The 55,193-nt window shown below is 70.9% G+C and carries 63 protein-coding genes and 1 pseudogene; 19 read left to right on the plus strand and 45 right to left on the minus strand.

Annotation, left to right across the window (positions count from 1 at the left end):
- Positions 1-237 precede the first annotated feature (237 nt).
- The 10 genes from EWH70_RS34580 to EWH70_RS34625 are packed head-to-tail and all read right to left on the minus strand — an operon-like array spanning position 238 to position 9,510.
- The gene (locus tag EWH70_RS34580) at positions 238-1,359 is read right to left on the minus strand and encodes a hypothetical protein (protein WP_130479821.1); all 1,122 of its coding nucleotides are present in this window, start codon (positions 1,357-1,359) and stop codon (positions 238-240) included.
- Complete coding sequence (locus tag EWH70_RS34585; RefSeq protein WP_205669387.1) at positions 1,352-1,756, minus strand: LysM domain-containing protein; 405 nt, start codon at positions 1,754-1,756, stop codon at positions 1,352-1,354. The genes EWH70_RS34580 and EWH70_RS34585 overlap by 8 nt, the downstream gene beginning before the upstream one ends.
- A gap of 10 nt (positions 1,757-1,766) precedes the next feature.
- Positions 1,767-2,399 carry a hypothetical protein gene (locus EWH70_RS34590; RefSeq protein ID WP_130479822.1) on the minus strand — a complete coding sequence of 211 codons (633 nt, stop codon included), beginning with the start codon at positions 2,397-2,399 and terminating at the stop codon, positions 1,767-1,769.
- On the minus strand, positions 2,396-2,641 hold the full coding sequence (locus EWH70_RS34595) for a hypothetical protein (RefSeq protein WP_130479823.1): 246 nt from the start codon (positions 2,639-2,641) through the stop codon (positions 2,396-2,398). Before EWH70_RS34595 ends, EWH70_RS34590 begins: the two co-directional genes overlap by 4 nt.
- On the minus strand, positions 2,638-4,644 hold the full coding sequence (locus tag EWH70_RS34600) for an ATP-binding protein (protein ID WP_130479824.1): 2,007 nt from the start codon (positions 4,642-4,644) through the stop codon (positions 2,638-2,640). The genes EWH70_RS34595 and EWH70_RS34600 overlap by 4 nt, the downstream gene beginning before the upstream one ends.
- Positions 4,641-5,900, minus strand: coding sequence for a Pvc16 family protein (locus EWH70_RS34605; RefSeq protein WP_130479825.1), 1,260 nt, complete (start codon positions 5,898-5,900; stop codon positions 4,641-4,643). The genes EWH70_RS34600 and EWH70_RS34605 overlap by 4 nt, the downstream gene beginning before the upstream one ends.
- On the minus strand, positions 5,897-6,631 hold the full coding sequence (locus EWH70_RS34610) for a hypothetical protein (protein ID WP_130479826.1): 735 nt from the start codon (positions 6,629-6,631) through the stop codon (positions 5,897-5,899). The genes EWH70_RS34605 and EWH70_RS34610 overlap by 4 nt, the downstream gene beginning before the upstream one ends.
- Entirely contained in the window at positions 6,628-7,302 is a 675-nt protein-coding gene (locus EWH70_RS34615; RefSeq protein ID WP_130479827.1) for a T4 family baseplate hub assembly chaperone, read from the minus strand. The genes EWH70_RS34610 and EWH70_RS34615 overlap by 4 nt, the downstream gene beginning before the upstream one ends.
- A 3-nt stretch (positions 7,303-7,305) precedes the next feature.
- Entirely contained in the window at positions 7,306-7,830 is a 525-nt protein-coding gene (locus tag EWH70_RS34620; RefSeq protein WP_130479828.1) for a phage tail protein, read from the minus strand.
- Positions 7,831-7,842: 12 nt separating this feature from the next.
- Positions 7,843-9,510: a phage tail sheath family protein gene (locus EWH70_RS34625; protein WP_130479829.1), complete on the minus strand. Its 1,668-nt coding sequence runs from the start codon at positions 9,508-9,510 to the stop codon at positions 7,843-7,845.
- A gap of 119 nt (positions 9,511-9,629) precedes the next feature.
- Here EWH70_RS34625 and EWH70_RS34630 point away from each other — a divergent pair, with 119 nt between their 5' ends.
- The 4 genes from EWH70_RS34630 (at position 9,630) to bcp (ending at position 12,960) form a co-directional block, all read left to right on the plus strand.
- Complete coding sequence (locus tag EWH70_RS34630) at positions 9,630-11,474, plus strand: eCIS core domain-containing protein (protein WP_240687388.1); 1,845 nt, start codon at positions 9,630-9,632, stop codon at positions 11,472-11,474.
- Between the two features lie 43 nt (positions 11,475-11,517).
- A complete protein-coding gene (locus tag EWH70_RS35735; protein WP_165436546.1) occupies positions 11,518-11,694 on the plus strand; it encodes a hypothetical protein in 177 nt (58 codons plus the stop codon).
- A gap of 237 nt (positions 11,695-11,931) precedes the next feature.
- Positions 11,932-12,471, plus strand: a complete 540-nt coding sequence (locus tag EWH70_RS34635) for a hypothetical protein (protein ID WP_130479830.1) — start codon at positions 11,932-11,934, stop codon at positions 12,469-12,471.
- Between the two features lie 15 nt (positions 12,472-12,486).
- Complete coding sequence (gene bcp, locus EWH70_RS34640) at positions 12,487-12,960, plus strand: thioredoxin-dependent thiol peroxidase (protein ID WP_130479831.1); 474 nt, start codon at positions 12,487-12,489, stop codon at positions 12,958-12,960.
- A 19-nt stretch (positions 12,961-12,979) separates the two neighbouring features.
- Here bcp and rdgB read toward each other — a convergent pair whose 3' ends face one another.
- Both rdgB and rph read right to left on the minus strand, forming a co-directional pair.
- Positions 12,980-13,582 (minus strand): RdgB/HAM1 family non-canonical purine NTP pyrophosphatase, encoded by a 603-nt coding sequence (rdgB, locus tag EWH70_RS34645; RefSeq protein WP_130479832.1) that lies wholly within the window; start codon positions 13,580-13,582, stop codon positions 12,980-12,982.
- On the minus strand, positions 13,579-14,358 hold the full coding sequence (gene rph / locus EWH70_RS34650; protein ID WP_130479833.1) for a ribonuclease PH: 780 nt from the start codon (positions 14,356-14,358) through the stop codon (positions 13,579-13,581). Before rph ends, rdgB begins: the two co-directional genes overlap by 4 nt.
- 49 nt (positions 14,359-14,407) lie before the next feature.
- On the opposite strand from rph, the gene EWH70_RS34655 reads away from it, so the two are divergent.
- A complete protein-coding gene (locus EWH70_RS34655) occupies positions 14,408-15,256 on the plus strand; it encodes a hypothetical protein (protein ID WP_205669388.1) in 849 nt (282 codons plus the stop codon).
- Here the strand turns inward: EWH70_RS34655 and EWH70_RS34660 are convergent.
- Genes EWH70_RS34660 through EWH70_RS36035 form a run of 3 tightly spaced genes read right to left on the minus strand, consistent with a single transcriptional unit; the run spans position 15,244 to position 17,532 of the window.
- Positions 15,244-16,014, minus strand: a complete 771-nt coding sequence (locus tag EWH70_RS34660; protein WP_130479834.1) for an MBL fold metallo-hydrolase — start codon at positions 16,012-16,014, stop codon at positions 15,244-15,246. The genes EWH70_RS34655 and EWH70_RS34660 overlap by 13 nt on opposite strands.
- A 55-nt stretch (positions 16,015-16,069) precedes the next feature.
- Entirely contained in the window at positions 16,070-16,873 is an 804-nt protein-coding gene (gene murI, locus EWH70_RS34665; RefSeq protein WP_130479835.1) for a glutamate racemase, read from the minus strand.
- On the minus strand, positions 16,870-17,532 hold the full coding sequence (locus tag EWH70_RS36035) for a rhomboid family intramembrane serine protease (protein ID WP_420809120.1): 663 nt from the start codon (positions 17,530-17,532) through the stop codon (positions 16,870-16,872). Before EWH70_RS36035 ends, murI begins: the two co-directional genes overlap by 4 nt.
- Positions 17,533-17,614: 82 nt before the next feature.
- Here EWH70_RS36035 and EWH70_RS34675 point away from each other — a divergent pair, with 82 nt between their 5' ends.
- Positions 17,615-18,133, plus strand: coding sequence for a methylated-DNA--[protein]-cysteine S-methyltransferase (locus EWH70_RS34675; protein WP_240687389.1), 519 nt, complete (start codon positions 17,615-17,617; stop codon positions 18,131-18,133).
- 356 nt (positions 18,134-18,489) lie between these two features.
- Here EWH70_RS34675 and EWH70_RS34680 read toward each other — a convergent pair whose 3' ends face one another.
- From EWH70_RS34680 to EWH70_RS34690, 3 genes are read right to left on the minus strand one after another with little or no spacing between them, the layout of a single operon-like run.
- Positions 18,490-19,440 (minus strand): PLP-dependent cysteine synthase family protein, encoded by a 951-nt coding sequence (locus EWH70_RS34680; protein WP_130479836.1) that lies wholly within the window; start codon positions 19,438-19,440, stop codon positions 18,490-18,492.
- A complete protein-coding gene (locus tag EWH70_RS34685) occupies positions 19,441-19,719 on the minus strand; it encodes a MoaD/ThiS family protein (protein ID WP_130479837.1) in 279 nt (92 codons plus the stop codon). It abuts the gene before it with no gap.
- Between the two features lie 53 nt (positions 19,720-19,772).
- Positions 19,773-20,180 (minus strand): M67 family metallopeptidase, encoded by a 408-nt coding sequence (locus EWH70_RS34690; RefSeq protein WP_130479838.1) that lies wholly within the window; start codon positions 20,178-20,180, stop codon positions 19,773-19,775.
- Positions 20,181-20,272: 92 nt separating this feature from the next.
- Between EWH70_RS34690 and EWH70_RS34695 the strand changes: the two genes are divergently transcribed.
- Positions 20,273-20,605, plus strand: coding sequence for a PLDc N-terminal domain-containing protein (locus tag EWH70_RS34695; RefSeq protein WP_338078630.1), 333 nt, complete (start codon positions 20,273-20,275; stop codon positions 20,603-20,605).
- On the opposite strand, the gene EWH70_RS34700 is transcribed toward EWH70_RS34695, so the two are convergent.
- The 3 genes from EWH70_RS34700 to clpS are packed head-to-tail and all read right to left on the minus strand — an operon-like array spanning position 20,602 to position 22,405.
- A complete protein-coding gene (locus tag EWH70_RS34700; RefSeq protein ID WP_130479839.1) occupies positions 20,602-21,558 on the minus strand; it encodes a P1 family peptidase in 957 nt (318 codons plus the stop codon). The two genes, EWH70_RS34695 and EWH70_RS34700, sit on opposite strands and share 4 nt — an antisense overlap.
- Positions 21,555-22,112, minus strand: coding sequence for a DUF2017 domain-containing protein (locus EWH70_RS34705; protein WP_130479840.1), 558 nt, complete (start codon positions 22,110-22,112; stop codon positions 21,555-21,557). Before EWH70_RS34705 ends, EWH70_RS34700 begins: the two co-directional genes overlap by 4 nt.
- Positions 22,109-22,405, minus strand: coding sequence for an ATP-dependent Clp protease adapter ClpS (gene clpS / locus EWH70_RS34710; protein WP_130479841.1), 297 nt, complete (start codon positions 22,403-22,405; stop codon positions 22,109-22,111). The genes EWH70_RS34705 and clpS overlap by 4 nt, the downstream gene beginning before the upstream one ends.
- A 48-nt stretch (positions 22,406-22,453) precedes the next feature.
- Here clpS and EWH70_RS34715 point away from each other — a divergent pair, with 48 nt between their 5' ends.
- The 3 genes from EWH70_RS34715 to EWH70_RS34725 are packed head-to-tail and all read left to right on the plus strand — an operon-like array spanning position 22,454 to position 24,940.
- On the plus strand, positions 22,454-23,737 hold the full coding sequence (locus tag EWH70_RS34715) for a nicotinate phosphoribosyltransferase (protein ID WP_130479842.1): 1,284 nt from the start codon (positions 22,454-22,456) through the stop codon (positions 23,735-23,737).
- A 10-nt stretch (positions 23,738-23,747) separates the two neighbouring features.
- Positions 23,748-24,320 (plus strand): isochorismatase family protein, encoded by a 573-nt coding sequence (locus tag EWH70_RS34720; RefSeq protein WP_130479843.1) that lies wholly within the window; start codon positions 23,748-23,750, stop codon positions 24,318-24,320.
- Positions 24,317-24,940, plus strand: coding sequence for a bifunctional 4-hydroxy-2-oxoglutarate aldolase/2-dehydro-3-deoxy-phosphogluconate aldolase (locus EWH70_RS34725; protein WP_130479844.1), 624 nt, complete (start codon positions 24,317-24,319; stop codon positions 24,938-24,940). Before EWH70_RS34720 ends, EWH70_RS34725 begins: the two co-directional genes overlap by 4 nt.
- Here EWH70_RS34725 and EWH70_RS35740 read toward each other — a convergent pair.
- On the minus strand, positions 24,937-25,581 hold the full coding sequence (locus tag EWH70_RS35740; protein WP_165436547.1) for a hypothetical protein: 645 nt from the start codon (positions 25,579-25,581) through the stop codon (positions 24,937-24,939). The genes EWH70_RS34725 and EWH70_RS35740 overlap by 4 nt on opposite strands.
- A gap of 197 nt (positions 25,582-25,778) precedes the next feature.
- Between EWH70_RS35740 and EWH70_RS34735 the strand changes: the two genes are divergently transcribed.
- The gene (locus EWH70_RS34735; RefSeq protein ID WP_130479845.1) at positions 25,779-26,366 is read left to right on the plus strand and encodes a biotin transporter BioY; all 588 of its coding nucleotides are present in this window, start codon (positions 25,779-25,781) and stop codon (positions 26,364-26,366) included.
- Between the two features lie 63 nt (positions 26,367-26,429).
- Here the strand turns inward: EWH70_RS34735 and EWH70_RS34740 are convergent.
- A pseudogene (locus EWH70_RS34740) lies at positions 26,430-27,290 on the minus strand (DMT family transporter); the annotation flags it as partial.
- Between the two features lie 11 nt (positions 27,291-27,301).
- Between EWH70_RS34740 and EWH70_RS34745 the strand changes: the two are divergent.
- The 4 genes from EWH70_RS34745 to EWH70_RS34760 all read left to right on the plus strand — a co-directional run bounded on the left by EWH70_RS34745 (position 27,302) and on the right by EWH70_RS34760 (position 31,405).
- Positions 27,302-28,153, plus strand: a complete 852-nt coding sequence (locus EWH70_RS34745; protein WP_130479846.1) for a LysR family transcriptional regulator — start codon at positions 27,302-27,304, stop codon at positions 28,151-28,153.
- Between the two features lie 22 nt (positions 28,154-28,175).
- Positions 28,176-28,394, plus strand: coding sequence for a hypothetical protein (locus EWH70_RS34750; RefSeq protein ID WP_130479847.1), 219 nt, complete (start codon positions 28,176-28,178; stop codon positions 28,392-28,394).
- Between the two features lie 571 nt (positions 28,395-28,965).
- Positions 28,966-31,014, plus strand: a complete 2,049-nt coding sequence (locus EWH70_RS34755) for an ATP-dependent DNA helicase (RefSeq protein WP_130479848.1) — start codon at positions 28,966-28,968, stop codon at positions 31,012-31,014.
- Positions 31,015-31,069: 55 nt separating this feature from the next.
- Positions 31,070-31,405: a hypothetical protein gene (locus EWH70_RS34760; protein WP_130479849.1), complete on the plus strand. Its 336-nt coding sequence runs from the start codon at positions 31,070-31,072 to the stop codon at positions 31,403-31,405.
- Here the strand turns inward: EWH70_RS34760 and EWH70_RS34765 are convergent.
- From EWH70_RS34765 to EWH70_RS34785, 5 genes are all read right to left on the minus strand, one after another.
- Entirely contained in the window at positions 31,402-31,806 is a 405-nt protein-coding gene (locus EWH70_RS34765; protein ID WP_130479850.1) for an OsmC family protein, read from the minus strand. The two genes, EWH70_RS34760 and EWH70_RS34765, sit on opposite strands and share 4 nt — an antisense overlap.
- On the minus strand, positions 31,796-32,566 hold the full coding sequence (locus EWH70_RS34770; RefSeq protein ID WP_130479851.1) for a peptidyl-tRNA hydrolase: 771 nt from the start codon (positions 32,564-32,566) through the stop codon (positions 31,796-31,798). Before EWH70_RS34770 ends, EWH70_RS34765 begins: the two co-directional genes overlap by 11 nt.
- Positions 32,563-33,792, minus strand: a complete 1,230-nt coding sequence (gene serB, locus EWH70_RS34775) for a phosphoserine phosphatase SerB (RefSeq protein ID WP_130479852.1) — start codon at positions 33,790-33,792, stop codon at positions 32,563-32,565. The genes EWH70_RS34770 and serB overlap by 4 nt, the downstream gene beginning before the upstream one ends.
- Positions 33,789-35,570, minus strand: a complete 1,782-nt coding sequence (ctaD, locus tag EWH70_RS34780; protein ID WP_130479853.1) for an aa3-type cytochrome oxidase subunit I — start codon at positions 35,568-35,570, stop codon at positions 33,789-33,791. Before ctaD ends, serB begins: the two co-directional genes overlap by 4 nt.
- A 204-nt stretch (positions 35,571-35,774) precedes the next feature.
- Positions 35,775-36,527 carry an alpha/beta fold hydrolase gene (locus EWH70_RS34785; RefSeq protein WP_130479854.1) on the minus strand — a complete coding sequence of 251 codons (753 nt, stop codon included), beginning with the start codon at positions 36,525-36,527 and terminating at the stop codon, positions 35,775-35,777.
- 38 nt (positions 36,528-36,565) lie between these two features.
- Between EWH70_RS34785 and EWH70_RS34790 the strand changes: the two genes are divergently transcribed.
- Positions 36,566-37,069: a GNAT family N-acetyltransferase gene (locus tag EWH70_RS34790; RefSeq protein WP_130479855.1), complete on the plus strand. Its 504-nt coding sequence runs from the start codon at positions 36,566-36,568 to the stop codon at positions 37,067-37,069.
- Here the strand turns inward: EWH70_RS34790 and EWH70_RS34795 are convergent.
- Both EWH70_RS34795 and EWH70_RS34800 read right to left on the minus strand, forming a co-directional pair.
- On the minus strand, positions 37,057-37,332 hold the full coding sequence (locus EWH70_RS34795) for a hypothetical protein (RefSeq protein WP_130479856.1): 276 nt from the start codon (positions 37,330-37,332) through the stop codon (positions 37,057-37,059). The two genes, EWH70_RS34790 and EWH70_RS34795, sit on opposite strands and share 13 nt — an antisense overlap.
- A 16-nt stretch (positions 37,333-37,348) precedes the next feature.
- The gene (locus EWH70_RS34800; RefSeq protein WP_130479857.1) at positions 37,349-38,467 is read right to left on the minus strand and encodes an alkaline phosphatase family protein; all 1,119 of its coding nucleotides are present in this window, start codon (positions 38,465-38,467) and stop codon (positions 37,349-37,351) included.
- 32 nt (positions 38,468-38,499) lie between these two features.
- Between EWH70_RS34800 and EWH70_RS34805 the strand changes: the two genes are divergently transcribed.
- Positions 38,500-38,706: an FmdB family zinc ribbon protein gene (locus EWH70_RS34805; protein WP_130479858.1), complete on the plus strand. Its 207-nt coding sequence runs from the start codon at positions 38,500-38,502 to the stop codon at positions 38,704-38,706.
- A 78-nt stretch (positions 38,707-38,784) separates the two neighbouring features.
- Here EWH70_RS34805 and EWH70_RS34810 read toward each other — a convergent pair whose 3' ends face one another.
- The 8 genes from EWH70_RS34810 to nucS form a co-directional block, all read right to left on the minus strand.
- On the minus strand, positions 38,785-40,554 hold the full coding sequence (locus tag EWH70_RS34810) for a 3-hydroxyacyl-CoA dehydrogenase family protein (protein ID WP_130479859.1): 1,770 nt from the start codon (positions 40,552-40,554) through the stop codon (positions 38,785-38,787).
- A gap of 96 nt (positions 40,555-40,650) precedes the next feature.
- Positions 40,651-41,328 carry a dihydroxyacetone kinase phosphoryl donor subunit DhaM gene (dhaM, locus tag EWH70_RS34815; RefSeq protein ID WP_130479860.1) on the minus strand — a complete coding sequence of 226 codons (678 nt, stop codon included), beginning with the start codon at positions 41,326-41,328 and terminating at the stop codon, positions 40,651-40,653.
- Positions 41,325-41,954: a dihydroxyacetone kinase subunit DhaL gene (dhaL, locus tag EWH70_RS34820; protein WP_130479861.1), complete on the minus strand. Its 630-nt coding sequence runs from the start codon at positions 41,952-41,954 to the stop codon at positions 41,325-41,327. The genes dhaM and dhaL overlap by 4 nt, the downstream gene beginning before the upstream one ends.
- A gap of 2 nt (positions 41,955-41,956) precedes the next feature.
- The gene (gene dhaK / locus EWH70_RS34825) at positions 41,957-42,958 is read right to left on the minus strand and encodes a dihydroxyacetone kinase subunit DhaK (RefSeq protein WP_130479862.1); all 1,002 of its coding nucleotides are present in this window, start codon (positions 42,956-42,958) and stop codon (positions 41,957-41,959) included.
- A 19-nt stretch (positions 42,959-42,977) separates the two neighbouring features.
- The gene (locus EWH70_RS34830) at positions 42,978-43,961 is read right to left on the minus strand and encodes a hypothetical protein (RefSeq protein ID WP_130479863.1); all 984 of its coding nucleotides are present in this window, start codon (positions 43,959-43,961) and stop codon (positions 42,978-42,980) included.
- Positions 43,962-44,007: 46 nt separating this feature from the next.
- Positions 44,008-44,259, minus strand: coding sequence for a hypothetical protein (locus tag EWH70_RS34835; protein ID WP_130479864.1), 252 nt, complete (start codon positions 44,257-44,259; stop codon positions 44,008-44,010).
- A gap of 12 nt (positions 44,260-44,271) precedes the next feature.
- Positions 44,272-45,957, minus strand: coding sequence for a sodium:solute symporter family protein (locus EWH70_RS34840; protein ID WP_130479865.1), 1,686 nt, complete (start codon positions 45,955-45,957; stop codon positions 44,272-44,274).
- A 108-nt stretch (positions 45,958-46,065) separates the two neighbouring features.
- A complete protein-coding gene (gene nucS / locus EWH70_RS34845; RefSeq protein ID WP_165436549.1) occupies positions 46,066-46,725 on the minus strand; it encodes an endonuclease NucS in 660 nt (219 codons plus the stop codon).
- 70 nt (positions 46,726-46,795) lie between these two features.
- Here nucS and EWH70_RS34850 point away from each other — a divergent pair, with 70 nt between their 5' ends.
- Positions 46,796-47,323 carry an NUDIX domain-containing protein gene (locus EWH70_RS34850; RefSeq protein WP_240687391.1) on the plus strand — a complete coding sequence of 176 codons (528 nt, stop codon included), beginning with the start codon at positions 46,796-46,798 and terminating at the stop codon, positions 47,321-47,323.
- 379 nt (positions 47,324-47,702) lie between these two features.
- On the opposite strand, the gene EWH70_RS34855 is transcribed toward EWH70_RS34850, so the two are convergent.
- The 7 genes from EWH70_RS34855 to EWH70_RS34885 form a co-directional block, all read right to left on the minus strand.
- The gene (locus EWH70_RS34855; RefSeq protein ID WP_130479866.1) at positions 47,703-48,476 is read right to left on the minus strand and encodes an enoyl-CoA hydratase-related protein; all 774 of its coding nucleotides are present in this window, start codon (positions 48,474-48,476) and stop codon (positions 47,703-47,705) included.
- Positions 48,477-48,500: 24 nt separating this feature from the next.
- Positions 48,501-49,031 carry a GNAT family N-acetyltransferase gene (locus EWH70_RS34860; RefSeq protein WP_130479867.1) on the minus strand — a complete coding sequence of 177 codons (531 nt, stop codon included), beginning with the start codon at positions 49,029-49,031 and terminating at the stop codon, positions 48,501-48,503.
- On the minus strand, positions 49,028-49,792 hold the full coding sequence (ehuA, locus tag EWH70_RS34865; RefSeq protein ID WP_130479883.1) for an ectoine/hydroxyectoine ABC transporter ATP-binding protein EhuA: 765 nt from the start codon (positions 49,790-49,792) through the stop codon (positions 49,028-49,030). Before ehuA ends, EWH70_RS34860 begins: the two co-directional genes overlap by 4 nt.
- Before the next feature lies 1 nt (position 49,793).
- Positions 49,794-50,450, minus strand: a complete 657-nt coding sequence (gene ehuD, locus EWH70_RS34870; RefSeq protein ID WP_130479868.1) for an ectoine/hydroxyectoine ABC transporter permease subunit EhuD — start codon at positions 50,448-50,450, stop codon at positions 49,794-49,796.
- Positions 50,450-51,175 (minus strand): ectoine/hydroxyectoine ABC transporter permease subunit EhuC, encoded by a 726-nt coding sequence (gene ehuC / locus EWH70_RS34875; RefSeq protein WP_130479869.1) that lies wholly within the window; start codon positions 51,173-51,175, stop codon positions 50,450-50,452. Before ehuC ends, ehuD begins: the two co-directional genes overlap by 1 nt.
- A 9-nt stretch (positions 51,176-51,184) precedes the next feature.
- Entirely contained in the window at positions 51,185-52,081 is an 897-nt protein-coding gene (gene ehuB, locus EWH70_RS34880; RefSeq protein ID WP_130479870.1) for an ectoine/hydroxyectoine ABC transporter substrate-binding protein EhuB, read from the minus strand.
- A gap of 240 nt (positions 52,082-52,321) precedes the next feature.
- The gene (locus EWH70_RS34885; protein ID WP_205669393.1) at positions 52,322-54,391 is read right to left on the minus strand and encodes a protein meaA; all 2,070 of its coding nucleotides are present in this window, start codon (positions 54,389-54,391) and stop codon (positions 52,322-52,324) included.
- A 142-nt stretch (positions 54,392-54,533) separates the two neighbouring features.
- Here EWH70_RS34885 and EWH70_RS34890 point away from each other — a divergent pair, with 142 nt between their 5' ends.
- On the plus strand, positions 54,534-55,157 hold the full coding sequence (locus tag EWH70_RS34890) for a LysE family translocator (protein ID WP_130479872.1): 624 nt from the start codon (positions 54,534-54,536) through the stop codon (positions 55,155-55,157).
- Positions 55,158-55,193 lie beyond the last annotated feature (36 nt).

The raw sequence follows: 55,193 nt of genomic DNA on the forward strand, positions 1-55,193 counted from the left end.
CTCCGCGCCCTACTCGTCCTCACCCACCACGAACAACACCACCCCACCAGCACCACCCACACCCACTGACCAGCCAAAACAGGATGAAAAATCCCCAATGTGGCATTGGGGTACTTGAACTCCCCCAATGTGGCATTGGGGAACCTGAACTCCCCCAATGTGGCATTGGGGAACCTGAACTCCCCCAATGCCACATTGGGGGCGCACAGCTCACGCGCCACCCACCCCCGCCGCGGTTCACAACGCCACCTCGTCGCTGAACGGGGTCAGGCCGTCGCGGGTGAGGGTGAAGGTCTGCGTGTACTCGCCACGCTTCAGCTCGTGGTTGACCGTCTTGACGTAGTACAGGCCGTCGTAGGCCTCGCCCGCGCCGCGGACGCCGACCAGCTTGCGTGCCTTGAGCACGTGGCCGTACCGCAGCACGTCGAGCTTGCCCTGGCCGCTGATCGCGTCGTTGCCCCTTGCGGTCAGCGACAAGCCGTACACGCCGCTCTCGGTCAGCGACATCTGCCCCGGCGGCACCGCCGGCTGGTGCTTGAGCGTGAACGCCGGCCGCGCGGCCAGCGGCGGGCGCAGGAGCGACACCGACGGCACCGGCACCGACACCCCGACCTTCGAGTTCGGCTCCACCAGCACGATGCTGTACCCGGTTGACGACAGCCCGTCGAAGCTGAACGACATCGACTCGACCGACGTCGCCGGCCCCATGTTCACCGTCAGCGCCGGCTGGACCGCGCCGAACCGCGCCTCCGGCCCCCAGTACGCCGTGTTGACGCCGACCCGGTCACCCGGCTCGATGAAGAACGTGTACCCGGCGACGTTCGCCAGCGCGTTGACGTAGTCCAGGTCCGTCCCGTATTGCACGTCGAACCCTTCGAGCGGGCCACGCTGGAACAACGCCACCGGCCGGACCGCGACCGGCACCAGGCCGTACATCGCGTACTTCGCGCAGATGGCCATCACCCGCAGTTCCCACGGCATCACCGGCCACGGGACCTGGAAGTGCAGGATGTCCATCACCGCGGTCAGGTCCAGCCCGGTGACCGTCAGCGTCGACGCACCGGGCGTTTCGCTCGGCGCCATTTCCTGGCGGGTGATGATGCCGTCCATCAGCACCGTCTCCACGCCGCCGATGACCGTGGCGATGATGACCCGGCGCGCCGGGTCGAAGAAGCCGTTGGGCAGCAGCTTGCGGGTGATCACCGACCGCTTGCTGACCGCGAAGTTGAGCTGGAACCCGCCCTGTGTCCCGGCACCGGTGTTGACGGTGACCGACTGCAGGGCGTCCATCAGCTCCGCCGACGCCGCCGGTGCGTCCACGCCGCCGATGTAGAGCTCCAGCCGCATGCTCTTAGCCACGGCCGAACGCCTTCGGGAAACCGGGCGGCAACGCCAGCGGCGCGCCCGGCAGGCCGGGGACACCGGGAACGCCACCGGGCTGGACGGCTTCCGGTTCCGGCACCGGCGGGGCTCCCGGCCGGGTCACCCGCAGCCGCCTGCCGACCTCGGCGGTGAGTTCGTCGAGGTCCATGGCGCGGTTGGCGTCGGCGAGCTGCCAGCCCTGCTCGGCGTCGCCGAACACCTCGTCGGCAACGTGGTCGTGCCGCTGGGCAGGCCGCACCGTGTGCTCGCCGATCCGCACCAGGGTCTCCGGCCGCGGGACGAACCGGCGGCGCACGTAGCTGACCTTGCGGCCGTCCGGCAGTTCGGTGACGGCGACCGGAAGCCCGTGGTATCGACTGGTAACCGGAAACATGGGGTCTCCTCTAGAGAGTGGTGAGGCCGACGTCGGCGATCGGGTTGATGACGCGGGAGGCGAAGCCTTCCTTCTCCCGGTGGTGACCCAGGTACAGCTCGCCGCCCTTGTGGGCGTAGCCCACGTCGTCGACGGTCAGCACGCGCACACCGACACTGACCTTCGCCCGGACCGGGTTGAGCGCGGCGTCGAACATGTCCTCGGTAACGCTGAACTCGGTGATGCGCACCGGCATTACCCGCTTCTTGCCGAGCACCAGCACGAGCAGCGGCGCCTCCAGCGGCGCGATCTCGATCGCGCCCTGCTCGGCCAGCGTGCGCTCGGCGAGCAGGTCCGTGCGCCTCGGGTACATCGTCACCTCGAGCGCCGAGAGCACGGGCAGCAGGCCGTCGCGGGCGCGGTCCGGGTAGTCGGTCGCGTCGAACTCGGCGTCGAACTTGTACGACTCGTGTGGCGGCCCCTTCAGCCGCAGCACCTCCAACCGGTCACCGGACTCGTCACCCGCCCCCTGCGGCTGCAGGGTGCGGGTGAGGGTGTCCGGGTTGAACTGGAACGGAATCGACTTCAGCGGCCTGCGCTCGGCGACGTCCCAGAGCACGAATCCGCCGCGAACCGGCTGTGCCGCCTCGGGAAACCTGGTCATGCGCCACGCCTCTCGTTGAGTCCACTGTGGATCGACCGGGCGATGTCCCTGCCCGCCGACGCCGGGTTCCACACCGGGCCGAGCCGGACGTCCGGTGCCGTGACCCGGCGGGCGTCCCGGAAGTTCCCGTCGCCGGCCAGCCGCGCCAGCTCCGTCCGCAACGCCTCCCCGACGGCGGCGGCATCGCCGGGACCACCGACCCCGTCGAGCACGACCCGGTCGATGTGCACGGTGATCCTCATGCGAAGTCACTCCCCTTCACCGGCAGGTCGAGCTTCTCGAACTCCGACCTCGCGGCGTCCAGCACGCAGGCCATCGTGATCTCCGTTCCCTTCGACGCGGCCAGGAACGCGGCGTTGACCGCGATGTTGCGGGTCATGCCGCCGCTGACCTGGAACCGCGCGAGCCGGTCGAAGTCCAGCTCCCCCAGTGGCGCCCTCGGCGGGAACGCCGTGCGCCAGAGCGCCTTGCGCTGCTCGAAACCGGGGAAGTCGAACTCGACGATGAACCGCAGCCTGCGCAGGAACGCCGAGTCCAGCGACTTGCGCAGGTTGGTCGCCAGGATCGCCAGTCCCCGGTAGGACTCCATGCGCTGCAACAGGTAGTCGATCTCGACGTTGGCGTAGCGGTCGTGGGCGTCCTTGACCTCGCTGCGCTTGCCGAACAACGCGTCGCACTCGTCGAACAGCAGGATGGCGCCGCCACCGTCGGCGGCGTCGAACAGCCTGCGCAGGTTCTTCTCGGTCTCGCCGATGTACTTGCTCACCACGGCGGACAGGTCGATGCGGTACAGATCCAGCCGCAGGTGGTGGGCGACGACCTCGGCCGCCATGGTCTTGCCGGTGCCGCTGGGGCCCGCGAACAACGCGGTCACGCCGAGTCCCCGGGTGATGCGCTCGCCGAAGCCCCAGGTGTCGTACACCGTGGTGCGCCACGCGACCTGGTCGGCGAGCGTGCGCAGCAGGCCCAGGTTGTCGTCGGTGAGCACGATGTCGTCCCAGCCGACCTTCGGCTCCAGCCGCTGCGCCAGCGTGTCGAGCTGGGGCCGGGTACGGCCGCGGCACAGCCGCCACGCCTCGTCCAGGTCGCCCTGGGCGATCGCGGCCACCTCGTGGATCGCGGGCACCTCCAGCGCGAACTGCGCGGCGAGGGTGTTCGCGGCCTGCCGCGAGCCCAGCACGGAGTACCAGGCCTCGGCGCGCTCCGGCACGGTCGGCGGCTCGACGTCGAGCACCACCGACTGCCGCCCGAGATCCGGCCTGCTCTCCCTGGTGGCCAGCACCGCCGGGCCGGCGATCCTGGACAGGAAGCGGGTGGTCGCGGCGAGTGCCTCGTCGCCTGCCGTGTCACCGAGGTCGAGGTAGAGCGCCAGCGGCAGCAGGGCGGCCTCCCGGCGCCAGAGCCGGGCGAGATCGTCCAGCTCCCCGAGCACCTGCGGCAGTGCCGAGGTGGTGAGCCGGTAGGCCAGCAGTCCGCACTCGGTCGCGGCGTAGGCGGTCACCAGCCGCTTGCCGGGGTCGTCCGGCCCGGACAGCTGCAGCACCGGACCGGACGAGCCCGGGGCGTTGACCCAGTGCCGCACCACCTCGCCGACGACCTCACGCTGCGACGGCGGCAGGGCCGCCGCCGGTGCGGGGTCAAGACGGGTCAGCAGTGGCGACAGCCGGTCGTCGACGTAGTTGAGTCCCTTGAGGTAGTTGACGATCCGCTCGTCGGCCCGCAGCGGGCTGGCCACCAGGCCCTGACCGGTGTTGCGGCCGATCTCGACCAGCCGCCAGAACCGCAGGCCGTGATGCGGCGACACGACCTCCCACGCCGCGTCCGGCAGCAGGCTCATCGCCAGGCCGAACGTCGGGTAGGCCATGCGCTCGTTGCCGTGTACCCGCGCGCACAGCGGCGCGATCGAGGTGTCCAGCTCGATCGCCGCGCACAGCAGGAGCGTGTCCCGTTCGAACCGGGACAGGCCGAGCCGGGTGGCCAGCTCGACCAGCGCGGGCCGGGGCGTGACCGCCTCCGCCCGCGCGACCCGGTCGGCCGCCGCGGCGATCTCGGCGTCGGAGACGACCGCCGGGCGCTCGGTCTCCGGCTGCCTGCCGGAGAACCTCGACCAGAAGCCAGCCGGTTCCTCGCCGGGTGCGGGTTGCTCGGCGGCGTGCCGCCGCAGCAGCAGCCGCAGCCAGTCCAGGGACGCGGCGAGGAAGCCGCCGTTGGCGGCCTCCCACTCCGCACGGGACAGGCCGGTCACGGCTGCCTCACCACGGTGACCGTCTGGTCCCGGAACGTCGGCGGCGTCGTCGTCCGGTCGATCAGCCTGCTGTCGACGCCGGCGATCCGCAGGCGCGCCGGATGGATGCCGAGGTGTTCCTCGCCGACGATGAACCGCAGGATCCGGCCCCGCGGCTGCTCGTCGACGGGTGTGTCCGGCACGAGCACCGTTCCGCCGAGCAGCAGGGAGACCGGCTGGCCCGCGCGCACGGCAGGCGAGCAGGTGAGCTGGAAGCTCGCCGTACCGGTGCCGGACAGCGTCACCTCCAGCGGGAACTCGTCGACGACCGGCCCGACCGGCAGGAAGACCTCGTTGGTGACGACCGGTCCGTCCACCGTGGCCACCTCGACCGCGACCGTCCACCGGCCGGCCGGGAACCGGTCGTGCTCGCCGGGCAGGAGGAACCGCACCTCCCGCTCGCCCACCGAGACGAAGTCGCGGATCTCCTCCGGTTCGTCCAGCAACGGGTGGGTGAGCAGCACCCGGACGGCCCCGCCGAGGTTGACACCGCCCAGCACGACGGTGTCGGCGAGCACGGCGACCGGTTCGGCGAACTCGTTTCCCCTGTCGTCGACCGTGAGCCCGGTGGCGGAATCCAGTGCGGGGAACGGCGAGGACAGCCGTCCGTCGGCACGCGGGCCGACGTCGTCCTTGCCCCTGGTGAGCACCGGCACCGCGCTGCGGCTCGGGCGCAGGCTGTCGATCAGCACCGGCTTGACCTCGATCGCGGCGGACAGCCGGTAGGGCGTGGAGAACGCCGACCACAGCGAGTAGATGTCGTTCTCCGACATGGGATGCCAGGTGACCCGCACCCGGTCCAGCGCCTGGACGATGTCGCTGTCGATGATCCGGCCCGGTGTCCGGGTCAGGTCGGCACGGGTGAGCACGGTCCGGGAATGCAGCATCTGGATCGCCTCGCCGAGCAGCAGATGCGCCTTGACGTCATCGTCGTCGCCGAGGTAGGGCGTGACCAGGTACCGCAGGACCAGCGGCAGCGGCGGTTCGCCGGTCTCGCCGGGCAGCACGTCGAGCCGGTCGGTGTTGCGCAGCGAGCCCTCCACCTCGACCTGGTAGAGGAACAGGTTGACCCGGATGGCCTGCGGGTCACCGGTGAGGCTGTGCGGCGGGGCTGCGGTGACGTCGATCGCGCCCAGCCCCTGGATGTCCTTCACGCCACTGTGGATCACGGACACCAGTGCCTCCGTGACGGCGGCGATCGCCTTGGCGTCGCTCATCGTGCTGCACCTCCGGACCGCTCACGCAGGTAGTCGTCAAGGCTGAGCACCGCCGGGCGGCTGGACCGCTTGCGCGGCGGCGGTTTCTCCGCGACGGCACGGACCTCGACCCTGCCGATGCTCACGTGCACCGTCGGTTCCGGCCGCGGTTCCGGCGCGGCCACGGCGGGCCGTGCCGCTCTCGTCCGCCGCCTGCGCGGCACCGGCGGAACCACCGGCGCGACCGGGTGCGCGGGCTCCGGCGACGGCGGCGCCTCCGGGTGAACGGGCTCCGGCGGGAGGGGGAGCCCGACCGGAGCCCGCTCGGGCCGGGCAGGCTCGGGGCCCGGCCGCTCGTGGTCCGCGGGTACCGGCTCGTGCCGTACCACCGGCGCGGGAGGAATGGGTTCCGGCAGCGGTGTCACCGGATGCGCGGCAGACGGCCGTTCGGGGCGCCGGTGGGCGACCGGCCGGTGCACCGGTTCCGGCAGCGCCCGGGCGGGCGGCGGTACCGGTGCCGGTACGGGGGCGGCTGGGGCACGCGGTTCCGGAGCGTCCTTTTCGGACGCTGTCACCGTCGGAGGCCGCGACGGCTCGGGCGCGTCCGGCGGTCGCGGTGCCGCTGCCGCCGGTTCCGCCGCTGGCGGTTCCGGCGCCTGGGGTACCGGTTCGAACAACGTCGGCAGCACCGGCCGCAGCACGGGTGCGCCGGTGCCCCGGCCGAGCATCCGGTCCAGGAAGTCCCCCATCACGTCCCCGCCATCTCGATGTAGAAGCGCCTGCGTGCCGGCGGGACCGCCAGCACCTCGTCCTCGGACCAGCCGTAGGCGGCGGCCAGGGTGTGCACGTCGAGCAGGAGCCGCCTGGCGTACACGTCGATCTCCCCCCACAGATAGGCCGCCGCGTCGAACGGCGAGCGCCACTCGTGTCCGCAGCCGGCGCAGTCCAGCTCGATCATCAGATCCGCCTGTGGATCGCATGTGGACAGTTCGGCGGCCAGCCGCCCGAGCACCCGGTCCGGCAGGTCCGCGTCCCCCGCGACGCACCGCCGGACGAGCCAGCCCCGGGGATCGGCCGTCGCGGGCAGCTCCAGCAGGTCCCGGCTGGTCAGCGGTCGCAGCTCGACGTCGAACCCGTCCACCTCGACCCGCCGCGTGCCTCCCGGGCCCGTCCGCAGCTGCGCCGCGTCCAGTTCCAGCTCCAGTTCCTCCGCACACGCCGGGCAGGTGACCGCGCAGGGATAGACCTCGCCGAAGCACCGTTCCCGCAGTCCCAGCACCAGCACGTCCCTGCTGCCGATGCCGAGGTCGGCCACCGACGCCCGGTCGGCACCGGCCGCGACGGCGAGCGAGAGCGCCCGCCGCACCGGATCCAGCCGGTGGCCGCCCTCCCAGGCGGCCAGCAGCTCCGCCTCGGTGAGCACCGGTTACGCCGGGTCTTCGAACGCGGTCTCGGTCGGCTCCGGCAGCTCCTCACGCACCCAGCCCTCGTTCTCCAGCTTGATGTGGGAGATCACGACGGCGTTCGCGTTGGCGTCCAGATCGGACAGCGGCTGGTACTCCGAGACCCAGCAGTTGAACACCTGGTAGGACAGCACCTTCTGGCCGGCCTCGTTGAACACGTCGACCGTGATATCCCTGCGGAAGTCCTTCAGCGAGGACTCCAGGCCACCGGAGGCGTTGCGGAAGCTCCACACCCGGTTGGCCCACTGCTCGAAGACCTTGTCGTTGGTGACGCCGCGTTCCAGCGTGATCGGGTCGTACTCGGTGCGTCCCGGCAGCTTCACGCTCGTGGCGGGATCGCCGCCGCTGCGGTGCTTGACCACCTCGGTGCTGCGCTTGAACCCGGTGACCTTGCTGACCCCGGCGATGTACTCGGTGCCGCCGCCGAACTTGACCCGGAACCGAAAGTTCTTGTACGGATCGCGCCGCTTCGTCTTGCTCTCGGCCATCTTCGTCGACTCCTAAACCTGGATCTGGCCAGCGAGCTGCTGGATCTGGATGATCACGAACTCGGCCGGCTTGAGCGGGGCGAAAGCGACGCGGATGTTCACGATGCCCTGGTCGATCGTGTTCTGCGGGTTGTTCGTCTGGTCGCAGGTGACCTTGTACGCCTCCTGCGGTGTGCGGCCCTGGAAGGCGCCCTGCCGGAACAGGTTATTCATGAACGCGCCGACGTTGAGCCGGATCGACGACCACAGCGGCTCGTCGTTGGGCTCGAACACCACCCACTGCGTGCCGCGGTACAGGCTCTCCTCGATGAACAACGCGAGCCGCCGCACCGGCACGTACTTCCACTGGTCGGCCTTGCGGTCGTCACCGACCAGCGTGCGAGCACCCCACACGACGTTCCCGAAGGCAGGCAGCTTGTGCAGCGCGTTGACGCCACGCGGGTTGAGCCGCCCGACCTCCAGATCGGTCAGCTCCTCGGTGAGCCGGTTGACCCCGGTCAGCCCCGCCTCGGTGCCCGCGGGCGCCTTCCACACACCACGGGTGACGTCGGTACGTGCCCAGATCCCGGCGACGACCCCGCAGGAGCCCGCCTCCCGTGCGGCGTTGTTCTGGATCGGGTCGGGGACCTCGACGCGCGGGTAGTAGATGGCAGCGTTCTTCAGCGCGTCGCCGAGGGCGGGGAACTCGGCTTTCGCCGCGTCGGAGAGGCTCTGGCCCCGGGGGGAGTCCAGGATCAGCATCGCCCGCCGGTCCAGGCAGAACTGCCCGGCCTCGGTCACGATCGATTCCGGCGAATCCTTCTGTCCCACGGCGCCGGGCAGGCACAGGATGTTGAAGATGTCGGTCTTCAACAGCTGGTACAGCCCCTCCTTCTTTTCCTCGCCCTGGGAACCGCCGCGGTAGTTGAACGCCTCCGGCGGATCACCGTCCGCGCCCCGCACGTCCTCGTCCGCGCCGACCTCGGTGTACCAGGCGTGCTCGCCCGTCCCCTTGTCGTTCTTGAACGGGTCCTCACCGATCTTGGGCCCGTCCTTGGTGCCGACCGGCTCGTGCTGGTTGGGCATGACGTCGTCGCCGTCGAGCACCGCCACGAGACGGGAACCCGCCAGCAACTTCTTCAGGCTGGTGGCGCTCGTCGGGTCGGGGCTGACGTTGAGATAGCGCTCGGTCAGGCCGCCGGTGGCCGTGTCCCGGATCGTGAGGTTGTACACCGTCCGGGCTTCCGGAGCTTCGAGCGTGTCGTAGTCGATCCGGACGCGCAGCTTGTTGCCCCAGAGTCCCTCGCTCACGGCGGTCAGGTTCAGCGGCGCGTCCGCCGACCCCTTCTTCCCCGCCAGCGAGATCTTGGCCTTCGTCGCGAGCTTCGGCACCGGGTCCGGGGCCGGTTCCCCCTCCTTCACCGGCGGGTTCGCGGAACGGACGATCCGGACGATCTCCGCCTCACTGCCGCCGTTCTGGTAGAAGTGGTAGACGGCGTGGCTCATCTCGCTCTGCTTGTCGAGGCCGCCGAACTCCGCCTCGTAGTCGGCGAAGCTGGTGATGTGCACCGGGCGGTCGGTCGCGCCGCGTGGCGCGGTGCCGATGAACGCGGCAATCGATGTGGGAACCCCGATGATGGTGCGAACCGCGCTCGGCAGTTCCTCGATGTACACACCGGGGTAGGTAGGACTGATGGGCATGGCCTGTCTCCCTTCGCCACGCCACCTTCGGATCACCGCGTCACCACCGCGTCACCACGCGCGCGTGACGCGGCGGTGACGGCGCGGCGGGACCGTTCGGGCGCGGAGAGGAGATCGTCTTGACCGACCGCGCAGCGCCGATGCGCAAGGCCGTTCCGGCCAACCGGAATACGCCGGGACGACCACTCGACCCCGGCGTCCGTGAGGTGATGGAGAACCGGCTCGGGCACGACTTCAGCCAGGTGCGGTTGCACGCCGACGAGTCGGCCGGAGCCCTGCGCGCGGCCGCCTACACCGTCGGCGAGGACATCGTGTTCGCCCCCGGCAACTACGCACCGGACACGCCACGCGGCGAAGCGCTGCTCACCCACGAACTGGTCCACGTGGTGCAGAACCGCTCGGGCCCCGCGGGCACGCGGGAACTCAGCCACCCCGGCGACGCGGCGGAACGGCAGGCGCACGAGATCGCCGATCGCCCGCACGCACTGCGCTCCCCCGTGCGTCCGTCCGCCCGCATCAGCCTCGCCGAGGAACAGTGGCACCGAGGATTCGCCGAGGGGGTCAAACCCGGCCCCGGCGACGTCCACGACCTCGGCCCCGGCACCTACTTCACCGACAGTCCGGAGGTGGCAGGCGAGTACGCCGGCATGCGGGCGGGTGACAATCCCGGCGCCCGCCGGGTCATCCAGGGCCCGGTCGACCCGCACGCGCTGGGCAGAGTGCTCGACCTGACCAAGGACGCCGACTTCATGCGGGCGTACCACCAGCTGGCCGAGTACGGAAAGGTCGTCAACGAGCGTTACTGGGAGCTGTTCGACAACCACCTCACGAACAAGGGGCTGCGGCTCACCGACTACGACATCGTCATCGGCCCCGAGGGTGTGCGGGGCGGGCGGCAGATGTGTGTCCGCAACCCCGCGGTCGCGGCCAGGGTGATCGCCGCGATGTCGGCGCCGAAGCCCCAGGGCAAAGCCCCTGCCGCGAAGCCGGGTGGCTCGCGCGTGGCAGGCGTCGCCAAGGCGATCGGCCCGATGATCGCCCTGGGAATCAACAACTACCTGATGTCCCGCGAGGACGCGAAGCTCGTGCCCGGCCGGGTCGAACGTGCACTCGCGCAGCAGTCACTGCAGGAGCGGGCCGACGACCTGGTCGACCGCAACCGGCTCGGCATCGCCCGCCGCCAGCGCCGGGGCAACGCCGTGTACGTGACCGTCCGGGTCAAGCTGGTGTTCACCAACGGCATCCAGGACAGCCTGTTCGTCTCCGATCCCCGCCTCACCGAATCCGACGAGTCCGAGTTCCTGGCGCCGATCCGGATGAGCGACGACCCGCTCTTCGGCGTCGAAACCTCCGTCGGCTGGCTGACCCGGTCCGCGCTGCTCGAACCGGTGCGGACGAGCCGATCCGAGGACCTGAGCTTCCAACTGGAGGACCTGCCCGCCGGCCCGAGCACCGAACGGTCCCGGCTGGAGGCCAGGCGTACCGCCGCGCTCGCGGAGGAGGCGCGTCAGCGTTACGCGGCGGCGGGCACGCCGTCGGTGCTGGCCGATCCCCGTCAGCGGGCCAAACAGCAGGCGGAGATCACCGACCGGCTGCGCGAGCTGAACAAGGACGCTCCCGCCCCCGCCGCGACACCGGCACCCGCCCCGCGGTTGCTGCCCGGCGCGCCCGGTCCCGGTCCGGTCGAGCAGGCCGCCGCGTTCGTCGCCCAGTTCGACGCGTGGACGCGACGGCTCGCGGCGAAGGCCGAGGCGCTCGACGCCCGGCTGGGGTCGGACAACTCGCCCACACCGCAGGAACGCCAGGCCTTCTTCACCGAGGAGGAGAGCTGGCGGCTGTCCGCGAAGTACGCGATGAACAAGTACCGGACCGACGGCCGGGAGGAAGCCGTCAACGCACTGGGCCGGGCGCTGGACACCTACGCCGCCAGGTTCGCGGCCACCCGCGGCAGGCTCGGCGGCTGACTCGCCGGATGCGACCACACCGGCGGTCCGTCATAGTGGCTCTGTGCGCAAAGGGCTGCGATGGTTGGTCAACTGGGCCGACTGGTTCGAGATGCGGGGCGTCTACGTGCCCGGCGAGGACGCGCGGCCGGTCAACCCGTGGCGGGACTTCGGCTGGCTTCTGGTGGCCTGGATGGCCGGCCTCGGGCTGTTCATCCTTTTCTTCGCGCTCGCCGTCTGAGCTGTAGGGGTTCTCACCATGTGGTTACGGGTATCCCTGACACCACGATGGCATGTGTCACCCCCAGTGCAGCCCTGATCACGGATCGGCCACGGCCGTACACCAGCTCCGCTTCAACCCGCCCGGGTAGCTCGCGTCAGCCACTCGGTGCCCCCAGAGTGGAGCGGGTCGGCCAAACTACCTACGCCGAACGGCCTACCGCTGTACCGCACAACGACCACCAGAGGAGGGGCGCCCGTGCGCTCGCCGCGACACCTGCTCCTCGCCTGCGCCCTGGTCGCGCTGCCGTTGACGGCCTGCTCCACGGCCGCCACCGCGCCCGCGCCCAGGCCCCTCGCCGACGGCGGCTCGCCAGCCGCCCAGGCGGCCCTCGCTCCCGGCGCGGCGATGGCCGAGTTCGGTGTGGAGCACCGGTTCGGCAGCGGGGTCAGCGTGCTGGTCGCACCGCCCCGGCTGTTCCAGCCCAGCGAGACGGCCTACCCAAAGTGCGCCAGGGCGGCGTCGTTCCAGATCGACGTGCGTAACCAGGGCAGCCAGCCGTTCCGGCTGTCCAACCTGTTTGTCTCGGCGATGGCCGGCCAGAAGGTGGCCAAGCAGCTCTACGACGTGGCCCACGGCTACAACGGCATCGCCGACGCCACCCGCGACGTCGCCCCCGGCGACAGCGTGCGGGTCAGCCTGGCGTTCGCGCTGCCGCAGCAGCCGACCGAGCTGCGGGTCACCGTCCGGCCCGACCCGGACGGCCAGGCCGCCGCCACCTACCGAGGTTCGGTCTAGGTACTGTCCTTGGGCATGAGCGAGCGGCTTTCCCCCGGCGACCAGGCCCCCGACTTCACCCTTCCGGACAGCGAGGGCAACAAGGTCTCCCTCTCCGACTTCCGGGGCGGCAACGTCATCGTCTACTTCTACCCCGCCGCGGGCACACCCGGCTGCACCAAGCAGGCGTGCGACTTCCGGGACAACCTCGCCGAGCTGAACGGCGCCGGGTACCAGATCCTCGGCATCTCGCCGGACAAGCCGGAGAAGCTGGCGAAGTTCGTCGAGGCGGAGAGCCTGACGTTCCCGCTGCTGGCCGACCCGGACAAGACGGTCCTCACCCGGTGGGGTGCGTTCGGGGAGAAGAAGAACTACGGCCGCGTGGTGCAGGGCGTGATCCGCTCGACGTTCGTCGTCGACCCGGACGGCCGCATCGCGGTGGCGCAGTACAACGTCCGCGCCACCGGCCACGTCGCCAAGCTGATCCGCGACCTCGACCTGGCAGGCTGAGCCCGTCCCGCCAAAGCACTCAGCCGCGCAGGGCCCGCAGGTGCGGCAGCAGCGACCGCAGCGCCTGGGCGCGGTGCGAGCGCGCGTCCTTCTCCTCGGGTGCGAGCTCGGCCGACGTCCGCTCCTCGCCGTCCGGGCGGAAGATCGGGTCGTAGCCGAACCCGTTCGCCCCGCTCGGGCTGCGAACCAGCGAACCACGCCACTCGCCCCGCAGCACCGTCTCCGCCCCGTCCGGCGTGACCAGCGCGACGGCGCAGACGAACGCCGCACCGCGCCGCTCGTCGGGCACGTCGGACAGCTGCGCGAGGACCAGCCGCAGGTTGGCCTCGTCGTCGCCGTGGCCGCCCGACCACCGCGCGGACAGCACACCCGGCATCCCGTTCAGGGCGTCCACCGCGAGCCCCGAGTCGTCGGCGACCGACGGCAGACCGGTCGCCCTGGCCGCGTCGCGGGCCTTGGCGAGCGCGTTCTCCTCGAACGTCGCACCGGTCTCCGGCGCCTCGGGGAACTCGGGGACGTCGCCGAGGCCGACGACCTCGACCCCGGCCACGTCCTCCGCGTCGAGGATCCGCCGCAGCTCGGCGAGCTTCTTGACGTTGCGGCTGGCCAGCAGGAGCCTCACTTGCTCCCCTTGGACTTCTTGGCCGGCCGCGGCTCGGGCAGCTCACCCGGGTACGGCAGCGCCAGCGCCTCGTTCTGTTTGCGGGTCAGCTCGGCGCAGCCCGCCAGGGCGAGGTCGAGCATGGTGTCCAGAGTGGACCGGGTGAACGTCGCGCCCTCACCGGTACCCTGCACCTCGATCATCGTGCCCGCGTCGGTGGCGACGACGTTCATGTCCACCTCGGCGCGAGAGTCCTCTTCGTACGGCAGGTCCAGCCTGACCCGCCCGTCCACGACACCGACGCTGATGGCCGAGACCCCGGCGGACAGCGGCTGCGGGTCGGCCAGCCGGTTCGCCGCGGCCAGCCAGGTCACCGCGTCGGCCAGCGCGACGTAACCGCCGGTGATGGCCGCCGTGCGCGTCCCGCCGTCGGCCTGGATGACGTCGCAGTCGATCACGATGGTGTTCTCACCCAGCGCGGCGAGGTCGATGCAGGCCCGCAGCGAGCGGCCGATCAACCGGCTGATCTCGTGCGTGCGGCCACCGATCCGGCCCTTCACCGACTCCCGGTCGGACCGGCTGTTGGTCGCCGAGGGCAGCATCGCGTACTCGGCGGTCACCCAGCCGAGCCCGGATCCGGTGCGCCACCTCGGCACACCCTCCGTGACGCTGGCCGCGCACAGCACACGGGTCTGGCCGAACTCGATGAGTACCGACCCGGCCGGCCACTTCTGGAACCCGCGGGTGATGGTGACCTCACGGAGCTCGTCATCTTTCCTGCCGTCTTTTCTCACCACCCGAGCACTGTAGAGTTCAGCGGGTCGACGCCGACACTGGGGAGCACCGATGAACCGGATCCGTGCCGTGACCGCCGCACTGCTCGCTGTGCTCACCGTGGGCGTACTGGCCCCGCCCGCCACCGCGGCCGACCCGGTCCAGCGCTGTGTGACCACGCTGGCCTGCACCGCCGAGGACATCGACGGGCTCAGCATGGCGCAGCGGCTGGCGCTGGTGCGTGGCCTGTCCTCGGGCCCGGCCGCGGAGCTGGTGCGGGGCAACCCGAACCGCTGGCGCAACATCGAAGGCATCATCACCTTCTTCCGCGACCGCGAGATGGGCATGCCGGGCACCTGGGTGTCCTATGTGGATGCGGGCATCGTCGAGGGCATCGAGCGAGGTATCGCCATCGCGCTCGGCCGCGGCGAGGAGACGTTCGGCAACCCGGGCGCGCCGCTGTGGGCCGCCTACCTCACCGGCCTGCGCGATGGCACCCTGCCCGGCAGGGCGGCACACGACCGGGCCTGGAGCCTCGCCGAGCAGGCGTCGACCGAGCACGGCGTCCGGCTGGCCGAACAGGTCCACGGCATCGCGCCGACGGGCGTCGAGCAGCGGTTCTTCGCCTTCTCCGAGTTCTACCGCCTGACGCTGCGCAGCAGGCCCGCGCTGCTCGACGTCGTTTCGTCCGACCCGGCCGACCCGCGCCAGGTCACGTTCCTGGACTGGTTCACCGACGTGACCAACTCCGTGCCCAGCTACCGGGGCGCCGAACTGGCCTTCGACCTGGCCGAGTTCAACCTGCCCGCCGGAACGGTCCGGACGGTCGCCCTGGGCCACGCCTACCTGCGGCACCTCTTCCCCGCCTACCTGGCTGACCTGGCCGGGGCCGAGACGGCGGACTTCGGTCAGAACTGGTAGACCGAGCCCCGCTCGGCCAGCTCGGCCCGGTCGCCGACGACGCCACGCGCCTCGGCGAGGATCGCGGCACGGTCGGTCCACGGCGCGATGTGGGTGAGCAGCAGCCGCTTCGCTCCGGCACGCCGCGCCAGCTCACCCGCCTGGACGCCGGACAGGTGCACGTCCGCCGGCCGGTCCGCCGCGTCGGTCCAGGACGCCTCGCAGAGCAGGACGTCGGCGTCGCGGGCCAGGTCGTCGAGTGTCGCGCACGGGCCGGTGTCCCCGCTGTAGGCCAGGATGCTGCCGCCGTGCTCGATCCGCAGCCCGAACGCCTCGGTGGGGTGCGCGACCTCGGCCGCGGTCACGGTGAACGGCCCGATCCGCAGGCTGCCGGTGGTCAGCGTGGCGAAGTCGTAGGTGTCCGAGAGGTCGGTCGTCTCCCGCTCGGCCGGGTTCGGCGCGTAGGCGTTGGCCAGCCGCCACGGCGCGTCCACCGGGGCGTAGAGCGGCAGGCGGACGGGCCTGCGGTCATACGGCGGCGCCGGATGGTAGCGGCGGAGCACGGTCAGTGCGGTGACGTCGGCGCAGTGGTCGGGATGCAGGTGCGACAGCAGCAGGGCGTCCAGGTCGAACGGGTCCCGCTCCGCCTGCAGGGCGGCCAGCACGCCGTTGCCGAACTCCAGCCCCAGCACGAAACCGTCGGCCTCGATCAGGTAACCGGAGGCCGGTGAGTTGGGCCCGGGCACGCTGCCCGAGCAACCGAGGATCGTCAACCGCACCCGGAGCACTCTGCCATGCACGCAGGCGTGGCGCTGACGACGTGTGGCGGTCACCTCACCTGCTGTGCGGTGTGAGCACCCCCGGCGCGAACCCCATGAACCGCTGGGCCAGCCGCGCGAACGGCTCCGGCGAGCCGGTGGCGACGAACTCGTGCCGCGGCGGCTCGTCGCCGGGCTGGGCGAGCAGGTCGGCCTCGGTGAGCACCCGGACCAGGTCCTTCGCGGTCTCCTCCGCGCTGGACACCAGCGTGACGTCGTGCCCCATCACGATCTGCAGGACGCCGGACAGCAGCGGGTAGTGCGTGCAGCCGAGGACAAGGGTGTCGACCTGCGCGCGCAGCAGCGGTTCGAGGTAGCCCTGTGCCAGGCCGAGCACCTGCCTGCCGGAGGTGATGCCGCGTTCGACGAAGTCGACGAACCGCGGACAGGCCACGCTGGTGACCTCGACGTCCCGGGCGGCGGCGAACGCGTCGGCGTAGGCCCGGGAGCGAACGGTCCCCTCGGTGCCGATGACCCCGATCCGGCCGGTGTGGGTCGCCGCGACCGCCCGCCGGACGGCGGGCAGGACGACCTCGATCACCGGCACGTCATAGCGTTCCCGCGCGTCCCGCAGGCAGGCGGCCGACGCCGTGTTGCAGGCGATGACCAGTGCCTTCACCCCGCCGTCGACCAGGTCGTCCAGCGCGGCGAGCGCCAGTTCCCTGGCGCGGGCGATGGGCAGTGGGCCGTACGGGTTGTGCGCGGTGTCGCCGACGTACCGCAGCCGCTCGGCAGGCAGTTGTTCCAGGATCGTCCGGGCGACGGTCAGACCGCCCACCCCTGAGTCGAAGACACCAATCGGCAGGTCGGCTGCGGTCACACGCCGAGGTTACCGGCGGGCTTGCGGGCGCGTGCCCGGTCGCCCCTGCCGATGAGCCAGGCGGCGAGGACACCGGCGAGAGCCCCGAACAGGTGCCCCTGCCAGGAGATCCCCGGGTCGCCGGGCAGCACGCCCCAGAGCATGCCGCCCCAGATCACCAGCAGCACGGCGGCGATGGCGATCTGGCCGAGGCTGCGGTTGAACACGCCCCGCACCAGCAGGTAGGCCAGCCAGCCGAAGGCCAGCCCGGAGGCGCCGACGGTCACCGCGCCGTCGCCGGGCCCGACCAGCCAGACGCCGAGCCCGCCGAGGACCCAGATGACCGCGGTGACGATCGCCCACCGTCCGATGCCGCTGGCCATGGCGAGGAACGCGAACACCATCACCGGGATGGTGTTGCTGAACAGGTGGTCCCAGCCGGCGTGCAGCGCGGGTGCCCACAGGATGCCGTCGAGTCCGGACAGTGTGCGGGACTCGATTCCGGCATGGTCGAGGTCCGCCGGGAGGATGGCGTCGATCACCTCCACCAGGTAGAGCATGGCCGTGAACGCCAGGACCACGATGGCGGCGGCCTTGGGATTGGCCGGCAGCAGCCGCTTCGCCGGGTTGGTCTCCGGCTGCTGGCCCGACGGGACGGGTTGCTCTGGCAGAGTGCTCACGTGATCCAGGCTACGACGGATCACCGGCCTGGCACCTCGGGGAAATCCCCTGGTGTCGGTGCCTGGGGGCACAATGGCGGGTATGACGACGGTGGCGTTCGCCGGCCTGCCGACGGAGGTGGGCCACGTGCTGGCCGCCGTCACCGAGGACGGCCTGGTCGCGACGCATTTCTTCGACACCCCGGAGGTCCGCGAGGGCATCGCGGCCCGGGTCGGCGCGACGGTGGTCGAGGACGCGGAGCGGACCGACGGAATCCGCGCGGAGCTGGCCGGGTACTTCGCCGGGGAACGCACGGAGTTCACCACTCCGGTGGACTGGCGGCTGACCTCACGTGCCCAGCGCACCGTGCTGGGCACGCTGTACGAGACGGTGCCGTACGGCTCCGTGGTCACCTACGGCGAGCTGGCGCAGCGCAGTGGCTCGGGCATTCCCGCGCGGGGTATCGGGTCGATCATGGGCAGCAACCCGATCCCGATCGTCGTGCCCTGTCACCGGGTGGTGGCCGGCAACGGGCTGGGCGGCTTCAGCGGCGGCGAGGGCGTCGAGGCCAAGCGCTGGCTGCTGACCATGGAGGGCCACCTCCCGCCCGGCCTCTGGTGACGCGCCCGACCCGCTCCGCCGATGCCGTGAAGGGGGCCCTCACGGCATCTGGTACCAGGGTCCCGGCGAAGTCGGGTCGCGGGCAGGAGAGGTGGCTGGCCTCGAGCGTAGAACTCGTGTAGCGGAACGCAGAACTCGCGTGCGTGAGCGCATAACTCACGATGTGGACGCCGGTTCTCACGTGGTGCCGGTCGCACACGCGACCGGCCCGTTCGCGCGAGTCCTCCGTTCCCGACCCGCGAGTCGACCGTTCCGGACCCCCGAGTTACACGTTCCCGCCCACCCGGTCCCACTGCCTGGCACGCCGAGTCCAGATCGCGCACTCGAGCCCCACCTTGCCGATGCGGCATTCGAGGTCAGGCCCAGAGCTGGCCGTCCAGGCGCTCGGCGGCCTCGTCGAGCGAGCCGCTGTAGGCGCCGGTCGACAGGTACTTCCAGCCGGCGTCGGCCACGACGAACGCGACGTCGGCCTGCTCGCCCTTGGCCGCGGCCTTCTCGGCGACCGCCATCGCCGCGTGCAGCACGGCACCGGTCGAGATGCCCGCGAAGATCCCCTCGTGCTCCAGCAGCTCCCGGGTGCGGCGCAGCGCGTCGTAGGCGCCGACGGAGTAGCGGCCGGACAGCACGTCCGGGTCGTACAGCTCCGGCACGAAGCCCTCGTCGAGGTTACGCAGGCCGTAGACCAGTTCGCCGTAGCGCGGTTCGGCCGCGATGATCTGAACATCCGGCTTGTGTTCACGCAGGTAGCGGCCGACACCGACCAGCGTGCCGGTGGTGCCAAGGCCGCCGACGAAGTGCGTGAGCGTCGGCAGGTCCTTCAGCAGTTCGGGGCCGGTACCGCGGTAGTGCGCGTCGGCGTTGGCCGGGTTGCCGTACTGGTAGAGCATGACCCAGTCCGGATTGGACTCGGCCAGCTCCTTCGCCCGGCGCACCGCCTCGTTCGACCCGCCCGCGGCAGGCGAGAACACGATTCGCGCGCCGTAGGCCTGCAGCAGCTGCTTGCGCTCGGCGGAGGTGTTCTCCGGCATCACGCAGATCAGGCCGTACCCCTTGAGTTTGGCGGCCATGGCCAGCGAGATGCCGGTGTTGCCCGACGTCGGCTCCAGGATCGTCGATCCCCTGCGCAGCCTGCCCTCCCGCTCCGCCGCCTCGATCATGGCCAGCGCGGGCCGGTCCTTGATCGATCCGGTGGGGTTGCGGTCCTCGAGCTTCGCCCACAGCCGCACGTCGTGGGTGGGCGACAGCCTCGGCAGCCCCACCAGCGGGGTGCCGCCGAGGGCGTCGAGCAACGACTCGAAGCGCGCCATCTACCGCGCGCCACCCGCGACGGCGGGGAGGATCGTCAGCGTGTCGCCGTCCTTGACCTCCGCCTCGAGACCACCGGCGAAGCGCACGTCCTCGTCGTTGACGTAGACGTTGATGAAGCGGTGCAGCTTCTCCTCCTTCACCACCCGCGCCTTGATGCCGCCGTGGCGGGACTCGATGTCGTCGATGACCTGGGCAACGGTGCTGCCACTCGCCTCGACGCTCTTCTCGCCGCCGGTGTGCGTGCGCAGGATGGTGGGGATGAAGACGGTCACGGCCATGGGTTTCCTCCGTAGGGTGTTTCCGGTTGGGCAGACGTTCGGGGCGAGGGTGTTTATTCCTCGATCTGGACCTCTTCCTCGGTGACCTCGCCCTCGACGATCCGGAACGAGCGCAGCTCGTACTCCTGCGGGTCCTTGACGGACACCAGCACGTAGTGGGCGAACGGCTCCTTCGCCCGGTCGATGTCGGTACGTGACGGGTAGGCCTCGGTAGCCGTGTGGGAGTGGTAGATCACCACGAAGTCCTCGTCGCGCCGCAGCATCTCGTTGTGCAGCTGCTTGTACTCCGTGCTGTCGAACTCGTAGTACGTCGGCGAACGGGCCGCGTTGAGCATCGGGACGAGCCGTTCGGCCCGGTCGGAGCCCTCCGGGCCGAGGATCACCCCGCACGCCTCGTCGGGGAAGTCCTTCCGCGCATGGGCGACGATCGCCTCGACATGATCACGACGGATACGCAACACGGTCCCATCCTATGTGGTGGACAGGCTGCGTTCATATCGTGAGACGAACGACGTCTCCCCTGGGGAGCGATGCTATGCGCTAGGGTTTCCCCGTGCCCGTCCTCGGATTCGGCGTCATCGGCATCCTCGTGATGGCGCTCTGGATCTTCTGCCTCGTCGACGTCATCACCACCGAGCCGGACGACTGCCGCCACCTGCCGAAAATGGGCTGGCTGATGATCGTCCTGCTGCTGCCGACGGTCGGATCGCTGGTCTGGCTGTTCGCCGGCCGCCCGCCACGCGCGGCGCGGATCACCGAAGCCCCGAGCACCCCGGCCGCGCCTCGCCCCGAGACCGACGCCGAGTTCCGGCGCCGCGTCCGCGAGCGCGCCGAGCAGCAGCGCCGTGCCGCACGGGAACAGCAGCGCAAGCGCGAGGAGAACTAGTCCGGCCAGGCGTCGCGGTAGGCGGGCACGCCGCCCGCCGATGTCGCCGACAGCACGCCACGCACCATCGCCCGCTCGAACACCCGCGCCGCCGCCGCGCACAACGCGTCCAGCTCGGCCGGGCCGGTCACCGGCTCACCCGGCGTGGCCAGCGCGAACACCGTGTCGCCGTCGAACATCGAGTGCGCGGGCCGCACCGCCCTGGCGATGCCGTCCTGCCCGGCGACGGCCAGCCGCCGGGCCTGCGCCTTGCTCAGCCCGGCGTTCACCGCCACCACGCCGATGACGGTGTTCAGCCCGGACGCCTTCCTCGGCGTCACCCGGCCCGGCCGCCCCGGCCAGGGCGGCACGCCGAATCCCTCGTCGATGGCCTCCTCGGCCGCGTACGGAACACCCGAGTCGAGACGGACCGTCTCGCCGTAGGCGTTCACCACGGCCAGTGCGCCGACCGTGACCTCGCCGACGACCTCGCTCGCACTGCCGACGCCGCCCTTCAGCGAACCGGCCACCGCGCCGGCACCGGCGCCGACGGTCCCCTCGGCCACCCGCGGACCGGCCGCCTCGCAGGCGGCGTAGCCGAACGACGCGTCCGGCCGGTTGCCCCAGTCGTTGACCGGGATGTCGAACAGCACCGCCGACGGCACGATCGGGACCACCTCGTGCGGCCGCGACCCGACCGGGACACCCCGGGACCGCTCGGCCAGCCAGCGCATGACGCCGTCGGCGGCGGCCAGCCCGTAGGCACTGCCGCCACTCAGGCACACGGCGTTGACGTGCTGCACCAGGTTCTCCGGCTTGAGCAGGTCGGTCTCCCTGGTGCCGGGCGCGCCGCCCCGCTGGTCGACCGCGCCGACCGTCCCCTCCGGGACCAGGACCACCGTGGTGCCGGTCGCCCAGCCGTCGCCGACCCGTTCGTGGTGCCCGACCTGGACGCCCGCGACGTCGGTGATCACTCGGCGAGCGCCTGGACGAGGCTTTCCTGCACCCAGGTCAGCCAGTGGTAGACGCCCAGGTGCGGCGAGCGCGGGTCGTCCTCGGGCAGCTCGTCGGGCATGTCGTCGGTGACGTCCAGCGCGGTCCCCAGCGCCAGCCGGACGTCGTTGATCGCGGACAGCCAGGAGTCGGCCTGTTCGAAGGACAGCTTCACCGTCCCGCCCTCCGGCGGCAGCGTGGACAGCATTAGCGTCGCCACGCCGACCTTGGCGTCGAGCAGCTCCGGCTCGTGCAGCGAGCGCAACGCGGCCGCCGAGTCCAGCGACTCCTTGCTGGGGTTGTCCGGGTCGAGCTTGTGGAAGTCCGGCAGCAGCCGGGACAGCACCGGGTCGTTGGGAGCCTCGCTGGGGCCGGTACGGATGCCGGTCAGCTCGGCCAGCTCGTCCTGCGGCGCCTCCTCGGCCCGGGTGCGGAGCATGTCCTCCATCTGGCTGACCAGGCCGCGCAGCACCGCAGCTTCCTGCTGGTCGAACTCGGCGACCATCCTGGCGCCCTTGCGCCGCCAACCCTTCACGGCTGCTCCATCGTGGCCCACAGGCCCGCGGCGTGCAGCTTCGCCACGTCGCCCTCCACCTTCTCCTTGGAGCCCGACGAGACCGTCGCCTTGCCCTTGTGGTGTACGTCCAGCATCAGCTTCGTGGCGTGGTCCCTGCTGTACCCGAACAGCTTCTGGAACACGTACGTCACGTACGACATCAGGTTCACCGGGTCGTTCCAGACGATGGTCTGCCACGGTTTGTCCTCAGCCCCCAGGTCGGCCGAGATCGGGTCGACCTGCGTCTGTTCCGCTGCGGCAGGCGTGGTCATGTCCCCATGGTGTCACGTCGGCCGTAGCCGTCTCTCTAGGGTTGAGCCATGGATACCAGCACCGCGCTGCTCACCGACCACTACGAGCTGACCATGCTGAGCAGTGCCCTCGCCGACGGCACCGGCGACCGGCCGTGCGTGTTCGAGGTGTTCGCGCGCCGCCTTCCCGACGGCCGCCGCTACGGCGTGGTCGCCGGCACCGCGCGCGTGCTGGACGCCATCGCCGACTTCACCTTCACCGACGCCGAGCTGGCCCAGCTGGAGGCGACCGGCGTCGTCGACGCCCAGACGCTGGCCTGGCTGGCCGACTACTCGTTCGGCGGCGACGTCGACGGCTACCCGGAGGGCGAGCTGTACTTCCCCGGCTCGCCGATCATGACCGTGCGCGGCAGCTTCGCCGAGGCCGTCGTGCTGGAGACCCTGGTGCTGTCGATCCTCAACCACGACAGCGCCATCGCCTCGGCCGCCGCGCGGATGTCGGCGGCGGCGCACGGCAGGCCGATCATCGAGATGGGCGGCAGGCGTACCCACGAATGGGCGGCCGTCGCGGCGGCCCGCGCCGCCTACCTCGCCGGGTTCGCCACGACGTCGAACCTGGAGGCAGGCCGCCGCTACGGCATTCCCACGCGGGGCACGGTCGCGCACGCGTTCATGCTGCTGCACGACAGCGAGGAGGCGGCGTTCCGCGCGCAGGTCGACAAGCTGGGCACGGACACCACGCTGCTGGTGGACACCTACGACATCACCGCGGGCATCGAGACCGCCGTGCGCGTGGCCGGGACGGAACTCGGCGCGATCCGGATCGACTCGGGCGACGTCGGGGTGCTGGCCCGCAAGGCCCGTGAACAACTGGACGCGCTGGGTGCGAAGGACACCCGGATCGTGGTCTCCGGCGACCTCGACGAGCATGCCATCGCCGCCCTGCGGGCCGAGCCGGTCGACGCCTACGGCGTCGGCACCTCGGTGGTCACCGGGTCGGGCGCGCCGACGGCCGGCATGGTCTACAAGCTGGTCGAGGTCGACGGCAGGCCGGTCGCCAAGCGCAGCACCCACAAGGAGTCCCGCGGCGGCCGTAAGTCCGCCGTGCGCAGGCACAAGCCGACCGGGACGGCGATCGACGAGATCATCTACGCCACCGACGGCGAGGCACCCGAGTTCGGCGAGCACGACCGGCCGTTGCAGATCCCGATGCTGCGTGACGGGCAGCCGGTGGACGGCCTGCCCACGCTGGACGACGCGCGGCAACGCCTGCGCAGGGGGCTGGTGAGCCTACCCTGGGAGGGGCTGAAGCTGTCCAGCGGCGAACCGGCCGTTCCGACGGTCTTCCTGTAGGGAGGTACAGGTGGGTAGCGCACTGATCGTGGTGGACGTGCAGAACGACTTCTGCGAGGGCGGCGCGCTGGCCGTCGCGGGTGGCGCCGAGGTGGCGGCGCGGATCTCGGCGTACCTCACCGAGTCGGCCTACGACCACGTGGTGGCCACCAGGGACTACCACATCGACCCCGGCGCGCACTTCAGCGAGCAGCCGGACTTCGTCCGCTCCTGGCCGGTGCACTGCGTCGCGGGTTCGCCCGGGGCGGCGTTCCACCCCGAGCTGGACGTCGTGCCGGTGTCGGCGGTGTTCTCCAAGGGGCAGTACAGCGACGGCTACTCGGGCTTCGAGGGCACCAGCGGCACCGGCGAGCAGCTCGCCGACTGGCTGCGGGCCAGGGAGGTCGAGCGGGTCGACGTCGTCGGCATCGCCACCGACCACTGTGTCCGGGCCACCGCACTCGACGCGGCCCGCGCCGGCTTCGGCACCAGGGTGCTGCTCGACCTCACCGCCGGCGTCTCGGCGTCCACCGTGGACACTGCGATGGACGAGCTGCGCGCGGCGGGTGTCGCGCTGTCGGGCACGCCGAAGGTGGCGGGATGACGTTCCTCGACGAGCTGACCACGCATCGGCTGGTCGCCATCCTGCGGGCCGACGACACCAGCCGGTTCACCGCCGTGGGCCGCGTGCTGCGTGACTCGGGGGTCCGGCTGCTGGAAGCGGCGCTCACCACGCCGGGCGCGCCGGAGGCGATCACCGAGCTGGTCCGGGAACTGCCCGACGTCATCGTCGGGGCAGGCAGTGTCCGCGAGCCAGGCGACGTCGACACCGCGGCGGAGGCAGGCGCGGCGTTTCTGGTGACGCCGACGGTCAACCCGGCGGTGCTGGCCAGGGCCGAGGAGCTGAAGCTGCCGGTGCTGGCCGGGGCGTACACCCCGACCGAGATCGACCAGGCGTGGCGGCTGGGCGCGACGGCGGTGAAGCTGTTCCCCGCCGCGCAGGCCGGAGGCGTCGACTACGTCAAGGCCGTGCGTGCTCCGCTGCCGGATGTCCCGCTCGTGCCTACCGGCGGGGTAGGACCGCAGGATGTGCGGCCCTACCTCGACGCCGGTGCGGTGGCCGTCGCGGTGGCCGGTCCGCTGATCGGCGAGAGCCTGCGCAGCGACCAGGACGACCGGCTGGCCATCCGGGCGTGGGCCTTCGTGAACGAGACGACGCGTTAGCCGCCGAACGGGTCGCAGGCCGCCGAGCCGACCACGATCTCGCCGCTGGCCGGGCCGCCCTGCGGGAACAGCGTGATGCGCATCAGGTTGGTCCGCAGGCTGCCGTCCGGCGGGGTCGGCGCGATCAGCTCGTTCACCATGACCTCCGCCAGCGGCTTGCCGCCGTCCGGCGCGGGCACGGTGATCTTGTGGTTGGCCGGGATGGACGACGGCACGGAGACGCCGGACAGGCCGCTCAGCTCGACGTAGCCCGCGGCGCCGGTCTTCGTGGTGTCGCAGCGGGCGAGGTAGGTCCGGACCTTGATCGTCGGCCCGCCGAACCGCCGCAGCACCTTCGTCTCGAACCGGCTGCCCTTCACCTCCGCCCTGGCGAAGCCGCCCGGCATGGTCACGCAGCTGGTCTCGCCCGCGCCGTACTTGGTGTCGCCCTCGGTGACCCCGCTGGTCCTGTTCGACTCGGTGGCGCCGAGCGTGCACGGCGCGATCGGCGCCACCTCGGACACGGTGCCGTCCAGCGTCACGTCCACCTCGCCCACGGAGCCCAGCGCCGTCGGCGCCACCTCCGCCTGCGCGGCACCCGGGGCCATCACCAGGCCCGCGCAGGTAGCCGCCACCACCGTGATCTTCGCAAACCTCGACACGGTGCACTCCTTTCGAACTCGCGCGATCTCCCTTCATCGGCATCGGCACCGGTCCGCCGCACCCTGACCACTTCCGGCGTACACCACTCGGAAGAGTGGATCTCGGGATGTGTGGTGGGCAACTCGGAGGTCCCGTCGGGCCCGGTCCGGGCGCTAACCTGCGGTGCTGGAGTTTCCCTGCCCGACTGGAGGTCCCCGTGTCCACACCGTCGCTGACCGCGCGGCCGGCCGTCCTGGCCGACATCGTTCCCGGGGCGCTGGCCCGCGACCTGGCCCTGATCGCCGCGGGCGCCGGGCTGACCGGTGTGGCCGCGCAGATCACCGTGCCGGTTCCGGGCAGCCCGGTGCCGATGACGGCCCAGACCTTCGCCGCGCTACTGGTCGGTGCCGCACTCGGCTGGCGCCGCGGCGCCCTGTCGATGGTGGTGTACCTGCTGGTCGGCGCCGCGGGCGTGCCGTGGTTCAACGGCGGAACGTCCGGCCTGTACGGTGCCAGCGCCGGCTACGTCGTCGGGTTCGTGTTCGCGGGCGCCCTGGTGGGCGCGCTCGCCGGCCGCGGTGGCGACCGCACTCCGCTGCGGGCCGCGGCCACCATGGTCCTCGGCAACCTGGCCATCTACGTCGTCGGCGTGTCGTGGCTGATGGCGTCGACCGGGTTCGACCTGGCCACCGCGCTCGACAAGGGCGTGGCGCCGTTCCTCATCGGCGACGCCATCAAGATCGTCATCGCCGCCGGCCTGCTGCCCGGCGTCTGGGCGCTGCTGGGCCGCTTCAACCGGAGCTGACCTGCTCAGCGCCACCCCGGCGATGATCAGCACCCCGCCCGCCGCGGTGTTCCAGCCGAGCGGTTCGGCCAGGAACACCGCGCCGGCGAGGGTGGACCACAGCGGCATCACGTAGGTCACCGTCGCCGCGACCGTCGACCCCGCGCGGCGGATGACGTCGAAGTTCAGCACGTAGGCCACCCCGGTCCCGACCGCACCAAGCGCCAGCAGCGCGAGCAGCGGACCGGTTCCGGGCCACGCGGGCACGCCTTCCACAGCGAGGGCGAACGGTGCGAGCTGCACCGTCCCCGCCGTCACCTGGGCCGCCGACAGCGCCGTGGCCGAGTACCTGCGACCGGCCAGGAAACGACGGGTGTAGGCGAACCCCGCGCCGTAGCACGCCGTCGCGCCGAGGCAGGCCAGGCTGCCCGCCACCGAGCCGACCCCCGCCGACAGCCCGCCGCCGAGGACGAGCACCGCCCCGCCGAAGCCGACGGCCAGGCCGCCCAGCCGCGCCAGGCCGGGCTTCTCGTCGGCCAGCAGCAGCATGGCGAAGGCCATGGTCATCAGCGGGGTCATCGCGTTGAGGATCCCGGCGACGACCGAGCTGACGTGTGTCTCGCCGTAGGCGACCAGCGTGAACGGCACCGTGTGCAGCAGCAGGGCGACCACCATGGCGTGTCCCCACAGGGCCGGGTCGCGGGGCGGCGCGCCACGGGTCACGGCGAGCATGGCCCACAACGCGGCCGCGCCGAACAGGCACCGCGACAGCGCCACCCACAGCGGGCCGACGCCGGCGTCGACGCCGATCTTGATCAGGGCGAAGCTGAGCCCCCACACGACGCTCAGCAGCAGGAAACCGGGCAACCAGGAACGTTCACGCACATCCCGGAGACTGCCCGGATGAGGCACAATGAGTCCAACAAGTGGTTCCCCGTGAAGCATGAGAGTTGCTCATGAGCCTGAATCTGGCCCAGCTCAGGGCCTTCGTGGCGGTGGTCGAGGCCGGCGGGTTCGGTGCCGCCGCGCCTGCGCTCGGGATCAGCCAGTCGGCCGTCTCGCACGCGGTCGCCGCGCTGGAGCGCACGGTCGGCAGGCCGGTGATCCGCCGGGACGGCGCCACCTCGCGGCCCACCGCGTTCGGCATGCGGTTGCTCGACCACGCGCGCACGGCCGTCGCGGCGGCCGAGGCCATCACCGGGCTGGCCGCCGAGGCCGCGGGCGGCCCGTCCGGCACGATCCGGCTGGGCACCGTCTCGACCGTGTGCCTCGGCCTGCTGCCCCGGCTGCTCGCCGGGTGGCGTGCGGAGTTTCCCGCCGTGTCGGTCCGGGTGTTCGAGGGCGACGACGACGAGGTGGCCGACTGGCTCGCCGCGCGGACCGTCGAGGCGGCGATCCTCGTCGACCCGCCGCGGACCACGGGTGTGCAGGTCGGCTCGGACGAGTTCCACGCCCTGCTGCCCGCCGACCACCCACTGGCGGCCGAGCCGGTGATCGACGCGGCCGACCTCGCCGACGACCCGTTCCTGCTCTCGCTCGGCGGCTGCGAGCCGCACGTCGAGGAGGTGCACCGGCGGGCCGGGGTGCCGCTGCGCCCGACGCACCGGGTCCGCGAGCTCAGCACGCTGGTCGCGATGGTCCGTGCCGGGCTGGGCGTCTCGGTCGTGCCAGGCCTGGCGGCCGCGATGCTCGACGAGGGCCTCGTGCTGGTGCCGCTGCGGCAGCGCCTGCACCGGCGGCTGATCCTCACCGGCCCCCTGGACCGCCCCTGGCACCCGGCCGTAACCGCGCTGGTCGAGAGCGTGTAGCACATCAGCTACCGTCGTCGGCATGGCCGAGATCCCATCCGACGACGGGCTTGGAGCGGCGCTACCGGTCCCGCCGAAGCGCCGCAAGCGGTTCCTCCCGTTCGAGGAGGTTCTGTCACCACAGGCGGATCCCGGGCTCACAGCCGAGCTGAAGGACCTGCTCGGTGAGGAGACGCCTGATGACCTCGACGATCCATGGGAGCGAGCGGCACGTCGGCGACGTCAGGATCAGAACTCTTGAAGGCCACCTTCACTACGTGAGACGTCAGGGCCCCGGCAAAGTCGTGGTGGGGCAGGGCAGGGTGGTGGCGGTTTCGAGCGCAGAACTTGCGTGCGTGAGCGCAGAACTCACGATGTGGACCGGGTTCTCACCTAGTGCCGGTCGCCTGCGTGAACGGCTCGTTCGCGCGAGTCGTACGTTCTCACGCGCGAGTTGTACGTTCCCGCCCGTACGTGAAGGTGGAGTTCGCGTGCGGGAGCGTGGGACTCGCGTGCACGAAGGTGGGACTCGCGGGACCACGCGGTGAGAGGCGTGTCTCACGGTATGAACTCCACGCTCGTGCACGCGAGTTCCACGTTCCGGTACGCGAGTCCCACCTTCGCGCACGATCACCCGGCCACGGACTTTGCCGGGGCCCTGACGTGAGACGTGGTGAAGGTGGCCTTCACGTGCCTTGGTGACCGTCGGCGCCACCACAGCGGTCTCGACGCCCGGGCGTGACGTGCCCGTTCGCGGGCGCCCGCGGCGCGAGCGGCCCGTTCGTGCCCCGGCGGCCACGGTTTGACGGGGCGGCCCGGTACCGTCTCGTTCCGTGCCCAAGACCGCTGAACTCCCCGGTGTCCTCGAACTGCTGACGCATGCGGTCGAGGCCGTCGGAGGTGCCGAACGCGAGGGCCAGGTGGCGATGGCCGACGCCGTCGGCCGGGCGATCCGCACCGGCGAGCATCTCGCCGTGCAGGCGGGCACCGGCACCGGGAAGTCGCTGGCCTACCTGGTCCCGTCCATCCGGCACGCCGTGGAGAAGGGCACCACCGTCGTCGTCTCCACGGCCACGATCGCGCTGCAGCGCCAGCTGGTCGACCGCGACCTGCCACGGCTGGCCAAGGCGCTGAAGAAGCCGCTCGGCAGGGAGCCGACCTTCGCCATCCTCAAGGGCAGGCGCAACTACCTGTGCCTGCACCGCCTCGACAGCGGCGCGCCCGAGGAGCCGGAGGACGGGGCGCTGTTCGACCCGTTCGCCGTGTCCCGGCTTGGCAAGGAGGTGCAACGGCTGCACTCCTGGTCGTCGGACACCGAGACCGGCGACCGCGACGAACTGGTACCCGGCGTGTCCGACCGCGCCTGGCGCCAGGTCTCGGTGACGGCGAAGGAATGCCTCGGCGCCGCGCGCTGCCCGATCGGCACCGACTGCTTCGCCGAACGGGCCCGCGCCGAGGCGGGCAAGGCCGACGTCGTCGTCACCAACCACGCACTGCTGGCCATCGACGCACTGCAGGGCTACCAGGTCCTTCCCGAGCACGACCTCGTGGTCATCGACGAGGCCCACGAGCTGGTCGACCGGGTCACCTCGGTCGCCACCGCCGAGCTGACCGGCGCGATGATCTCGGTGGCCGCCCGCAGGTGCGGCAGGCTGGTCGACGCCGACGTCGCCGACCGGCTGATGGAGTCCGGCGACGGCCTCGCCCTGGTGCTCGACGACCTGCAGCCCGGCCGGATGGATTCGCTGCCGCAGGCACTGTCCGGCGCCGTCACCGCGGTCCGCGACGCGGCGCACCTGTGCGTCAGCGGGCTCGGCTCGGAGCGCAAGGAAGACGTCGACGCGGCCACCGCCCGCCGCCTCGCGCTCACGCTGCTGGAGGAAATCCACGACACCGCCAACCGGCTGCTGGAGGCGTTCGAGGAGGACACCGCGCACCGGCAGGACGTGGTCTGGCTCAGCGGCGACCGCTACTCGGCCAACCCACGCCCGCCCGCTCTGCACGTCGCACCGCTCAGCGTCTCCGGCCTGCTGCGGGAGCGGGTGTTCGGCGTGAGCACCACCGTCCTCACCTCCGCCACGCTGGCCCTCGGCGGCAGCTTCGACACGCTGGCCCGCCAGTGGGGCCTGCCGCCCAGCCAGCCGAAGGCCGTCAAGGCCGAGGGCACCGCCACCGACAAGGCACCGCCGGCCGAGCAGACCAGTCCCGCCTGGCGAGGGCTGGACGTCGGCTCGCCGTTCGACTACCGCCGCAACGGCATCCTCTACACCGCGAAGCAGCTACCGCCGCCGGGCCGCGACGGGCTGGCCCCGGCCACCCTCGACGAACTGGCCGAGCTGATCGACGCGGCGGGCGGCCGCACCCTGGGCCTGTTCTCCTCGATGCGCGCGGCCAAGCAGGCCACCGAGGAGCTGCGGGACCGGGTGGAACACCCGATCCTGTGCCAGGGCGACGACTCGACGGCGCTGCTGGTACGCAAGTTCGCCGAGGACACCCGCAGCTGCCTGTTCGGGACGCTGTCGCTGTGGCAGGGCGTCGACGTCCCCGGCGGGTCGCTGCACCTGGTGGTGGTCGACCGCATCCCGTTTCCGCGGCCGGACGATCCGGTGTCCTCCGCACGGCAGCGTGCCGTGGAAGCCCGTGGCGGCAACGGTTTCCTCACCGTCGCGGCCACCCACGCCGCGTTGCTGCTGGCCCAGGGTGTCGGCAGGCTGCACCGGTCGACCAGCGACAAGGGGGTCGTCGCCATCCTCGACCCACGGCTGGCGACCGCCCGCTACGGCGGGTTCCTGCGTGCGTCGCTGCCGCCGTTCTGGCCGACGTCGGACCCGGAGGTGGCCAGGGCCGCGCTGCGCCGGCTGGATGCCGCAACCCCGGGCTGAGGGCCGCCGGAGTCCGGCAGTACCGTTAAAAGAACGGCAAAGACGGGAGAACCACTTGTCCCAGGCACAGTCCCGATCGGTCAGCGTCGACGACACCGGGGTCCGCCGCCAGCTCGCCGACGGAAGCGAAGAATCCGTCACCTGGTCCGAGCTGTCCTCCGTGGTGATCAGAGTGATCCCCGAGGGGCCCTGGAAAGAGGACGTCTTCCTGATGCTCGCCGGCAGCGACGGCACCGGGACGGCCATCCCCAGCGGCGACCCGGCCGCGGACGCGCTCATCGAGCGGCTGCAGGCGCTTCCCGGCTTCGACAACGACAAGTTCATCGAGGCCATGACCACCGACGCCGACGAGGCCTACGTCGTGTGGCGGAAGGACAGCTCCGCCAACTAGTCGATCGGGAACTGCTCGGTGACCGGCACGCCGCGGCGCAGCGTCCGGCTGACCGTGCACAACCGGTCGACGGCCCGGTCGACCGCCTCGGCCAGCGCCACGCGCTGCTCCATGTCCAAGGCGGACACGTCCACATCGAACTGGACGTGCACACCGGCCAGTTCGTGCGCGCCCTCGTGTTGATTGGCCGTGACCTCGACGCGGAACTCCGAGTCCTCGCCGACCCGGCGGGTGATGAGCTGCTCGCCCGTCACGGCCGCACACGCGGCCGCGGCGACCTGCAGCAGCTCCGACGGCGAGAACACCCCGTCCTGCCCCTTGCGGCCCAGCGGAACCTCGGCACCCCGGCCGTTGCTGCCGACGAAATGGTGCTCGCCGACCCTGCGCACCTCAAGCCCCATCGACAACCTCCCGGTACTGCGCGAGCACGGTGACCGTGCCCGGATCGACCTCGGTGAACCCGGCGTCGCGCACGGCGATGACACCGCGGTCCCGCCACGCCTGTCCCGGGTCGGGCCCGGGAAGCAACGCTGCCCACTCGGCCGCGGACGGAACCCGCACCGCACACCGGAAACCGTCACCTGCCCACTTGGCCAGTTCCTCCTCGCCGAGCAGCGAGGCCAGCAGCATCGTGCCGTGCCCGACCTGGGCGGCGGCCTTGCCGACGGTCATCTCCACGGTCGGGTTGAGCCACAGCAGCGGACGGTCGGCCGGCGGCGGTCCCGGCTCGTCGGCGGGCAGCTCGCTTCCGGAGATCTGCAGCCGCGCGACCTCCCTGGGCGCGTCGACGACCCGGCCGGGCACGAGGGCCCGCGCCTGCGCGCCGTCGACGGTGACGGTCACGCCCGGCAGGTCGCACACGGCCGTCCAGTGCGCCCCGCGAGCCCTGCGGGCGACCTTGCGGATGTGGCCGGAGACCCAGTCGCTGACGGGTTCGTGCCACAGGCCGCCGGGCTGGGCACGCTCGTCGAGGCAGACGGCCAGCGCGGCAGCCGCGGCGGCCTCCAGCAGCGGGGTCCGCCCCGGTGGTTCGGCCTTCTCCATGCGCAGGATGACCGGCATCGCGCGGACCTCGTCGGGTGTGGCCTCCGGCAGCGCGGTCTGTTCGGCGGGCAGGCCCAGCCAGGACGCGTAGCGAGCGGCCAGCGGACGCAGGATCACAGCCGTTCGGGCTCGAGCCCGTCCGCGGCGTCTGCGGCCTCCACCTCGGCACGGCTGATGCCGAGCATGAACAGCACGGCGTCGAGGTACGGGTGGGACAGCGCGGTGTCCGCCACCTCGCGCAGCGCGGGCTTGGCGTTGAACGCGACACCCATGCCCGCGGCACCGAGCATGTCGATGTCGTTGGCACCGTCGCCGACGGCGACGCACTGGGACAGCGGGATGTCGTACTCGGCGGCGAACTTCCGCAGCACGGTCGCCTTGCCCGCCCGGTCGACCACGTCGCCGACGACCCGGCCGGTGAGCACCCCGTCGACGACCTCCAGCTCGTTGGCCACCGCGAAGTCGAGGCCGAGGTCGTCGGCCAGCGAGGAGATGATGCGGGTGAAGCCGCCGGACACCACCCCGCAGCGGAAGCCGAGGCGCTTGAGCGTGCGGACGGTCGTGCGGGCGCCCGGCGTCAGCTCGATGGCGGCCGCGACCTCGTCCAGCACCGTCGCGGGCAGCCCCTTCAGCAGTGAGACCCGGCGTTCCAGCGACTCGGTGAAGTTCAGCTCGCCACGCATCGCGGCGTCGGTGATCTCGCGGATCTGCGGCTCGACGCCGGCGTGGGCGCCGAGCATCTCGATGACCTCACCCTGGATGAGCGTCGAGTCCACGTCGAACACGATGAGCCGCTTGGCCCGGCGGGCCAGGCCCGCCCGTTCGACCGCGATGTCCAGCTTGCCGGCGGAGGCGACGTCGACCATCGCCGAACGGAGTTCAGCGTCGGCCTCGGGCCCGTCACCCGCGGCCGAGACGAAGACCTCCAGGCCGGTCACCGGGTAGTCGGCGATGCTGCGGATCGTCTCGATGTTGGCGCCCAGCGCCGCCAGCCTGCGTGCGACCTCGGTGAACGCGCGGGCCGTCAGCGGGTGCCCGAGCACCACCAGCACGTGCGAGGCACCCTGACGCCCCGGGGCGAACGGGTCGGCGCCGATCGCCGCGCCGATCCTGACGTCCACCTGCATGGACACCGACGCCATGGCCTGCTCGACCAGTTCCTGCAGACCCTCCGGGTCGGAGTCGACCTGGACGAGCACGCCGAGCACGAGCTGGCCCCTGATCACCACCTGCTCGACGTCGAGCAGGTCCACTCCGTGCCGGGTCAGCGCTGCGAACAGCACCGACGAGACGCCAGGTTTGTCCGGACCAGTGGTGGTGATCAGAACCGGCGTCTGCGTCACTGCTCGCTCGCGTTGTCCTTGTCGTGCTTACCCGGGATGGCCGCCTCGGTGAGCACCTGGGACGGCGCCTTGGCCTCACCGTGCACCTTCGGCTTGCCGAAGAAGGTGATCTCGCCTTCCTTGTGGATGCGTTCGATCATGTGCGGGTAGTGCAGCTCGAACGCGGGCCGCTCGGAGCGGATCCGGGGCAGCTCGGTGAAGTTGTGCCTTGGCGGCGGGCAGGAGGTCGCCCATTCCAGCGAGTTGCCGTAGCCCCACGGGTCGTCCACGGTGACGATCTCGCCGTACCGGTAGCTCTTGAAGACGTTCCAGATGAACGGCAGCGTCGAGGCGCCGAGGATGTACGCACCGATGGTGGAGATCATGTTCAGCGTGGTGAAACCGTCGCTGACCAGGTAGTCGGCGTAGCGGCGCGGCATGCCCTCGGCACCCAGCCAGTGCTGGACGAGGAACGTGCCGTGGAAGCCGATGAACGTGGTCCAGAAGTGGAGCTTCGCCAGCTTCTCGTCCATCATCCGGCCGGTGATCTTCGGGAACCAGAAGTAGATCCCGGCGAACGTGGCGAACACGATCGTGCCGTAGAGCACGTAGTGAAAGTGCGCCACCACGAAGTAGCTGTCCGACACGTGGAAGTCGATGGCGGGCGCGGCCAGCAGGATGCCGGTCAGACCGCCGAAGAGGAACGTGACGATGAACCCGACCGAGAACAGCATCGGGGACTCGAAGCTCAGGTTCCCCTTCCACATCGTGCCGATCCAGTTGAAGAACTTGACGCCGGTCGGCACCGCGATCAGGAAGGTCATGAAGGCGAAGAACGGCAGCAGCACGGCGCCGGTCGCGTACATGTGGTGTGCCCACACCGCCACCGACAGCGCCGCGATGGCCAGCGTCGCCCAGACCAGGCTCTTGTAGCCGAAGATCGGCTTACGGCTGAAGACCGGGAAGATCTCCGACACGATGCCGAAGAACGGCAGCGCGACGATGTACACCTCGGGATGGCCGAAGAACCAGAAGAGGTGTTGCCAGAGGATCACACCGCCGTTGGCGGGATCGAAGACGTGTGCGCCGAGATGCCGGTCCGCGAGCAGGCCCATCAGCGCCGCGGTCAGGATCGGGAACGCCAGCAGCACCAGGATGCTGGTGATCAGGATGTTCCAGGTGAAGATCGGCATCCGGTACATGGTCATACCGGGCGCGCGCAGGCAGACCACGGTCGTGATCATGTTGACCGCACCGAGGATGGTGCCGAGACCGGAGACCACCAGGCCGGAGATCCACAGGTCGGCGCCGACGCCGGGCGAGTGGATGGCGTCCGACAGCGGCGTGTAGGCGAACCAGCCGAAGTCGGCGGCGCCACCCGGGGTGAGGAACCCGGACATCACGATCAGGCCGCCGAACAGGTACAGCCAGTACGAGAATGCGTTCAGCCGCGGGAACGCCACATCCGGCGAACCGATCTGCAGCGGCAGGATGAAGTTCGCGAAGCCGAACAGGATCGGCGTCGCGTACAGCAGCAGCATCACCGTGCCGTGCATGGTGAAGAGCTGGTTGTACTGCTCCTGCGAGAGGAACTGCTGTCCCGGCCGGGCGAGCTCGCTGCGGATCAGCATCGCCATCGCCCCGCCCGCCATGAAGAAGGCGAACGACGTGACGAGGTACATGATGCCGATCTGCTTGTGGTCCGTCGTGCGGAACAACCGCAGCAGGTACGAACCCTTCACCGACTCGCGCGCCGGGTACGGGCGCGTGGCGATCGGCTTGGGGGCTACGGCCGTCACTCCTGCCTCCTGCACTGCTCGGGTGACACGTGTACGGGGATCGTAGCCCGGGCCCTACTGACGGGTGTGCACCGGCTGGCAAGATCGCCCCATGGGTGGGGAAACGACCTGGTCCGACGGGTCACCCCCGCTGTGAGCCCCTCCGGGACAACCCCGCTGACCAGGCAGAACCTGGTTCTGTGGCGCTGGGCACATCCCGCGGCGTCACCAGCTGTCGTACCAGCGCACGATCGCGTCGGCGACGCCGGCCGGGTCGTCCAGCGGGCTCAGGTGCCCGGCCCTCGGCAGCTCGACCAGCCGCGCCTTCGGTAGCGCGTCCGCCATGGCGCGGGCTTCGGCGGGCGGCGTGATGCCGTCCTCGGCCCCGACCAGGACCAGGGCGGGCACGTCGGCCTCCCGCAGCAGGTCGGTCGAGTCCGGCCGGGCCGCCATCGCCCGCTGCGCCCACGCGACCCCGGCGGGCGGCTGCGCGGAGATCCAGCCCCGCAGGTCGTCGACGACGTCCTGGCGGCGGTACAACGTGCCCTTGCTGACCAGCTTCGACACCATCGAAGGGGCCAGCCACGCCACGCTGCCCGTGCGCTCGGCCCGTTCGGCGACGTTGTGCCGGTTGGCCGCGGCGGCGGGGGCGTCGGCTGTCGCCTTGGTGTCGATGAACACCAGCCCGCCGATCCGTTCGGGGGCCCGCCGCAGCACCGCCATGGTCAGGTAGCCACCCATGGAGCAGCCGCCGAGGACGACCTGCTCCAGCTCCAGCTTGTCCAGCAGCGCCACGACGTCGGCCGCCGCGTCGTCGAGACTGGGCTCGCGGTCGGTCTCCGGCATCGGACTGCGGCCCAGCCCACGCTGGTCCGGAGTGATCAGCCGGGTCCGGGCGGCCAGCGTCGCGCGTACGCCGTTCCACATGCGCGAGTCGACCGGGAACGCGTGCAGGAGAACCAGTGGGAGCTCAGCCATACGAGCATTCTGTCCGACATGGCGGGTACGGTCGCGGAGTGACTGTCGATTGGGCTGACATCCGGACCGAACGGCTGCTGCTGCGGCCCCTGCGGCCGGAGGACCGGGCCGATGTCGTGGAGATCCAGTCGAATCCCGACGCCAACCGCTACAACCCGGACCCGCCGACGCGCGCGCAGGCGAGCAAGCAGCTGGAGAGCTGGCTGCACCACTGGGACCAGCACGGATTCGGCTACCTCGCCGTGGTGGAGCAGGCAAGCGGCAGGATCATCGGCGTCGGCGGGGTGCAGCACAAGGTGCTCACCGACGAGAAGGCGCTCAACCTGTACTACCGCTTCCTCCCGGACGCCTGGGGCAAGGGCTACGCCACGGAAATGGCGAGCGCCGTCGTCGAGTGGGCGGAGCGGGAACTGCCGTGGCCGGTGATCATCACGGTCGCGCTGATCAACAAGCCGTCCCTGCGGGTGGCGGAGAAACTGGGCTTCGCCAACTACGAGGAGATCGAGTACGAGGGTCTCCCCTCCCGCAACTACCGCCGTTGAGTTCTCCTGTCCCAGCAGCCGCGGTGCCAGTGCCTGCGGTCGGCCACCGAACCGGTCTCGCCGGCGGGCCAGACGACGACGTGCGGGGTGCCGGGGCGGATCTCGTGGTCGCAGCCCGGGCAGCGGTAGAACTTCGTCGCCTGCGCGCCGGGGACCGTGCGTACCAGCCAGTCGCCGTCCCGTGCCGACTCCGCGGTCGCCCAGCCCAGGGACGCCCCCGAGCGGGGCCGCGGGCCGGGCTGGTGGCGGTTACGGCGTGGCACGCGGCCACGGTACGGCTCAGCCGCGGGCCAGCGCGAGCGGGACCAGCTGCTCCGCGGAGGTGAGCGAACCGTGCTGGCCGACCAGCGACGACTCCACCGCCTCGGCCAGCTCCCGCACCATGCCGAACCGGTCGCAGGCGGCCGCGACGACGTCGCCGATCCGCGGCCGGGCCAGGTCGGACACCGTCGGCCCGAACCACCCGGCCTCGACCGCCTCGTCGCGCGAGCACACCCAGGCTCGCTCGCCCAGTGTCGCCCGCCACGCGGCGAGGACGTCGGCCTGCGCGCCCGGCTCGGTGTAGACGTGCCGCGCCCGCACCTCGCCGCCGAACGCGCGGACACCGGCTAGCAGGTCCGGGGTGTCGTCGAGGTCGAGCTTCTCCCCGATCTCCACCATGCCGTGGTCGGCCACGACGGCGAGAAGGCCACCGGGCGGCAAGCCGTCCACAATGGACTCCACGAGCCGGTCGACGTGCCGCAGCTGCATCCGCCAGGCCGGTGATCCCGGCCCGTACACGTGGCCGAGCTGGTCGAGCTGGCTGTGGTAGGCGTAGCACAGGCTGCGGGGTTGCCCGAGCGCCCGCAGCACCTCGGCCGCGAGGTCGCCCAGCGCGTAGACGCCCTGGTACCGGCCGCCGCGCAGCACCGCCTGGGTGAGCGCGGTGCGGGCGTACTCCGCGCCGGACACCACGCTGGTCGTGACACCCGCGGCGGTCGCGCGGGCGAAGGTCGTCGTCAGCGGCTGCGCGTCCTGCGGCGTCAGCAGGCCCCGCACGTCCGAGCCGTCCTCGTGGCTGCGCCAGCGCAACGCGTTCACCACGCCGACGCCCGGGACCTCGAACGTGTACCCGGTGAAACCGTGCTCGCCGGACGCCACGCCGGTGCCGATCGCGGCCAGCCCGGCGGCGGTGGTCGACGGGTAGCCCACCCGCAGCGGCCTGCCCGCCAGTTCGGTCAGCACGGGTGCGTCGGCGGCGTGGTCCCGCAGCAGCTCCCAGCCGAGCCCGTCGACCAGCAGCACGCACACCCGGTCGGCCTCGCCGAGCCCGAGCGTGTCCACCTGCCCCGGCACGTCCAGCAGCGCCATCGCCGACGGCATCACCTCGGCCAGGTGCGGATACCCGTCCAGCAGCATCCCGTCAGTGTGCCACCGGGGATAATGGCGACATGCCGACCTACGCCTACCGCTGCCGGGAATGCACCGAGACCTTCGACCTGGTCCGCCCGATGAGCGAGGCCGGCGAGCCGGCCGTCTGCCCGGACGGGCACGCCGACACGGTGAAGCTGCTGAACGCCGTCTCGCTGACCGGTGGCGCGGCGGCACCCGCCCCGTCGGGTGGCGGCGGCTGCTGCGGTGGCGGCTGCTGCGGCTGACCCGCCCGGAAGCTCGTGAAGGCCACCTTCACCACGTCTCACGTAATGAAGGTGGCCTTCACGTGCTTTGGGCCGGGCTCAGGTGTAGTCGTAGAAGCCCTTGCCGGTCTTGCGGCCCAGCCGTCCGGCCGTCACCAGGTGCTCCAGCAGCGGGGCGGGCCCGAACCCGGCCTCGCGGAACTCCCGGTACAGCGTGCGCTGGATGGCGAGCGACACGTCCAGGCCGACCACGTCGAGCAGCTCGAACGGTCCCATCGGCAGACCGCAGCCGACCTTCATCGCGGTGTCGATGTCGGCGGCCTCGGCGTAGTGGGCCTCCAGCATCTTCACCGCGTCGTTGAGGTACGGGAACAGCAGCGCGTTGACGATGAACCCGGCGCGATCGGCACAGTGCACCGGGTGCTTGCGCAGCCGCTCGCACACCGCGTGCGCGGTGGCGAGCACCGCCGGCCCGGTCGAGATCGTGCGCACCACCTCGACCAGCTTCATCGCCTGCGCCGGGTTGAAGAAGTGCAGGCCGACCACGTCCGACGGCCGCGTCGTGGCCGCCGCGCACTCGATCACCGGCAGCGACGACGTCGTGGTCGCCAGCACCGCACCGGGCCGCAGGACCCGGTCCAGTTCGGCGAACACCGCCCGCTTCACGCCGAGTTCCTCGGCGACGGCCTCGACCACCAGGTCCGCCCCGGCCAGGTCGGCGAAGTCCACCACCGGCCGCAGCCGCGCGGCCACTTCCGCGGCGGCCTCCTCGGTGAGCCTGCCCTTGCGCACCGACCGGTCCAGCGACGACCGCACCCGGCCGGCGGCCGCCTCGGCCTTCGCCGCGGTGCGGCCCCGCAGCAGGACCTCGAAACCGGCCTTGGCGAACACCTCCGCGATCCCGGTCGCCATCGTCCCGGTACCCACGACGCCGACCGTCCGGACCTCCCGGGCCGCCGAGGTGTCCACAGTGGACGCCGGGCCGTCGTCGACGACGACCGGCGAGTCCGGCTCCCGGTAGGTGTAGAAGCCCCGGCCGGACTTCCTGCCGAGCAGGCCCGCCGTGATCATCTGCTTGAGCAGCGGCGCCGGGGCGTGCAGGCGGTTGCGTGACTGGTGGTACATCGTGTCGAGGATTTCGTACGCGGTGTCCAGCCCGATCAGGTCGAGCAGCGACAGCGGCCCCATCGGGTACCCGCAGCCGAAGCGCATCGCGGCGTCCAGGTCCTCCCTGGTGGCGTAACGCTGCTCGTACATCGTGACGGCGTGGTTGAGGTAGCCGAACAGCAGCGCGTTGGCGATGAACCCGGCCCGGTCGCCGATCACCACCGGGGTCTTGCCGAGCTTCTCGGCCAGCGCGACCACGTCCCCGACCACGTCCGGCTCGGTGACGACCGTGCGCACCACCTCGATCAGCTTCAGCACCGGCGCCGGGTTGAAGAAGTGCAGGCCGACGACCTTGCCCGGGCGCGAGGTGTGCACGCCGATCTCGGTCACCGACAGCGACGACGTGTTGGAGGCCAGGATCGTGTCGGGCCCGGTGATCCGGTCCAGCTCGGCGAACACCTCGGCCTTGAGGTCCAGGCTCTCCGGGATCGCCTCGATCACCAGGTCGACGCCGGCGAGGTCGGCCAGCGACGTGGTGCCGCGAATGCGGCCGAGCAACGCCGCCCGCCCGTCGGCGTCCAGCTTGCCCCTGGCCACGGCCCGCTCCGTCGAGTGCTCCAGGTGACCGCGCCCGCGGGCCAGGCCGGCGTCGTCCACCTCCACCGCGATCACGTCGAGCCCGCTGCGGGCGAGCACCTCCGCGATGCCGGCACCCATGGTGCCCAGTCCGATCACGCCAACGCTGGAGAACTCTCGTGCCACGACGGCCTCCGGTGGTTACTCGCCGGTAGTAACCCGTCGATGGTGGCACGATTTCGCCTGGACCCAGTCCCTGAATCGAATGAGTCCCAGGTCGAATCACTCGTCGAAGTTGCGATTCACCAGTTCGGAGACGCGCCGCAGTGCCTCCGCGGCCTGTTCGCCGGACGCCCGCACCTCGATCCGGTCGCCCTTACGCGCTCCCAGCGACATCAGCGCGAGCACGCTGTGCGCGTCGGCCTCGTTGTCACCCAGCCGGACCCGCACCTCGGCGCCGAGGTCGGTCAGGCTGCGCGCCAGCAGCGCTGCCGGCCGGGCGTGCAGGCCGACGTCGTTGCGCAGCAGCAACTCGACGCTCTGCTGCTCACCGGCACCCGGCGCGGCCGCGGCCAGGTCCGGCGGCGCACCGGCCGCCGCGGCTGCCCGCGCCACCGCCTCCAGGTCGTCGCCGCCCTGCGCTGCGACGGCCGCCGCCACCGCTCCCTCGACCAGCGGCGCGTCCACCACCACGGCCGCGTCCGGGTCGGCCGCCGACTCGACCGCCAGCTCGGCGGTCATCTGCGCGCTGCCGAGGTCGTAGAGCAGCACCACACCGGCACCGGACTCGGCCCGTTCCATCGCCGTGCGGACGACGTCGAAGTCGGTGCCGATGGCACCTTCCTCCAGACCGCCGGCGGCCAGCACGGTGACGTCCGGCGCCATCTGCGCGGCCAGCTCGACGACGCCCTCGGCCAGCTTCGCGCTGTGCGACACGATGACGAGCCCCACCCGGCTCATCGTGCCGCCTCGGCGAACGCGCGCAGCAGCAGCGCGGTGGACCGCGCGCCGGGGTCGAGATGGCCGACGCTGCGCTCACCCAGGTACGACGCCCTGCCCTTGCGGGCCACCATGTCCACAGTGGACTCGGCACCGACGTCGGCCGCGTCCGCGGCGGCCAGCAGCACGGCGGCGACGTCGCCACCGGCGGCGGCCTTCTCCTCCGCGGCCGCCACGGCCGGGGTGAACGCGTCCACCATGGTGGCGTCGCCGGTCTCTGCCTTGCCCCGCGCCCGCACGCCCTCCAGCCCCGCCCGCAGGGCGAGGACGACGGCTTCCGCGTCCAGCTCGGCCCGGTCGCCCAGGGTCGTCGACGCCCGCAGGAACGCCGTGCCGTACAACGGTCCCGCCGCGCCGCCCACCTTGGAGATCAACGTCGTCGCCACGGTCTTCAGCACCCCGCCCGGCGTGCCGGGCACCGCCTCGTCCAGCGCCGCGACCACCGCGGTGAAGCCGCGGTTGAGGTTCTCCCCGTGGTCGGCGTCGCCGATGGCCCGGTCGAGGTCGATCAGCTCCACGCGGTGGTCGGCCACGATCGCGGCCGCGCCACGGACCGCCTCGGCGACACCGTCCGCCGTGCACGCCATCGTCAGACCCCCCAACGCAGCGCCGGGGTGTTGACCGGCGCGTCCCACAGCTCGGTGAGCTCGTCGTCCAGCTTGAGCAACGTGATGCTGATGCCCTGCATCTCCAGGCTGGTGATGTACGGGCCGACCAGCCGCCTGCGGACGTTGATCCCGCGCTCGGCGAGCAGCCGCTCGGCGATGCCGTGTGCCAGGTACAGCTCGATCTGCGGGGTGCCTCCCATGGAGTTGGTGAACAGCAGCACGTCGTCGCCCTCGGCGAACGGCAGGTCCCCGGCGACCGCGTCGACCATGCGGGCCACCAGCGCGTCGGCCGGCTCGGCGGGGATGCGCTCACGGCCCGGCTCACCGTGGATGCCGATACCGAACTCGATCTCGTCGTCGGCGAGGGTGAAGCTGGGCTCGCCCGCGTGCGGGACGGTGGGCGGGCTCAGCGCCACCCCGATCGACCGCACCTGGCCGATCACCTTGCGGGCCACGGCCTCCACGTCGTCCAGCGAGTCGCCCCGCGCGGCCGCGGCGCCGGTGATCTTCTCCAGCGGCACCGTGCCGCCGACGCCACGCCTACCCGCGGTGAACGTCGAGTCGGCCACCGCGACGTCGTCGTCGATGACGACGCTGCGCACGTCCAGTCCCTCGGCAGCGGCCAGCTCGGCGGCGGTTTCGAAGTTCAGCACGTCACCGGTGTAGTTCTTGACGATCAGCAGCGTGCCCGCGCCACCGGCGGTGGCCATCACGGCGGCCTGCACGGCGTCCGGCGTCGGCGAGGTGAACACCGCTCCCGGAACGGCCGCGTCGAGCATGCCCGGCCCGACGAACCCGCCGTGCAGCGGCTCGTGCCCGGACCCACCGCCGGAGACGACCGCGACCTGCCCCGCCACCGGCGCGTCGGCCCGCACCACGAGTGCCGGGTCCTCGACGACGCGGACCAGGTCGCCGTGTGCGGCGGCGAGCCCGCGCAGCGACTCCGTCACCACCGTCGCCGGATCGTTGATGATCTTCTTCATTCGGCCTCCAACGTCGGGGTCAGGAGGTGGCCAGTTTGGCGAGAACCCCCTTGGCGACCATCATCACCTTGCCGCACGGGTCGTCCTTGGCGACGTCCTTCTCCGTCAGATTGTTGTACCTGATCGTGACGACTTCGGCTGACTGGTCGTCCGCCCCGCCCTGCTTCCAGGACAGCGAGCACTCCGACTGCTCGCGCTGCGGCGCCTCCTGGAAGCCCTTGACGTCGCCCTCGATGACGACCTCCTGCTTCTTCGACCCGGCCGTCGGCGCGTCGGTCTGGCGGAACAGCACGCTCAGCGTGGGCCCCCTGCCGCTCCAGAAGCACTCGTGGACCCCGCTCGACCCACGCTTCGGCTCCATGCCCAGCACGTTCTTGACGACGGCGCCGTCCAGCGTCGCGCACGGGTCGACCGTGCCGATCGACTCCTTGGGCAGGTCCCACTTCTCCGGGCCGCCGCGCAGCTTGGCGATCACCTTCTCCAGCCCGTTGCGGGCGGCGCCGCACATGTCGCCGCCGGGGTAGGACACCAGGGCGGTGATGCCCTGCGCCGGGTCGCGGGAGGTCAGAACCTGCACCATGCAGACGGTGTCGCTGTTCTTGGCCTCCTCCGCGGGCAGGCCCGCGACGACCTTGCCGTCCTTGCCGACCGTGCTCGCCACCGACTCCCCCACCTTCAGGGTGAAGCGGAGCTGCTTGCCGCCCGCGTCGGTCAGGCTCACCACGCACTTGTCCCAGCCGTCGGCCTCCGGAGCGCCGCCGCTGCCCAGCTCGCCGATGACGTCGGGCGCGAGCAGCCCGCACGGCTTGGCTTCGCGAAGCGCCGCCGACGCGACGGCCGGATCGCTGATCGGAGCGTCCGGCGCGGCCTGCGACGGCGGCGGAACGGTGGTGCGCTGGTAGTTCGACTTCGCCAGGTCGGGACCGCCACAGCCGGCGGCCAGCAGGAGTGCGGCCGCCGGCACGACGAGGCGGAACCGGGTGGTGCGAGCGGGATCAGACACGGGGTGCACGTTAGCGGCCCGTGGGCCGCCACGCGCACACAACGTCCTACTCCGTGTCCGGTTCCGCGGGCACCAGCGGGCGCAGCTGCGCCCACAGCACGAACGCCGCGGCGAACACCAGCATGCCGATGCCCGCCCACAGGTTGATGTTCACGCCCGCGGCCTTGGCCAGCTCCTCGTCCGTGGTGAAGCCGATGCCCATCACGGTGAGCACGACCCCGTAGACGCCGACGAGCAGGGCGATGATCATGCGGATGTCGAACGCGGAACGGCGGCGGGTCTTCGATTCGGTAGCCATGGTTCGCGCCTCCTAGAAGATGATGTTCAGCACGATGGTGACGACCAGGACGATCCCGGCCAGCAGCCCCGGGCTGCGGTACCAGCCGGCGTCGTCGCCCGTCGTGGAGTGCTGACGCGACTCCTTCGGCGTGAGCGAGTACACCAGCCCGGCGAGCTGTGCCTCCGGCTTCGGCTGGGTGGCGTAGGTGACCGCGACGCTGACCACGATGTCCACCACGAACGCCGCACCGGCGCCGACGAAGCTCGCGCCCTGGCCGGGCAGGTCCACCGCTCCGGTCTCGGCCATGATGAACACCGCGACGGCGGCGGCCGTACCGGAGACCAGGCCCGTCCAGCCCGCTGTCGCCGTCATCCGCTTCCAGAACATACCGAGGATGAACGTGGCGAACAGCGGCGCGTTGAAGAACGAGAACAGCTGCTGCAGGTAGTCCATCAGGTTCGAATAGCTCGACGCGATGAACGCGGTCCCGATGGCCAGCACCGTGGCGACCGCCGTGACGATCCGGCCGAAGCGCAGGTAGTACCCGTCCGGCCGGTCCTTCTTGATGTACGCCTGCCAGATGTCGTAGGTGAACACCGTGTTGAAGGAGCTGAGGTTCGCGGCCATACCGGCCATGAACGAGGCCAGCAGACCGGCGATGGCGATGCCGAGCATGCCGTTGGGCAGCAGGTCCCGCATGAGGAACAGCAGCGCCTCGTTGTACTTGACGCCCGCGTAGGCCGGGTCGCCGGCCTTCTTGCCGATCATCTCCGTCACCGCGACCGCGGCGATCATGCCGGGGATGATCACGATGAACGGGATGAGCATCTTCGGGAACGCGCCGATGATCGGCGTGCGCCGCGCGGCCGACATGCTCTTCGACGCCATGGCGCGCTGCACCTCGACGAAGTTCGTCGTCCAGTAACCGAACGACAGCACGAAGCCGAGACCGAACACGAGGCCGAGAACCGAGAGGAAGTTGTCGCCGAAACCGGTCAGCTCGTTGCCCGGCCAGGACGACAGCTGAGCGGCACCGCCCGGGCTCGCGGTCACCTTGTCGACCAGGCCCTGCCAGCCGCCGACCTTGTACAGGCCGACGACCGTCAGCGGCACCAGCGCGGCGACGATGACGAAGAACTGCAGCACCTCGTTGTAGATGGCGGCGGAAAGGCCGCCCAGCGCGGTGTAGGCGAGCACGATGACGGCGGCGAGGATGACCGACACCCAGATCGGCCAGCCCAGCAGCACGTTGACGACGGTCGCCAGCAGGAACAGGTTGGCGCCCGCGATCAGGATCTGGGCCAGCGCGAAGCTGACGCCGTTGACCAGGTGCGCCGGTTTGCCGAAGCGCCGCAGCATGAACTCGGGAACACTGCGGACCTTGGAGCCGTAGTAGAACGGCATCATCACGATGCCGAGGAACAGCATGGCCGGCACGGCGCCGATCCAGAAGTAGTGCGCCGTCGGCATGCCGTACTCGGCACCGTTGGCCGACATACCCATGACCTCGATGGCACCCAGGTTGGCGGAGATGAACGCCAGACCGGTGACCCACGCGGGCAGCGAGCGGCCGGACAGGAAGAAGTCGAGACTCGTGTTGACCTGGCGCCTCGCCAGATACCCGATCCCGAGAACCAGCAAGAAGTAGAACGCCAGCAGCACGTAGTCGATCGCTGACGCGTCGAGCCGCAGGTCCGATTGCGCGAGGACGTGCACCCGGCCCACCTCCAAATCAACAGCATCCAACAGAGAGCGCCAAACTCAAACTCGCCCGGGACCTTACTCCATCAAGTCGGGCTTTGACCCCCTGCCGATCCGAAGTAGTTAAAAAAGTCTGAATTCGTCCGACTCGGTGCCCCTGAGCTTGTCGTAATCCAAGGTCACGCACCGGATCCCGCGGTCCTCCGCGAGCGTCCGCGCCTGCGGCCGAATCAGCTGCGCGGCGAACACACCCTGTACCGGAGCGAGCAAGGGATCACGATTCAACAACTCCAGATAACGAGTCAGTTGCTCGACGCCATCGATCTCGCCACGACGCTTGATCTCGACCGCGACGGCGCTGCCCTCGGCGTCGCGCGCGAGGATGTCCACCGGCCCGATCGCCGTCGGGTACTCCCTGCGGACGAGCGAGTAGCCGTCGCCGAGTGTGGTGATGTGCTCGGCCAGCAGCTCCTGGAGGTGAGCCTCCACCCCGTCCTTCTGCAGGCCCGGCTCGGCGCCCAGTTCGTGACTGGAGTCGTGCAGCACCTCCTCGATGCTGATCACGAGCTTCTCGCCGGCTTTGTTCTGCACCGTCCAGATGTCTCTGTCCTCGATCAGCCAGCACGGCGGGCTCATCCAGTTCAGCGGCTTGTAGGCCCGGTCGTCGGAGTGGACGGACACCGATCCGTCGGCCTTGACGAGCAGCAGCCGGGTGGCCATGGGCAGGTGGGCGGTCAGTCGGCCGGCGTAGTCGACCTGGCAACGAGCGATCACGAGACGCACCCGGCGAGGGTAGAAGACAGCGGTGCGCCCCGGTGGAGGACACCCCGCTGCACCTACTGTTGGTCCCGTGATCGAGCGACTCGGGTCCAAGGAGATCTACCGGAACAACTGGATGGTCGTGCGGGAGGACGCCATCCGCAGGGCGGACGGCTCCGACGGCATCTACGGCGTGGTGGACAAGCCGACGTTCGCCCTGGTCATCCCGGCCGACGGCGACCGGCTGCACCTGGTCGAGCAGTTCCGCTACCCGGTCGGCAAGCGGGCGTGGGAGTTCGTCCAGGGCACCGCGCCGGAGCGGGCCGACGTCGACCCCGCCGTGCTGGCCGCACGCGAACTGCGTGAGGAGACCGGGCTGCGGGCGGAGTCGATGGTCGACATCGGCGGTCTCGACCTCGCGCCCGGCCTGACCAGCCAGCAGGGCCGGGTCTACCTGGCGACCGGCCTGACCGAGGGCCCGCCGCAGCGGGAGGTCGAGGAGCAGGACATGCGGACCGCGTGGTTCACCAGGGCGGAGTTCGAGCGGATGGTGCGCGAGGGCGTCATCACCGACGCGCAGACGCTGGCCGCCTACACCCTGCTGCTGCTCCGGGAACGGTGACGGGCCCCGGCGAAGTCGGCCGCCAGGTGTGAGCAAGGGAGCTTTACTAGCGAAGAAGGGTAGTAAAGCGCCCTTGCTGCCTTACGGGTGTGACTGGTGGGGCTGGTGTGGTGATCTCGATGCCGGTGTTCGGTGTGAAGGCCGAGTTTCTGTCGTCTCACGTGATGAAGGTGGCCTTCACGAACATCCCGCCCCGCGGTTGCGGCCTCACCAGTCACACCCGGCCCAGCAGACCCAGCCGCCACCACGAAAGAGACCCAGCAAACTCCCCCAATGTGGCATTGGGGAACTTCAACTCCCCCAATGCCACATTGGGGGCGCACAGCACCCCCGGACTTTGCCGTTCACGGCATAGTCCGGCGCTTCTCGGGCCGGGGCGTCAGTCCGGCCAGTCGGGCTTGCGCTTCTCCAGGAAGGCGGCCATGCCCTCGCGGGCACCGGGGAGCTGGGACGCCGCGGCCATGACCTCCAGCGCGATCGCGTAGGCGTCGGCCTCCGGCCGGTCCAGCTGGGCGTACAGCGTCTGCTTGCCCAGCGCCTTGCTGGCGCGGCTGCCCCGCGTGGCCCGCTCCAGCAGGGCGGCGACCGCGGTGTCCAGCTCGGCGTCCGGGACGACCCGGTTCACCAGACCCCAGTCCAGCGCCGTCGCGGCGTCGATCGGGTCACCGGTCAGGGCCAGCTCCATCAGCCGCTTGCGCCCGACGGCCCTGGCCACCGGCACCGCCGGGGTGTGGCAGAACCACCCGCCCTTGCCGCCGGGCAGCGCGAACCCGGCCGACTCGGCCGCCACCGCCAGGTCACAGGAAGCCACCAGCTGACAGCCCGCGGCCGTCGCCAGCCCGTGCACCCTGGCCAGGACGACCTGCGGAACGCTCTGGATGGTCTGCATGACGTCGGTGCACAGCCGCAGCAGTTGCCGTACCCCGGTCAGGTCGCGCGCGGCGACATCACCGAAGTCGTGGCCGGCGGAGAACACCGGCCCCGCGCCCGCGAGGACGACGCCGGTGGCGTCGGACTCCCCCGCCGCCCGGAAGGCGGCCAGCAGCTCGGCCAGGTGCTCCTCGGACAGCGAGTTGCGCCGGGCCGGCCGGTTCATCGTGATGGTCACCGTCTCGGCCTCGTGCTCGACGAGGAGGTGTTCGTACTCGCCCATGCCCCGACGGTAGCCCGCGGGCGGTCAGTCGACCAACTCGCCGTCCAGCAGGCCCATCAGGACCTGGTCGTACCACTTGCCGTCGCGGCGGAAGGCCTCCCGCTGCCTGCCCTCCTCGACGAAGCCCAGCTTGCGGTAGACGTGGATCGCCCCGGTGTTCTCCGCGACGACCCACAGGCTGATGCCGTGCAACCGCATCTGGTCGAACCCGTAGCGGCAGAGCACCCGCACGGCGTCCGTGCCGTAGCCGCCACCGCGGAAGTCCGGCTCGCCGATGTAGACGTCCAGCCAGGCCCGGCCGGACTCCGGCTCCGCCCCGCTCAGCCCGATCACGCCGATCGGCCGCCTCTCGGCCAGCGTCTCGACACACAGGGCCAGCTCACCGTAGGTGTTGGGTGCCCGCTCCTCGCAGCGCTTCACGACCTGCGCCAGCGACGTCGGGTAGCCGTTGATCATCCACCGGCCGACCTCCGAATCCTCGTTCCACCGGTGCAACGCCTCGGCATCCGCCGGTTCCAGAGCGCGCAGCCGCACGAGCTTCCCGGTCAGCGTCACGCCCGCTCCAGCACGGCCCGCAGGAACTCCTGGGTACGCGAGTGCTCGGGCTCGCTGAACAGTTTCGCGGGCGGGGCGTCCTCGACGATCTGGCCCTGGTCGAACATCAGCACCCGGTCGGAGACGTTGCGCGCGAACTCCATCTCGTGCGTCACGCACAGGATGGTGATGTCCGTGGTCGACGCGATCTCCTTCAGCAGCGCGAGAACCCCGGCGACCAGCTCGGGGTCCAGTGCCGAAGTCACCTCGTCCAGCAGCAGGACGTCCGGGCGCATCGCCAGCGCCCTGGCGATGGCCACCCGCTGCTGCTGACCGCCGGACAGCTGCGTGGGATGGGCGTCGGCCTTGTCGGACAGGCCGACCATCTCCAGCAGCTCCCGCGCGCGGGACTCGGCTTCCTCTTTGGACAGTCCGAGGGTCCGGATCGGAGCCTCGGTCAGGTTCTGCAGCACCCGCATGTTCGGGAACAGGTTGAACTGCTGGAACACCATGCCGATCCGCTTGCGGACGGCCCGCTGGTGCTTCTCGTCGGCGGGGACTTCCCTGCCGCCCCTGGTCATGTGGGTCAGGCACTCGCCGTCGACGGAGATCTTCCCGCCGTCGATCCGTTCCAGCGTCATCAGCAGCCGCAGGATCGTGGTCTTCCCCGACCCGCTGGGGCCGATCAGCGTGACGAACTCGCCCGGCGCGACGGTGAAATCCAGCTCCCGCAACACGACGTGATCGCCGTAGCGCTTGACCACACGGTCGAACCTGATCATCTCAGAGTTGGCCGACACGACGCTCCATCCTCCGCACCAGAATCGACGCCGGCAGACTCACCAGCAGGAACAACACACCCGCCATGGTGTAGGGCTCGATGACCCGGAAGGTCTCGGCACCCACCTCCTTGGCGCGGTTCAACACGTCGAGCAGACCGATCCCGAGCAGCAGCGGGACCTCCTTGAACATGGAGATCGTGTAGTTGCCCAGCGCCGGAACCACCCTCGGCACCGCCTGCGGCAGGATGATCCCCGTCCACACGCGACGGCGCGGCAGGCTCAGTGCCGTCGCCGCCTCCCACTGTCCCTTCGGGACGGCCTCGATGCCGGCGCGGTAGACCTCCGAGGTGTAGCAGGCGTAGTGCACGCCGAGCGCGATCACGCCGGTGACGAACGGCGACAGCTTCATTCCCAGCGCGGGCTGGATCAGGTAGTAGAACGCGAACACCTGCACCAGCAGCGGCGTGCTGCGGATGAACTCGATCACCGCCCACAGCACCTGATCGAGCACCGGCACCCTGGCCTGCCGCACCACGGCGAGGACGAGCCCCGCGACGTAGGCCAGCAGCGACCCCAGCACCGTCACCTCGACCGTGACGAGCAGGCCCTCCAGCAGCGTGGGCAGTGAGTCGAACGCGGCTTCCCAGTCCCAGTCCATCAGACCGACACCCCCGCCGACTCCGGGGCCTTCCCGCCGCTGTACAACCGCTTGCGCTTCGGCGGCGTCCGCCCGAGCCTCGCCGCGGTGATCCGTTCCAGCCAGCGCATCACCAGCGTGATCAGAACGGCCAGCAGCAGGTAGAACACCAGCTCCGTGCCGTAGATCCAGGCGATGTCACTGCCGTACACCGGCCGCAGCAGCTCGCCCTGCTGCGTGATCTCGCCCGCGGTGATGAACGACAGCAGCGCGGTGCTCTTCAGCAGCTGGATGAACAGGTTGTTGAACGGCGGGATCATCTCCACGACGGCCTGCGGCAGCAGCACCCGGAACATCCGCTGCGCGGGCGTGAAGTTCAGCGCCAGCGCGCCCTCGTGCTGCGCCTTCGGCACCGACCGCACCGCGCCACGCACGATCTCCGCGCCGTAGGCACCATGGTTGAGGCCCAGCACCAGGATGCCCGCGAACAGCGGCACCAGCTTGAACCCGACCAGCGCGGGCAGCACGAAGAACAGCCAGAACAGCTGCACCATCTCCGAGGTGCCGCGGAAGACCTCCACGTACACCCTGGCGATGCCCCGCACGATCCTCGACCGCGCCAGCAGGCCCAGCCCCGCGACGAAGGCCAGCACGATCGTCAGCGCGATCCCGCCGACCGCAGCCCAGACGGTCGCCTGCAGTCCACTGAGGATGGACGAGAAAACATGGGAGAAGTTGTCCGGCACGACCGTGCCCTACGCGCCGCAGAGCCGCTCGGTGGTGACGTCCGGCTTGGGCAGGTTGGCCTGCGTGAAGCCGAACGGGGCGGTGATCTGCACCCACTGGCCGCTCTCGTGCAGCTTCTTCAGCTCCGCGTTGAACGCCTCGCGCAGCGAGTTGTCCTCCTTGCGGAACACGAAGCCACCGGCGGACACCACGGGCTTGCCGTTCTCCACCGGCTCGAAGCCCGGCGTGACCTCGACGGCGGAGCCCGGATTCTTCTTCACCAGGTCCTTGAGCGAGATGTCGGTCAGCACGGCGGCGTAGACCCGTCCGTCCACAACGGACCGGAGCATGTTGTCCTGGCTGTCCAGGGTCTGGATCTGGTCCTCGGCGACACCGGCGCTGGTGAGGTAGCCCTTCTCCACCGCGGCCGACAGCACGGCGACCTTGACCTTCTTGGCCGCGACGTCCTCCAGCTTGAGGATCTGCTGCGGATTGCCCTTGGGCACCAGCAAAGCGGTGAGCGCGGAGTAGTCCGGGATGGAGAACGCCGCGGCCTCGCAGCGCTTCGCGGTGATGTTCATGCCCGCGGACACGACGTCGAACTGCTTGGCGTTCAGGGCCGGGATGAGCTGGTCGAACGGAACGGCGGTGGGCTGGGCGTTGTCGATACCCAGCGCCTTGAACACGGCGCGTGCCACCTCGGGCGCCTCACCGGTGACCCGTCCCGACTGGTCGGTGAAGCCGTACGGAGCCTCGTTGGCGATGCCGATCTTGATCGTCTTGGCATCCTTGGCGGCCTGCAGGGTGTCCCCGCCTCCGCCCGTGCTCTCGCAGGCCGCCAGCAGGGTCGGACCGCCGACCGCTACCGCCCCCATCACAGCCGAGCGGCGGAAGAAATCGCGTCGCGTCCATTCACCGTGCGCCATGACCGCACCCCTTTTCGATTTGCCCTCGTTACGGACGAAACGTAGGCGGCGCACACGAGCGGGTCAAAAGAAGTTGAAAATCAACCACTCTCCGTTACCGGATGGTGATCGTTTCTAGGCCATCCGGCCTAGTGTCCTGCACCGGAGGTCCGGTGCCCAAGTCGGCGAGCACAGGTTGCCGCTGGCAAGGCGCCGGTTCGTCCTCGTACTGGACCGTACTCGGGCGGACCGGCGACGCCGTCAGCGGGAAGCTGGGCCCGGCGAATTGGACAGCGGACTTCCGGTGCTGGGCACTAGTCCATGTGCCTCCCTGATCACCGTGACGATCTCGTCCATGATCTCGGTCAGCTCGTAGTTCTTGGGCGTGAACACCCGCGCGATCCCGCGGTCGGTCAGCAGGGCGGCGTCCTCCGGCGGGATGATCCCGCCGACGATCACCGGCACGTCGGCGGCGCCGGCGGCCCGCAGGCCGTCGACAACCTCGGGCACGACCTCCAGATGCGAGCCGGACAGCACGGACAGCCCGATGACGTGCACACCCTCCTGCACCGCGGCGGCGACGATCTGCTCCGGCGTGAGCCGGATGCCCTGGTAGACCACCTCGAAGCCGGCGTCGCGGGCCCGCACGGCGACCTGCTCGGCGCCGTTGGAGTGGCCGTCGAGCCCGGGCTTGCCGACCAGGATGCGCAGCCGTTCGCCCAGCTCGTCACCGGTGGCGCGGACGCGCTCCCGCACCCGGTCCAGCTGCCCGCCCGGCTCCACGACGGACGCGGTCGCCGACACCCCGGTCGGCGCCCGGTACTCGCCGAACACCTCCCGCAACGCGCCCGACCACTCACCCGTCGTGACCCCCGCCCGCGCGCAGGCCAGCGTGGCGTCGAACAGGTTCCCCGTGGTGCCCGCGACGGCCCGTAGCGTCTCCAGCGCGCGCCCGACCTCGCCTGCGTCGCGGCGGTTGTTGCGCCACTCCTCGACGGCGGCGACGGCCTCCTTCTCCGCGACCGGGTCGACGGTGAGGATCGCCTTCGCCCCCTCGGCCTGCAGCGGGCTGGGCTCGGTGGTGTCGAACTTGTTGACCCCGACCAGGATCTGCTCGCCGGACTCCATCCGCCTGCGGTACTCCGCGAACGACGTCACCAGCTGCGACTTCATGTAGCCGCTCTCCACGGCCGCGACGGCGCCGCCGAGCTGCTGGACGCGGTCGATCTCGGCACGGGCGCCCTCGACGATCTCGCCGACCCGGGCCTCGACGACCTTCGAGCCGTCGAAGATGTCCTCGTACTCCAGCAGGTCGGTCTCGTAGGCCAGCACCTGCTGCATCCGCAGCGCCCACTGCTGGTCCCAGGGCCGCGGCAGGCCAAGCGCCTCGTTCCAGGCAGGCAGCTGGATGGCGCGCGCCCGCGAGCCACGCGACAGCGAGACGCCGAGCATCTCCAGGACGATGCGCTGGACGTTGTTCTCCGGCTGGGCCTCGGTGAGGCCGAGCGAGTTGACCTGGACGCCGTAACGCAGCCTGCGTGCCTTTGGGTCCGCCACGCCGTAGCGGTCGCGGGTGATCTCGTCCCACAGCGCGCTGAACGCCCGCATCTTGCACATTTCCTCGACGAACCGGACGCCGGCGTTGACGAAGAACGAGATGCGCGCGACCACCTTGCCCATGTGCTCGGGCTCGACCTGACCCGAGTCACGGACGGCGTCGAGCACGGCGATCGCGGTGCACAGCGCGTAGGCCACCTCCTGCACCGGTGTCGCACCGGCCTCCTGCAGGTGGTAGCTGCAGATGTTGATCGGGTTCCAGCGCGGCATGTGGTGCACGGTCCACGCGATCGTGTCGGTGATCAGCCGCAGGCTGGGGCCCGGCGGGAAGATGTAGGTGCCGCGGGACAGGTACTCCTTGATGATGTCGTTCTGCGTGGTGCCGGACAGCGTGGCCAGCAGGTCGGCGGTGTCGCGGCCCTCGGCACGGGCCTGCTCCTCGGCGACGGTCACGTACAGCGCGAGCAGCCACATGGCCGGGGCGTTGATGGTCATCGAGGTGTTGGCCTCGGCCAGCGGGATGCCCTCGAACAGCCTGCGCATGTCACCGAGGTGGGCCACCGGCACGCCGACCTTGCCGACCTCGCCGCGGGCGAGCTGGTGGTCGGGGTCGTAGCCGGTCTGAGTGGGCAGGTCGAACGCGACCGAGAGGCCGGTCTGCCCTTTGGCGAGGTTGCGGCGGTACAGCTCGTTGGACGCCGCCGCCGAGGAGTGCCCGGCGTACGTGCGCATCACCCAGGGTCGGTCACGCTCGCGGTCCGTTGGATAGGGCATTGGTGCACCTCCCGGCGTCCCCTGGGATTGTACTCGCGGGTAACATCGCCGGCCGGGTGGAACCGGACACACCGCGCGCCGGGAGGTCTGTGACCGAAATCCGCGTGCCCCGCGGGCTGGTCGCCCGTTAGGGTCGCTAGGCGTGACGTGGAGTGTGTACGGCAGCTACCTGGTCGTCGTGGTCCTGGTCGTGCTGGCGCCGGGGCCGGACACCATGGTCATGCTGAAGAACGCCCTCGCCGGTGGCTTCCGCGGCGCCCTGATGGCCAACGCGGGCATCCTCGCGGGCAATCTCGTGCAGGGCAGCGCCGCGGCGCTCGGCCTCAGCGTGCTCATCGTCGACTCGCAGCCGCTGTTCCACACGCTGCGCTGGCTGGGCGTCGCCTACCTCTGCTACCTCGGGTTCCAGGCGCTGCGCGGCGCGTGGAAGGGCGAGTACGCCCCGCCGGAGGACACCGCGCGCGACCGCAGGCGTGCCTTCCGCCGGTTCCGTGAGGGGTTCCTGTCCAACGTCACCAACCCCAAGGTGCTCGTGCTCTACCTGTCGGTGCTGCCGCAGTTCCTCAACCCGGCCACGACGACGACCTGGGACGCCCTGCTGCTCGCGTACACCGTCGGCATCCTGGGCTTCCTGTGGCTGCTGTTGCTGATGGTGTTCGTGCACCGCGTCCGGGAGTGGCTGCGGCGCCGCCGGGTACGGCGCACGCTCGACGCCGTCACCGGCAGCGCCCTCATCGGCTTCGGGACGCTCCTGGCCGTGGAGTAGCGAACGTGAGACGTATGCCCGACCAGCACCGCGCCG

Source organism: Amycolatopsis suaedae, from assembly GCF_004214935.1.
GTDB lineage: Bacteria > Actinomycetota > Actinomycetes > Mycobacteriales > Pseudonocardiaceae > Amycolatopsis > Amycolatopsis suaedae.

Bases quoted from the DNA above. Each gene is read 5' to 3' on its own strand.
- EWH70_RS34585 (WP_205669387.1), bottom strand. From the start codon at position 1,756: ATGTTTCCGGTTACCAGTCGATACCACGGGCTTCCGGTCGCCGTCACC.
- EWH70_RS34590 (WP_130479822.1), bottom strand. From the start codon at position 2,399: ATGACCAGGTTTCCCGAGGCGGCACAGCCGGTTCGCGGCGGATTCGTG.
- EWH70_RS34595 (WP_130479823.1), bottom strand. From the start codon at position 2,641: ATGAGGATCACCGTGCACATCGACCGGGTCGTGCTCGACGGGGTCGGT.
- EWH70_RS34605 (WP_130479825.1), bottom strand. From the start codon at position 5,900: ATGAGCGACGCCAAGGCGATCGCCGCCGTCACGGAGGCACTGGTGTCC.
- EWH70_RS34620 (WP_130479828.1), bottom strand. From the start codon at position 7,830: ATGGCCGAGAGCAAGACGAAGCGGCGCGATCCGTACAAGAACTTTCGG.
- EWH70_RS34625 (WP_130479829.1), bottom strand. From the start codon at position 9,510: ATGCCCATCAGTCCTACCTACCCCGGTGTGTACATCGAGGAACTGCCG.
- bcp (WP_130479831.1), top strand. From the start codon at position 12,487: ATGAGCGAGCGGCTTTCCCCCGGCGACCAGGCCCCCGACTTCACCCTT.
- EWH70_RS34655 (WP_205669388.1), top strand. From the start codon at position 14,408: ATGAACCGGATCCGTGCCGTGACCGCCGCACTGCTCGCTGTGCTCACC.
- EWH70_RS34675 (WP_240687389.1), top strand. From the start codon at position 17,615: ATGACGACGGTGGCGTTCGCCGGCCTGCCGACGGAGGTGGGCCACGTG.
- EWH70_RS34680 (WP_130479836.1), bottom strand. From the start codon at position 19,440: ATGGCGCGCTTCGAGTCGTTGCTCGACGCCCTCGGCGGCACCCCGCTG.
- EWH70_RS34685 (WP_130479837.1), bottom strand. From the start codon at position 19,719: ATGGCCGTGACCGTCTTCATCCCCACCATCCTGCGCACGCACACCGGC.
- clpS (WP_130479841.1), bottom strand. From the start codon at position 22,405: ATGACCACGCCTGCCGCAGCGGAACAGACGCAGGTCGACCCGATCTCG.
- EWH70_RS34715 (WP_130479842.1), top strand. From the start codon at position 22,454: ATGGATACCAGCACCGCGCTGCTCACCGACCACTACGAGCTGACCATG.
- EWH70_RS34725 (WP_130479844.1), top strand. From the start codon at position 24,317: ATGACGTTCCTCGACGAGCTGACCACGCATCGGCTGGTCGCCATCCTG.
- EWH70_RS34745 (WP_130479846.1), top strand. From the start codon at position 27,302: ATGAGCCTGAATCTGGCCCAGCTCAGGGCCTTCGTGGCGGTGGTCGAG.
- EWH70_RS34750 (WP_130479847.1), top strand. From the start codon at position 28,176: ATGGCCGAGATCCCATCCGACGACGGGCTTGGAGCGGCGCTACCGGTC.
- EWH70_RS34765 (WP_130479850.1), bottom strand. From the start codon at position 31,806: ATGGGGCTTGAGGTGCGCAGGGTCGGCGAGCACCATTTCGTCGGCAGC.
- EWH70_RS34785 (WP_130479854.1), bottom strand. From the start codon at position 36,527: ATGGCTGAGCTCCCACTGGTTCTCCTGCACGCGTTCCCGGTCGACTCG.
- EWH70_RS34800 (WP_130479857.1), bottom strand. From the start codon at position 38,467: ATGCTGCTGGACGGGTATCCGCACCTGGCCGAGGTGATGCCGTCGGCG.
- EWH70_RS34805 (WP_130479858.1), top strand. From the start codon at position 38,500: ATGCCGACCTACGCCTACCGCTGCCGGGAATGCACCGAGACCTTCGAC.
- dhaM (WP_130479860.1), bottom strand. From the start codon at position 41,328: ATGAGCCGGGTGGGGCTCGTCATCGTGTCGCACAGCGCGAAGCTGGCC.
- dhaL (WP_130479861.1), bottom strand. From the start codon at position 41,954: ATGGCGTGCACGGCGGACGGTGTCGCCGAGGCGGTCCGTGGCGCGGCC.
- dhaK (WP_130479862.1), bottom strand. From the start codon at position 42,958: ATGAAGAAGATCATCAACGATCCGGCGACGGTGGTGACGGAGTCGCTG.
- EWH70_RS34835 (WP_130479864.1), bottom strand. From the start codon at position 44,259: ATGGCTACCGAATCGAAGACCCGCCGCCGTTCCGCGTTCGACATCCGC.
- EWH70_RS34855 (WP_130479866.1), bottom strand. From the start codon at position 48,476: ATGGGCGAGTACGAACACCTCCTCGTCGAGCACGAGGCCGAGACGGTG.
- ehuA (WP_130479883.1), bottom strand. From the start codon at position 49,792: ATGATCAGGTTCGACCGTGTGGTCAAGCGCTACGGCGATCACGTCGTG.
- ehuD (WP_130479868.1), bottom strand. From the start codon at position 50,450: ATGGACTGGGACTGGGAAGCCGCGTTCGACTCACTGCCCACGCTGCTG.
- ehuB (WP_130479870.1), bottom strand. From the start codon at position 52,081: ATGGCGCACGGTGAATGGACGCGACGCGATTTCTTCCGCCGCTCGGCT.
- EWH70_RS34885 (WP_205669393.1), bottom strand. From the start codon at position 54,391: ATGCCCTATCCAACGGACCGCGAGCGTGACCGACCCTGGGTGATGCGC.